The 57,538-nt window shown below is 73.3% G+C and carries 48 protein-coding genes (1 of these 48 cut by a window edge); 13 read left to right on the plus strand and 35 right to left on the minus strand.

The genetic code is table 11. The features are described from left to right. Positions 1-172 precede the first annotated feature (172 nt). Positions 173-985, minus strand: coding sequence for an RNA methyltransferase (locus AB0O82_RS15225; RefSeq protein WP_363583772.1), 813 nt, complete (start codon positions 983-985; stop codon positions 173-175). A 100-nt stretch (positions 986-1,085) separates the two neighbouring features. Between AB0O82_RS15225 and AB0O82_RS15230 the strand changes: the two genes are divergently transcribed. Beyond that, entirely contained in the window at positions 1,086-3,827 is a 2,742-nt protein-coding gene (locus AB0O82_RS15230; protein WP_363583774.1) for a SpoIIE family protein phosphatase, read from the plus strand. 97 nt (positions 3,828-3,924) lie between these two features. Here AB0O82_RS15230 and cobA read toward each other — a convergent pair whose 3' ends face one another. The 17 genes from cobA to AB0O82_RS15315 all read right to left on the minus strand — a co-directional run bounded on the left by cobA (position 3,925) and on the right by AB0O82_RS15315 (position 25,850). Continuing rightward, positions 3,925-5,202, minus strand: coding sequence for a uroporphyrinogen-III C-methyltransferase (cobA, locus tag AB0O82_RS15235; RefSeq protein ID WP_363583776.1), 1,278 nt, complete (start codon positions 5,200-5,202; stop codon positions 3,925-3,927). Between the two features lie 109 nt (positions 5,203-5,311). Further along, positions 5,312-9,187: a nicotinate-nucleotide--dimethylbenzimidazole phosphoribosyltransferase gene (gene cobT, locus AB0O82_RS15240; protein WP_363583778.1), complete on the minus strand. Its 3,876-nt coding sequence runs from the start codon at positions 9,185-9,187 to the stop codon at positions 5,312-5,314. A gap of 536 nt (positions 9,188-9,723) precedes the next feature. After that, a complete protein-coding gene (gene cbiE, locus AB0O82_RS15245) occupies positions 9,724-10,989 on the minus strand; it encodes a precorrin-6y C5,15-methyltransferase (decarboxylating) subunit CbiE (protein ID WP_363583780.1) in 1,266 nt (421 codons plus the stop codon). 253 nt (positions 10,990-11,242) lie between these two features. After that, positions 11,243-11,884, minus strand: coding sequence for a GNAT family N-acetyltransferase (locus AB0O82_RS15250; protein WP_363583782.1), 642 nt, complete (start codon positions 11,882-11,884; stop codon positions 11,243-11,245). A 198-nt stretch (positions 11,885-12,082) separates the two neighbouring features. Then, positions 12,083-12,907 (minus strand): MetQ/NlpA family ABC transporter substrate-binding protein, encoded by an 825-nt coding sequence (locus tag AB0O82_RS15255; protein WP_363583784.1) that lies wholly within the window; start codon positions 12,905-12,907, stop codon positions 12,083-12,085. Between the two features lie 58 nt (positions 12,908-12,965). Beyond that, positions 12,966-13,703, minus strand: coding sequence for a methionine ABC transporter permease (locus tag AB0O82_RS15260; protein ID WP_363583786.1), 738 nt, complete (start codon positions 13,701-13,703; stop codon positions 12,966-12,968). After that, positions 13,700-14,725, minus strand: coding sequence for an ATP-binding cassette domain-containing protein (locus AB0O82_RS15265; RefSeq protein WP_363583788.1), 1,026 nt, complete (start codon positions 14,723-14,725; stop codon positions 13,700-13,702). Before AB0O82_RS15265 ends, AB0O82_RS15260 begins: the two co-directional genes overlap by 4 nt. Positions 14,726-15,303: 578 nt before the next feature. Next, a complete protein-coding gene (locus AB0O82_RS15270; RefSeq protein WP_363583790.1) occupies positions 15,304-15,807 on the minus strand; it encodes a GNAT family N-acetyltransferase in 504 nt (167 codons plus the stop codon). Positions 15,808-16,282: 475 nt separating this feature from the next. Continuing rightward, entirely contained in the window at positions 16,283-16,540 is a 258-nt protein-coding gene (locus AB0O82_RS15275) for a hypothetical protein (protein WP_159398377.1), read from the minus strand. 107 nt (positions 16,541-16,647) lie between these two features. Further along, positions 16,648-18,084: an argininosuccinate lyase gene (argH, locus tag AB0O82_RS15280; RefSeq protein ID WP_363583792.1), complete on the minus strand. Its 1,437-nt coding sequence runs from the start codon at positions 18,082-18,084 to the stop codon at positions 16,648-16,650. Positions 18,085-18,128: 44 nt separating this feature from the next. Then, entirely contained in the window at positions 18,129-19,322 is a 1,194-nt protein-coding gene (locus AB0O82_RS15285; RefSeq protein ID WP_363583794.1) for an argininosuccinate synthase, read from the minus strand. 171 nt (positions 19,323-19,493) lie between these two features. Next, on the minus strand, positions 19,494-20,042 hold the full coding sequence (locus tag AB0O82_RS15290) for an arginine repressor (protein WP_063346843.1): 549 nt from the start codon (positions 20,040-20,042) through the stop codon (positions 19,494-19,496). A gap of 23 nt (positions 20,043-20,065) precedes the next feature. Then, complete coding sequence (locus AB0O82_RS15295) at positions 20,066-21,271, minus strand: acetylornithine transaminase (RefSeq protein WP_363583796.1); 1,206 nt, start codon at positions 21,269-21,271, stop codon at positions 20,066-20,068. Then, positions 21,268-22,143 carry an acetylglutamate kinase gene (gene argB / locus AB0O82_RS15300; RefSeq protein WP_350878043.1) on the minus strand — a complete coding sequence of 292 codons (876 nt, stop codon included), beginning with the start codon at positions 22,141-22,143 and terminating at the stop codon, positions 21,268-21,270. The genes AB0O82_RS15295 and argB overlap by 4 nt, the downstream gene beginning before the upstream one ends. A gap of 144 nt (positions 22,144-22,287) precedes the next feature. Then, on the minus strand, positions 22,288-23,442 hold the full coding sequence (argJ, locus tag AB0O82_RS15305; RefSeq protein ID WP_363583959.1) for a bifunctional glutamate N-acetyltransferase/amino-acid acetyltransferase ArgJ: 1,155 nt from the start codon (positions 23,440-23,442) through the stop codon (positions 22,288-22,290). A gap of 14 nt (positions 23,443-23,456) precedes the next feature. Beyond that, complete coding sequence (gene argC, locus AB0O82_RS15310) at positions 23,457-24,485, minus strand: N-acetyl-gamma-glutamyl-phosphate reductase (protein WP_363583798.1); 1,029 nt, start codon at positions 24,483-24,485, stop codon at positions 23,457-23,459. A gap of 162 nt (positions 24,486-24,647) precedes the next feature. Then, on the minus strand, positions 24,648-25,850 hold the full coding sequence (locus tag AB0O82_RS15315; RefSeq protein WP_363583800.1) for a methyltransferase: 1,203 nt from the start codon (positions 25,848-25,850) through the stop codon (positions 24,648-24,650). An 82-nt stretch (positions 25,851-25,932) separates the two neighbouring features. On the opposite strand from AB0O82_RS15315, the gene AB0O82_RS15320 reads away from it, so the two are divergent. Together AB0O82_RS15320 and AB0O82_RS15325 are read left to right on the plus strand one after the other, a co-directional pair. Beyond that, positions 25,933-26,358, plus strand: coding sequence for a VOC family protein (locus AB0O82_RS15320; RefSeq protein ID WP_063346847.1), 426 nt, complete (start codon positions 25,933-25,935; stop codon positions 26,356-26,358). Positions 26,359-26,421: 63 nt separating this feature from the next. Next, entirely contained in the window at positions 26,422-26,796 is a 375-nt protein-coding gene (locus AB0O82_RS15325) for a S4 domain-containing protein (RefSeq protein WP_363583802.1), read from the plus strand. A 31-nt stretch (positions 26,797-26,827) separates the two neighbouring features. Here AB0O82_RS15325 and AB0O82_RS15330 read toward each other — a convergent pair whose 3' ends face one another. Further along, the gene (locus AB0O82_RS15330) at positions 26,828-27,334 is read right to left on the minus strand and encodes an FBP domain-containing protein (protein ID WP_363583804.1); all 507 of its coding nucleotides are present in this window, start codon (positions 27,332-27,334) and stop codon (positions 26,828-26,830) included. Between the two features lie 210 nt (positions 27,335-27,544). Further along, positions 27,545-28,429 (minus strand): SAM-dependent methyltransferase, encoded by an 885-nt coding sequence (locus tag AB0O82_RS15335; protein ID WP_363583806.1) that lies wholly within the window; start codon positions 28,427-28,429, stop codon positions 27,545-27,547. A gap of 275 nt (positions 28,430-28,704) precedes the next feature. On the opposite strand from AB0O82_RS15335, the gene AB0O82_RS15340 reads away from it, so the two are divergent. After that, entirely contained in the window at positions 28,705-29,664 is a 960-nt protein-coding gene (locus tag AB0O82_RS15340; protein ID WP_363583808.1) for a polysaccharide deacetylase family protein, read from the plus strand. Between the two features lie 50 nt (positions 29,665-29,714). On the opposite strand, the gene AB0O82_RS15345 is transcribed toward AB0O82_RS15340, so the two are convergent. Further along, a complete protein-coding gene (locus AB0O82_RS15345) occupies positions 29,715-30,533 on the minus strand; it encodes an SDR family oxidoreductase (protein WP_350877926.1) in 819 nt (272 codons plus the stop codon). A 282-nt stretch (positions 30,534-30,815) separates the two neighbouring features. On the opposite strand from AB0O82_RS15345, the gene AB0O82_RS15350 reads away from it, so the two are divergent. Further along, the gene (locus tag AB0O82_RS15350) at positions 30,816-31,685 is read left to right on the plus strand and encodes a 3-hydroxybutyryl-CoA dehydrogenase (RefSeq protein ID WP_363583810.1); all 870 of its coding nucleotides are present in this window, start codon (positions 30,816-30,818) and stop codon (positions 31,683-31,685) included. Positions 31,686-31,754: 69 nt separating this feature from the next. On the opposite strand, the gene AB0O82_RS15355 is transcribed toward AB0O82_RS15350, so the two are convergent. From AB0O82_RS15355 to infC, 8 genes are all read right to left on the minus strand, one after another. Further along, positions 31,755-32,597, minus strand: a complete 843-nt coding sequence (locus AB0O82_RS15355; RefSeq protein WP_363583812.1) for a chitosanase — start codon at positions 32,595-32,597, stop codon at positions 31,755-31,757. A gap of 206 nt (positions 32,598-32,803) precedes the next feature. Beyond that, the gene (gene pheT / locus AB0O82_RS15360) at positions 32,804-35,305 is read right to left on the minus strand and encodes a phenylalanine--tRNA ligase subunit beta (RefSeq protein WP_363583814.1); all 2,502 of its coding nucleotides are present in this window, start codon (positions 35,303-35,305) and stop codon (positions 32,804-32,806) included. Beyond that, a complete protein-coding gene (gene pheS, locus AB0O82_RS15365) occupies positions 35,305-36,426 on the minus strand; it encodes a phenylalanine--tRNA ligase subunit alpha (protein ID WP_363372880.1) in 1,122 nt (373 codons plus the stop codon). The genes pheT and pheS overlap by 1 nt, the downstream gene beginning before the upstream one ends. 303 nt (positions 36,427-36,729) lie before the next feature. Beyond that, a complete protein-coding gene (locus AB0O82_RS15370; protein ID WP_363583816.1) occupies positions 36,730-37,833 on the minus strand; it encodes an ATP-binding protein in 1,104 nt (367 codons plus the stop codon). A gap of 110 nt (positions 37,834-37,943) precedes the next feature. Then, positions 37,944-38,810: an RNA methyltransferase gene (locus tag AB0O82_RS15375; protein ID WP_350877932.1), complete on the minus strand. Its 867-nt coding sequence runs from the start codon at positions 38,808-38,810 to the stop codon at positions 37,944-37,946. A gap of 104 nt (positions 38,811-38,914) precedes the next feature. Further along, positions 38,915-39,310: a 50S ribosomal protein L20 gene (gene rplT / locus AB0O82_RS15380; RefSeq protein ID WP_030055649.1), complete on the minus strand. Its 396-nt coding sequence runs from the start codon at positions 39,308-39,310 to the stop codon at positions 38,915-38,917. 109 nt (positions 39,311-39,419) lie between these two features. Further along, positions 39,420-39,614 carry a 50S ribosomal protein L35 gene (rpmI, locus tag AB0O82_RS15385; RefSeq protein WP_030055648.1) on the minus strand — a complete coding sequence of 65 codons (195 nt, stop codon included), beginning with the start codon at positions 39,612-39,614 and terminating at the stop codon, positions 39,420-39,422. 141 nt (positions 39,615-39,755) lie between these two features. Then, positions 39,756-40,532 (minus strand): translation initiation factor IF-3, encoded by a 777-nt coding sequence (gene infC, locus AB0O82_RS15390; protein ID WP_363583961.1) that lies wholly within the window; start codon positions 40,530-40,532, stop codon positions 39,756-39,758. A gap of 482 nt (positions 40,533-41,014) precedes the next feature. Here infC and AB0O82_RS15395 point away from each other — a divergent pair, with 482 nt between their 5' ends. Further along, positions 41,015-41,392 (plus strand): DUF1844 domain-containing protein, encoded by a 378-nt coding sequence (locus AB0O82_RS15395; protein WP_350877933.1) that lies wholly within the window; start codon positions 41,015-41,017, stop codon positions 41,390-41,392. 76 nt (positions 41,393-41,468) lie between these two features. Here AB0O82_RS15395 and AB0O82_RS15400 read toward each other — a convergent pair whose 3' ends face one another. Then, entirely contained in the window at positions 41,469-42,242 is a 774-nt protein-coding gene (locus AB0O82_RS15400; protein WP_363583818.1) for an SseB family protein, read from the minus strand. Between the two features lie 91 nt (positions 42,243-42,333). Here AB0O82_RS15400 and AB0O82_RS15405 point away from each other — a divergent pair, with 91 nt between their 5' ends. Together AB0O82_RS15405 and AB0O82_RS15410 are read left to right on the plus strand one after the other, a co-directional pair. Then, a complete protein-coding gene (locus tag AB0O82_RS15405) occupies positions 42,334-43,557 on the plus strand; it encodes an alanine racemase (protein ID WP_363583820.1) in 1,224 nt (407 codons plus the stop codon). Between the two features lie 292 nt (positions 43,558-43,849). Next, positions 43,850-44,773 carry a lytic polysaccharide monooxygenase gene (locus AB0O82_RS15410; protein ID WP_363583822.1) on the plus strand — a complete coding sequence of 308 codons (924 nt, stop codon included), beginning with the start codon at positions 43,850-43,852 and terminating at the stop codon, positions 44,771-44,773. A gap of 154 nt (positions 44,774-44,927) precedes the next feature. On the opposite strand, the gene AB0O82_RS15415 is transcribed toward AB0O82_RS15410, so the two are convergent. The 4 genes from AB0O82_RS15415 to AB0O82_RS15430 form a co-directional block, all read right to left on the minus strand. Next, positions 44,928-46,124 carry a DUF2510 domain-containing protein gene (locus AB0O82_RS15415; protein WP_363583824.1) on the minus strand — a complete coding sequence of 399 codons (1,197 nt, stop codon included), beginning with the start codon at positions 46,122-46,124 and terminating at the stop codon, positions 44,928-44,930. A 128-nt stretch (positions 46,125-46,252) separates the two neighbouring features. Further along, on the minus strand, positions 46,253-47,041 hold the full coding sequence (locus AB0O82_RS15420; RefSeq protein WP_363583826.1) for a 3-oxoacyl-ACP reductase: 789 nt from the start codon (positions 47,039-47,041) through the stop codon (positions 46,253-46,255). A gap of 6 nt (positions 47,042-47,047) precedes the next feature. Next, entirely contained in the window at positions 47,048-48,415 is a 1,368-nt protein-coding gene (locus AB0O82_RS15425) for an aldehyde dehydrogenase family protein (RefSeq protein WP_363583828.1), read from the minus strand. Between the two features lie 5 nt (positions 48,416-48,420). Beyond that, positions 48,421-49,806, minus strand: coding sequence for a glutamine synthetase family protein (locus tag AB0O82_RS15430; protein WP_363583830.1), 1,386 nt, complete (start codon positions 49,804-49,806; stop codon positions 48,421-48,423). A gap of 152 nt (positions 49,807-49,958) precedes the next feature. Here AB0O82_RS15430 and AB0O82_RS15435 point away from each other — a divergent pair, with 152 nt between their 5' ends. The 4 genes from AB0O82_RS15435 to AB0O82_RS15450 all read left to right on the plus strand — a co-directional run bounded on the left by AB0O82_RS15435 (position 49,959) and on the right by AB0O82_RS15450 (position 53,747). Further along, complete coding sequence (locus AB0O82_RS15435; RefSeq protein ID WP_363583832.1) at positions 49,959-50,687, plus strand: gamma-glutamyl-gamma-aminobutyrate hydrolase family protein; 729 nt, start codon at positions 49,959-49,961, stop codon at positions 50,685-50,687. Between the two features lie 154 nt (positions 50,688-50,841). Next, positions 50,842-51,909 (plus strand): cation diffusion facilitator family transporter, encoded by a 1,068-nt coding sequence (locus AB0O82_RS15440; RefSeq protein WP_363583834.1) that lies wholly within the window; start codon positions 50,842-50,844, stop codon positions 51,907-51,909. 58 nt (positions 51,910-51,967) lie between these two features. Then, positions 51,968-52,870, plus strand: a complete 903-nt coding sequence (locus AB0O82_RS15445; protein ID WP_363583963.1) for a 5'-3' exonuclease H3TH domain-containing protein — start codon at positions 51,968-51,970, stop codon at positions 52,868-52,870. Positions 52,871-53,444: 574 nt separating this feature from the next. Further along, positions 53,445-53,747, plus strand: a complete 303-nt coding sequence (locus AB0O82_RS15450; RefSeq protein WP_363583836.1) for a hypothetical protein — start codon at positions 53,445-53,447, stop codon at positions 53,745-53,747. A 416-nt stretch (positions 53,748-54,163) separates the two neighbouring features. Here AB0O82_RS15450 and AB0O82_RS15455 read toward each other — a convergent pair whose 3' ends face one another. Further along, positions 54,164-57,016: a DEAD/DEAH box helicase gene (locus tag AB0O82_RS15455; protein WP_350878048.1), complete on the minus strand. Its 2,853-nt coding sequence runs from the start codon at positions 57,014-57,016 to the stop codon at positions 54,164-54,166. Between the two features lie 344 nt (positions 57,017-57,360). Between AB0O82_RS15455 and AB0O82_RS15460 the strand changes: the two genes are divergently transcribed. Then, positions 57,361-57,538, plus strand: partial view of a hypothetical protein gene (locus tag AB0O82_RS15460; protein WP_350877952.1) — the beginning only. 197 nt of this gene lie beyond the right edge of the window; 178 of the gene's 375 nt are visible here — the first part of the coding sequence; it begins with the start codon at positions 57,361-57,363; the stop codon falls past the right edge of the window.

Genomic DNA, 57,538 nt, shown 5'->3' on the forward strand with positions numbered 1-57,538 from the left:
CGCCCGGGGCCGCCCCACCCAGCGGGGGCCGCGGCGCGGGAAGTCGGCCAGGCCGACTTCCCGCTTCCCGCTTCCTGTGTGATGAGAGCTCCCGCCCCCGGGGAGGCGGGGGGCGGGGGGCGGGTGGGCTCCTCCGGCGCGAGAGGGGAGGTCGGGCGGGCCGACCTCCCCGTCAGGCGGTGGGGGCGGTGACGGCGTAGAAGGAGACGGCGGCGGCGGCGCCGACGTTGAGGGAGTCGATGCCGTGGGCCATCGGGATGCGGACGGCGTGGTCGGCGGCGGCGAGGGCGGGGCCGGTGAGGCCGTCGCCTTCGGCCCCGAGCATGAGGGCCGCCTTGGGGAGGCGGTGCGGGGCGAGGCCGGCGAGGTCGACGGCGCCGTCGGCGGGGGTGAGGGCCAGGAGGGTGAATCCGGCGGTGCGGACGGTCTCCAGGGCGGCCGGCCAGGGGTCGAGCCGGGCGTAGGGCACCGCGAAGACGGCGCCCATGGAGACCTTCACGGCGCGCCGGTAGAGCGGGTCGGCGCAGTCGGGCGAGAGCAGGACGGCGTCCATGCCGAGGGCCGCGGCGCTGCGGAAGATCGCGCCGAGGTTGGTGTGGTCGACCAGGCCTTCCAGGACGGCGACCCGGCGGGCCCCGACGAGCAGGTCCACGGCCTGCGGCAGCGGCTTGCGCTCCATCGAGGCGAGCGCGCCGCGGTGGACGTGGTAGCCGGTGACGGCTTCGGCGAGCCCCGGCTCGACGACGTGGACGGGGGCGTCCGCCTCGGCGATGACGTCGGCCATCACCTCCAGCCACTTGGAGGTCAGCAGCATCGACCGCATCCGGTAGCCGGCGGCGAGGGCGCGGCGGATGACCTTCTCCCCCTCGGCGATGAACAGGCCTTCGGCGGGTTCGCGCCGGCGGCGCAGTTCGACGTCGGTGAGGCCGGTGTAGTCGCCGAGGCGGGGGTCGGCGGGGTCGGTGATGGCGCTGGGTTCGGACACCCTGCGATCTTGCCAAGGCGGGGCGGGGAAGGCCAAACGGCCCAAGCCGCGGGGCGGGCTGGCCTTGGCCCTGTGCCAGCCATGGTGCAAACATGGCCGTATGGCCCGTTTTCCGGGCCGATCCTGGGCTCCGTCGGCCTCTGGTGCTACTGGTTCCGCCGGCTCCTCCGGTGGGCGCCCAAACGGTCGGCTACAGCTGCCACGCGCGAAGCGGCCGTGGCCCGTGCGAAACCGGTCGGTGGCCGGGCAGGTGTTCGCGCTGCAGGTCCTCGTCGTCCTGCTGCTGGTGGCAGCTGCCGCGGTGGCGCTGGTGGTGCAGTCGCGCACCGACGCCGACCACGAGGCCCGCAACCGGTCGGTGGCGGTCGCGCAGACCTTCGCCAACTCGCCGGGCATCGTCGACGCGCTGCGCTCCCCCGACCCGTCCGCGGTCCTGCAGCCCAAGGCGGAGGCGGCGCGGATGTCGTCGGGCGTCGGCTTCATCGTCGTGCTGAGCGACGACGGCATCCGCTACACCCACCCCGACCCGGCCCTGATCGGCCAGAAGTTCGTCGGCACCTACCTGCCCGCGGTGCACGGGCAGGTGGTGACCGAGCGCGTCACCGACTCACTCGGCCCACTGGTCCAGGCGGTGGTCCCGGTGTACGCGCCGGACGGCTCGGTGGCCGGGCTGGTCTCGGCGGGCGTCACGGTGCGGAGCGTCAGCAGCGCGAGCGAGCGGCAGCTGCCGGTGGTGCTGGGCGCCGCCGCGGGCGCGGTCGGGCTGGCCACCCTCGGCACGGCGCTGATCAGCCGGCGGCTGCGGCGCCAGACCCACGGGCTGGGCCCGGCCGAGATGACCCGGATGTACGAGCACCACGCGGCCGTGCTGCACGCGGTGCGCGAGGGCGTCATGATCGTCGGCGCGGACGGCCGGCTGCTGCTCTGCAACGACGAGGCGCGGCGGCTGCTGGACCTGCCGCCGGACGCCGAGGGCCGGCCGGTGACCGAGCTGGGCCTGGAGCCCGCGCCCGAGGAACTGCTGACCGCCAACCGTCCGGTGACCGACGAGGTGGTGCTGGCCGGGGAACGGCTGCTGGCGGTGAACGTCCGGCTGACCGACCAGGTGGGCGGCCCGCCCGGCTGCGTCGCCACGCTGCGTGACTCCACCGAGCTGCTGGCGCTGTCCGGCCGGGCCGAGGGCGCGCAGCGGCGGCTGCGGCTGCTGTACGACGCCGGGGTGACGGTGGGCAGCTCGCTGGACGTGACGCGGACGGCGGAGGAGCTGGCGCAGGTCGCGGTGCCCCGGTTCGCGGACTTCGTCACGGTGGACCTGGCGGACCAGGTGCTGACGGGCGAGGAGCCGCCGCCGGGCACCTCGCTGGGGCGGATGCGCCGCGTCGCGCTCGCCGGCATCCGGGACGACGCTCCGTTCTACCCGGTGGACACGGTGCTGGACGTGGTGCCGGCCACCCCGCTGGCCGGGGCGCTGCACAGCGGGGAGTCGGGGCTGGAGCCCCGGCTGGCCCAGGCCCCGGGGTGGCGGGAGCAGGATCCGGAGCGGTCGGCCCGGGTGCTGGCGTACGGGGTGCACTCGATGGTGCGGGTGCCGCTGCGGGCGCGCGGGGTGCTGCTGGGAGTGGCCCGGTTCTGGCGGGCGGACCGCTCGGAGCCGTTCGAGGCGGACGACCTGACGCTGGCCGAGGAACTGGTGGCGCACGCGGCGGTGTGCATCGACAACGCGCGCCGCTACACCCGGGAGCACGCGATGGCGGTGACGCTCCAGCACAGCCTGCTGCCGCGCAACCTGCCGCCGCAGAGCGCGCTGGACGTCGCGCACCGCTACCTGCCGGCCCAGGCCGGGGTGGGCGGCGACTGGTTCGACGTGATCCCGCTGCCGGGCGCGCGGGTGGCCCTGGTCGTCGGGGACGTGGTGGGGCACGGCCTGCACGCGGCGGCGACGATGGGTCGGCTGCGGACGGCGATCCACAACTTCTCGACGCTGGACCTGCCGCCGGACGAGCTGCTGGGGCACCTGGACGACCTGGTGAACCGGATCGACCAGGACGAGGCCGGGAGCGGCGAGGGCGCGGCCCTGACCGGGGCGACCTGCCTGTACGCGATCTACGACCCGGTGGCGCGGCGGTGCACGCTGGCCAGCGCCGGGCATCCGCCGCCCGCCGTGGTGGGCCCGGACGGGCGGGTGGTGTTCCCGGAGCTGGCGACCGGGCCGCCGCTGGGGCTGGCGGTGCTGCCGTTCGAGAACGTCGAGCTGGACCTCGCGGAGGGCAGCCGTCTGGTGCTGTACACCGACGGGCTGGTGGAGGACCGCGAGCGCGACATCGGTGAGGGGCTGGAACTGCTGCGGGCGGCGCTGACCGGGCCGCCGCGCACGCCGGAGCAGACCTGTGCGGACGTGCTCGGGGCGATGCTGCCGGAGCGTCCGCTGGACGACATCGCGCTGCTGGTGGCGCGGACCAGGGTGCTGGCGCCGGACCAGGTCGCGGAGTGGGAGGTGCCGCCCGAACCGGCGGCGGTGGGCGCCGTCCGGGCCGAGGTGGCGGAGCGGCTGGCGGCCTGGGGGCTGGACGAGGCGGCGTTCGTCACCGAGCTGATCCTGAGCGAGCTGGTGACCAACGCCATCCGTTACGGCACCGGGCCGATCCGGGTGCGGCTGCTGCGGGACCGGGCGCTGATCTGCGAGGTGTCGGACGGCAGCAGCACCTCGCCGCACCTGCGGTACGCGGCGACCACCGACGAGGGCGGGCGCGGGCTGTTCCTGGTCGCGCAGTTCGCGGACCGCTGGGGGACGCGCTACACGGCGACGGGGAAGGTGATCTGGACGGAGCAGCCGCTGGAGTAGCCGCCCGGAGCGGCCGGCCGGAGCGGCCGGCCGACGGGGGAAGTCGGATGGGAATCGGAGTGGGAAGTCGACGGGCCCGACTTCCCACTCCGGGCGCTCAGCGCGGGAAGGCGGCCGCCAGGACGTTGACGACGTCGCCGACCACGATCACGGCCGGCGGCTTGATCCGCTCGGCCTCGACGGTCGCGGCGACGGTGGCCAGGGTGGCGTCCACCCGGCGCTGGGCGGCGGTGGTGCCCTCCTGGACGATCGCGACCGGGGTGTCGCCCGGGCGGCCGTGCTCGACGAGCTTCGCGGCGATCGCGCCGATCTTGTCCACGGCCATCAGCAGCACCAGGGTGCCGCGCATCTTCGCGGCGGCCTCCCAGTTGGTGAGCGAGCGCTCGTCGTCCGGGCCGACGTGACCGGAGATCACGGTGAACTCGTGCGTCATGCCCCGGTGGGTGACCGGGACGCCGACCGCCGCCGGGACGCTGATCGAGCTGGAGATGCCCGGGACGACGGTGACCGGCAGTCCGGCCTCGGCGCAGGCGAGCAGTTCCTCGCCGCCGCGCCCGAAGACGTACGGGTCGCCGCCCTTGAGCCGGACCACGAACTTGCCGGCCCTGGCGTGCTCGATCAGCGTCCGGTTGATCGCCTCCTGGGCCATGAACCGGCCGTAGGGGATCTTGGACGCGTCGATGACCTCGACGTGCTCGGGCAGTTCGGCGAGCAGTTCGCGCGGGGCGAGACGGTCGGCGACCACCACGTCGGCGTCGGCCAGCAGGCGGCGGCCGCGCACGGTGATCAGGTCCGGGTCGCCCGGGCCGCCGCCGACCAGGGCGACGCTCCCCTGGCCCGGCTGCCCCGAGGCGCCGCCGACGCCGTGCGCGCGGAACTGGCGGACGGCCAGCGAGCCGTCCCGCAGGCCGTCCACGATGGCGTCGCGCAGAGCGGCGGAGTGTCGCGGGTCACCGGTGAGGACCGCGACGGTGGCACCCGCGTCGCGGCCGCTGGCCGGGGTCCAGGCGGTGGCGGCGGAGGCGTCGTCGCTGCGGGCGCAGAACACCCGCTCGCGCTCGGCCTCGGCGCTGACGGCACCGTTGACCGCCGGGTCGTCGGTGGCGACCAGGGCGTACCAGGCCCCGGCCAGGTCGCCGTCCCGGTAGGGGCGGGCGTGCCAGGTGAGCTCGCCCGCGTCTGCCATCGCCTGCACGGCCGGGGTGGTGGCCGGCGATATCAGGTGCAGCTCCGCACCGGTGGCGATCAGCGCGGGGAGCCGGCGCTGCGCGACCTGGCCGCCGCCGACCACGACCACGCGGCGGCCGGCGAGCAGCAGGCCGACCGGGTACGGGGTACGGCCTTCGGTGCTGGGGTGCGGGGTGGGCGCGGTCATCGGCGGTGCTCCTGATCGGGGGTGAGGGTCCGGGGTGCGGGTGCGGCGTGACGCCGCTCCGCGGACCGGCGCGCCCTCGGGCCGGTCCGCGGAGTGGTGACGGAGAACGTCAGCCCTTCTCGGTGACCCCGGCGGAGTCGAAGGTGGCTACATCGTGCATCGCCCGGGCCGCGCTCTGCACCAGCGGCAGGGCCAGCAGGGCACCGGTGCCCTCGCCGAGCCGCAGGTCCAGGTCGATCAGCGGACGCAGGCCCAGCTTCGCCAGCGCGGCCTGGTGGCCGGGCTCGGCGGAGCGGTGGCCGGCGATGCAGGCCGCCAGCACCTCGGGGGCGATCGCCTTGGCCGCCAGCGCGGCCGAACCCGCGATGACACCGTCCAGGACCACCGGGGTGCGCAGCGAGGCCGCGCCCAGCAGGAAGCCGGCCAGGGCCGCGTGCTCCAGGCCGCCGACGGCGGCGAGGACGCCGATCGGGTCGGCCGGGTCGGGCCGGTGCAGGGCCAGCGCGGCCCGGATGACCTCGATCTTGCGGGCGTGCGTCTCGTCGTCGATGCCCGTGCCGCGGCCGGTGACCTCGGCCGGGTCGAGGCCGGTGAACACCGAGATCAGGGCAGCCGAGGCGGTGGTGTTGGCGATCCCCATGTCGCCGGTGACCAGTGCCTTGTTGCCGGCCGCGACGAGGTCGCGGGCGGTCTCGATGCCGACCTCGATGGCCTTGAGCGCCTCCTCGCGGGTCATCGCCGGGCCCTGGGTCATGTCGGCGGTGCCGGGCTTGACCTTGCGCGGCAGCAGGCCGGTGGTGCGGCCCTGCTGGATGGCCTCCGGCAGTTCGGCGGCGACGCCGACGTCGACCACGCAGACCTCGGTGCCGATCTGCTTGGCGAAGGAGTTGATCACCGCTCCCCCGGCCAGGAAGTTGCCGACCATCTGGGCGGTCACCTCCTGCGGCCACGGGCTGACGCCCTGCGCGTGCACGCCGTGGTCACCCGCGAAGATCGCCACGCAGGCGGGCTCCGGGATCGGCGGCGGGCACTTGCGGGACAGGCCGCACAGCTGGGCGGAGATGATCTCCAGCATGCCGAGCGAGCCGGCCGGCTTCGTCATCCGCTTCTGCCGGTCCCAGGCCTCGCCGAGCGCCTTGGCGTCCAGCGGGCGGATGCCGCGCAGGGTCTCGGCGAGCAGGCTCTGCGGCTCCTCGCCGGGCAGCGCGCGGTTGCCGTACTGCTCCTCGTGGACCACCCAGGACAGCGGGCGCTTCTTGGCCCAGCCCTGCTGCTCCAGCTCGGGCTCGTCCGGGAAGGAGTCGACGAAGCCGACGCACAGGTAGGCGACGACCTCCAGGTGCTCGGGCAGGCCGAGCTCGCGGACCAGCTCCTCGTCGTCGAAGAAGCTCACCCAGCCGACGCCCAGGCCCTCGGCGCGGGCGGCCAGCCAGAGGTTCTCGACCGCCAGGGCGGCCGAGTACGGGGCCATCTGGGGCTGGGTGTGGCGGCCCAGCGTGTGCCGGCCGCCGCGGGTGCGGTCGGCGGTCACCACGATGTTGACCGGCGTTTCGAGGATGGCCTCGGTCTTGATTTCCTTGAACTGCTTGGCCCGGCCCTTGGGCAGCGAGTCCGCGTACACCTCGCGCTGGCGCTCGGCCAGGGCGTGCATCCGCCGGCGGGTCTTGGCCGAGCGGATCACCACGAAGTCCCAGGGCTGGGAGTAGCCGACGCTGGGGGCGGTGTGGGCGGCCTCCAGGACGCGGATCAGCACCTCGTGCGGGATCGGGTCCGGGCGGAAGCCGTTGCGGATGTCGCGGCGCTCGCGGATCACCTGGTGGACGGCCTCGCGTTCGGCCTGGTCGAAGCCGGGCGCGGCCGGGCCGCGGGGCTCGGCCGGCTCTTCGGCCTGCGGTTCCTCGGCCTGCGCTTCCTCGGCCGGCTGCTCCGCCTGACCCTCCGCCTGGTCCTCCGTCTGCGGCTCCGTCGACTCCTCCGTCAGCGGCTCGGCGGCCTGCTCAGCCGGCTGCTGCTCGGCGGCGGGGGCCTCCGGCGCGGCGGCCTCCTCGGCGACGGCCTCGGCGGCCACGGGCTCGACGGCGGCCGACTCGGCGGTGGGGGCCTGCTCGGCGGACTCTGCGGCCGGGTCGGTGACGGGCTGGGCCTGGTCGTCCGGGGCCGCGGAAGGCTCGACGGCCTGGACGGCCTCGGAAACCTCGGCGACCGGCTCGGCGGCGGTCTCGATGGCGGTCTCGGCGGATACGGCAACAGGCTCGGCGGGCTCGCTGACCGGGGTGGCGTCCGCGACCGGCTGCGGCGCGGTCTCCGCTGCGGCGGCCTCGGCCTCAGGCTCGACGACGGGCTCGACCGGGGCCTCGACGGCCTGGTCCACGACCGGCGCGGCCTCCTGCGGCTGCCCGCCCTCGGCGGGCTCGGCAGCGACCTCGGCGGCGGGCTCGGCAACGGCCTCGGCGGGCTCGACGACGGCCTCGACGACGGCCTGGCCGGAGGGCATCTCGCCCGTGCCGGCGGCGGTCTCGGCGACCGCCTCGACGACCGTTTCGACGACGGGCTCGACCACCGCCTCCGGCGCGGGCGCCACGGCCTCGGCGGGCTCACCGGCCTCGACCGCGACCGCGACCACGGCCTCGACGGGCGGGGCGGCCTGGGCGGCCTGGGCCGGCTCCTCGGCCGCTATGGGAGCGGGCTGCTGCGGGGCGGCCTCCTCGGCCACCGGGGCCTGCGCGGCCGCCGCGACCGGAGGCAGACCGTGCGGGGTGGGCGCGGCGAGGAATGCGGAGATGCGCCGCGGCGGGCCGGCCGGGGCGGGGGCCTCGGTCTGTTCCGCGGGCGCGGCCTGCGCGGCGGCCTCGACGGCAACCTCGGCGACGGGCTCGACCGGCGCCTCAGCAGCGGCCTCGACCGGTGCCTCGGCGGGCGCCGTCACCACGGCCCCGGCGACCGGTGTGCCGCCCGGGTCGACGACCGGCCGGCCGGACTCCGCCGGGACCGGCTCGGCCACGGCGGCCTGCGCCGCGTCCACCGCGGCCTCGGCGACGACGGCCTCCGGCAGCTCGACGACCTCGATCACCTCGATCGCCCCGACCGTCTCGACGGCCAGCTGGGCCTCGACCGGGTGCGAGGCCAGCGGCACCTGCTGGAACTCCTGGGACTCCTGGGCCTCCGTCACGGGAACCGCCGGCACCACCGAGGGCGCGGGCGCCGCCGGAACGGCCTGCGGCGCGGCGGCCGGCGCCGGGGCGACGGCCTCGGCCATCGGCAGCCGGCCGACCACCGGGATGCCGTGCGCGGGAGTGCCGCCCTGCGACGGGCCGCGGTCGGCGAGCGAGCGCACCGGGACCTGGCCGGTCATCAGCGACGGGTCCGGGATCGGCGGACCGGCGTGCAGCGGGCGGCGCGGCGGCTGAGAAGCCGTCATCGCCTCCGTGGCCTGCGGGTGCGCCGGGGCGGCGTGGAACGGCTGCTGCGCCTGCTCGGCGCCGAGCACCGGCGGCTCCAGCGGCGGCCACGAAGGCTCGACCGGCGTGCCGTCCTGCTGCGGGGCGAGCGGCGTCTGCTCGGTCGGGAGGGGCGCCAGCGGCTCGCCCCAGGAGCCCTGCGGACCGGGCATCAGCAGGACGTCGTCCTCGTCGTCCTGGTCGAGGAAGTGGAAGGCCGGACGCGGGGCGCCCGGGTCGACGCCCCAGCCCTCACCGGGCACACCGGGAGCCGGTGCGCCGGGAGCCGACAGGCCGGGGGCCGGTACGGCGAAGCCGGACGCGCCGAGCGGCTGGCCCTGCGGCGGGATGACTCCCGCGCCGTGGGGCACCGCACCACCGGCCAGGCCGTGGCCCGGCGCCGTCGGGTTCGGGATCATGCCGCCGTCCGTCGCGACGCCCTGCAGGGGTGCAACGCCCGCGACGCCCTCCGGTCCGCCGAGCTGGTCCGGCCCGGCGTTCAGGTGCTCCGGCATTCCCTCGCCCGGGACGTGGCCGCCATCGGTCATTGTCAAACGCTCCTTCCAGGCCGCTGCCGCGCCCTTGGCGACACGATCACCGACCGCAGCGCCCATCCGCACGGGCCGGGCCTGCACCGGCCCGTCCCTCAACCACACGCGGCCGCCGCGCCGAGGCGCTGCGGCCCAAGTCCTTCCGGCGCACTGCGGCACCCCGGCCTGCGCGCCGCCCACACCGGGCGGCGCACCATCTGAAACAACGACAACCCGGAGGAACCGGCACGACCGCACCGGACCCTACGGCATTCTCCAGGTCCGGCACGCGGCCCGTCGAATTGCCCACACTCCGAGCAAAACCGGGTTGCACCACGTCAAAAAGGCGACAAACCGACTGAATCGGGTGGGTCGCCGACCGCCGCAGCCGCCCAGGACGCCACACTACCGGCCCAGCACGGTCACCTCTCGAATCGGTGTCCGGATGCGACCTGGATCACCGCCCGGCCCCACCACGACCCCTCAGCAGCACAGCGCGGGAGCGGAACGCGCCCGGCGGATCGGACCGAATCCACAGGACGCACCCCAGTCCTTCACGCGATCTGCTCACCCCAGAGCAGCAGCACGCCGGTACCGCCCGCCCCCAGAGCCAGCCCGCCACCGGCGCCACCGGCGACCGACAGCGGAGTGGACTGCAGCAGCGCACCGTCCGCCCGGTAGCCGGCCTCGGCGATCGCCCGGTGGATCTGCTCCCCCTCGGCGAGGGTCCGGGGCACCGCGACGAACCGCTCCGGACGGCGGGCCAGCACCGCGCGCACCACGTCGAGGCCGACGGACTCCACCACCGCCACGTCCGGCTCGGGCAGGCCGCCCAGCACCTCGGGGCCCTGCCCGTGCACGGTCTCCACCTCGACGCCGTACCGGCGCGCGTTCACCGCCAGCCGGGCGCAGGCCGAGCGGGACGCCTCGACCGCGACCACGGCGGCGCCGAAGCGGGCCGCCTCCACCGCGAGGGCGCCGCTGCCCGCGCCGACCGACCAGACCAGGTCCCCCGGACGAGCACCCAGACGGGCCAGCACCAGGGCGCGCACGTGCGCGGGGAGCACCTCCGATGCGCCGGGCTCGTCCCCCGCGCGCCCGGCGCCCGCGTAGGCGTCACCGGGGAGCGCCCAGCCGCGATCCGCGCCGGGGAAGCCGACCGGGCGCCCGGCCAGCCAGCCGGCCTCCGTGTCGACCCCGCCGGCCTGGGGACCGCCGTGACCGCCGATCACCAGCACCACGTTGGGGTCGCGCCACACGTGGTCGGCGATCCGGTCGGAGGTGAGGACGGTGACGTCCTCGTCCGGGGTGCCGAGGGCCTCGCAGACCACGAAGGTCCGGTGCACCCCGCGCAGCATGAGGGCCAGTTCGCTCGGACCGGCGCCGGGCGCGGTCAGCACCGCGACCTTGGGGTGGGCCCGGCAGATGTTGGCCGCGCGGCGCAGCCGTCCGCCGTGGGCGCTGACCACCTGGGCGTCCTCCCAGGGCATACCGGCCCGGGCGAAAGCGGCGGCGACCGAGGAGACCGCGGGCAGGACCTCCAGTTCGAGGCCGTACTCGGGGCGGCGCAGCGCGCGCACGACGCCGAAGAAGCCCGGGTCGCCCTCGGCGACCACGACGGCGGCGCCGCGGTGCTCGGCGATCCGCCGGGCGGCCTGCCGGACGTTGCCGAGGGTGATCCGCTCGGCGGCGTCCGGCACCGGGAGGGCGTTCAGTTGGTAGGGGGCGCCGGCCACCAGGGTCGCTGCGGCGAGGGCCGCGCCGGCGGCCTCGGTCAGCGGCGTGCCGTCCCACCCGATGACCGTGATCCGGTCAGCCATCTGCGGCCGTTCTCCCTCGACTCGGTGCGCGGACCGGCCTGCGACCCGGGGTGTCCCTGTGGTGTCACCCGGTGTGCGACTCGGTGCGCCGACAAACCGCGCCGGTGTGCGGCGCCGGAGCAGAGGCTACCGGGTGTGATCCCCTCGGCGCCGACATCTCGTACACATGTCCGTGACGAGCCGGTGGCGGATCAGCGGCACGAACGGCTCGGGCAGCACGGGCGGCACGGGTGGCACGCGTGATCGGGGCGGCTCAGTCGCGCAGCACGTAGCGGTGGTCGCCGTGCCAGCCGGTCCGCTGCGGCTCGGGCTCGGGCGCGTCCAGGTCCTCCGGGAGCAGGCTCCACAGGATGAGGTCGCTGCGGCTCTCCACGACGGCCTCACTGGACTCACCCCGGACTATCCAGGCGCTGCGCAGCACGCCCTCGCTGATGCCGCCGATCTTCTGGGCGACCTGCTGGGCGGCGGTGTTCCCGGCGGCGGTGCGCAGCTCCAGGCGCAGGAAGTCGCGGTCCTCGAACAGCCACTGGCTGACGCCGAGGACGGCCTCGGGCGCGTAGCCCTCGCCGCGGGCCCAGGAGGCGGTGACGTAGGAGATCTCGGTGCTGCGCAGGCGCCAGTCGGTGTTGCGCAGTTCGACCAGGCCGACCAGGCGCTGGGTGAGGTGCTCGGTGACGGCGAAGACGATGCCGCGGCCGGCGGCCCGGTGGGCGGGGGCGAGGGTGCGGGCGAGTTCGGTCGCGTACGCCTCGGTGAAGGGGTGCGGCAGATCGGTCCAGGCCAGGACGAGTTCGTCCGCCATCATCGTGGCCAGGCCGGGCGCGTCGTCCTCCGCAAGGGGCCGCAGCAGAAGCCGTTCGGTGCTGATGGCGGTCTCGGGGAAGCTCGCTGCCATGCCGTCTCTCCTCGCCGGGTCGTGAACACAACACCGTACGCCCCCGCCGTGCCCCGGGTGTCACGCGGTGCGCCGCCCGCACGACGGTACGTCAGAACGCCGCCGACCAGGGCTCCCCGGGTGCATCCTGCCCGACCGGGCCCCCGCCGAGGTGCGGCGGGGGCCCGGTCGGGGTCAGGGCATGGATCGGACCGCGGCTCAGAAGGCCGGGATGACCGAGCCCTGGAAGGTGTCGTCGATGTACTTCTTGACCTCGTCGGAGTGCAGCAGCTCGGCCAGCTTCTTCACGCGCGGGTCGTTCTCCTTGCCCTTCTTCACGGCGAGGATGTTGGCGTACGGGTTGCCCTCGGCCTTCTCCAGCACCAGCGCGTCGGTGGCGGGCTTCAGGCCGGAGTCGAGCGCGTAGTTGCCGTTGATGACGGCGGCGTCGAGGTCGGCGATGGAGCGGGGCAGCTGGGCGGCCTCCAGCTCCTTCCACTTGAGGTTCTTCGGGTTGCCCGTCACGTCGGCCGGGGTGGCGGCGGTGGTGACGCCGTCCTTCAGCGTGATGAGCTTGTTGTCGGCGAGCAGCTTGAGCGCGCGGCCCTCGTTGGTGGCGTCGTTGGGCAGGCCGACGGTGGCGCCGTCCGGCAGGTCGGCGATCGACTTGACCTTCTTGGAGTAGACGCCGAGCGGCTCCAGGTGCACGGGCTCGACCGAGACGATGTCGGTGCCGTGCTTCTTGTTGAAGTCCTCCAGGTACGGGACGTGCTGGAAGTAGTTGGCGTCGGCCGAACCGTCCTGCACCGCCGTGTTGGGGGTCACGTAGTCGGTGACCTCCTTGATGTCGAGCTTGAGGCCCGCCTTGGCCGCGAGGTTGTCCTTGACGAACTTGAGGATCTGCCCGTGCGGGGTGGGGCTGGCGATGACCTTGAGCGGCGCGTTCGGGTCCGAGGAGGAGGACCCGGAGCTGCCGCACGCGGCCAGCGAGAGGGCGATGCCGGCGGTGGCGAGGATGCTGGTGAACTTCAGGGCGTTGCGCACGAAAAGTGCCTTTCTGCGTGATACGGGGAGCCGTGGTCCGGTGTCGGACCCGGGAGGTCTAGGGGGCGACGAGGTCCTCGTCGGGGGCGGCCGGCCCGGCCGGGGTGCGGCCCAGCAGGCGGGTCCGGCCGCCGGTGCCGCCGCGGTTGGCGAGGCGCCGGACGGCGAAGTCGCCGATCAGCTGGACGGCGGTGACGAGGATCACCAGCTCGGCCACGATGACCCACATGAAGGCCGTCTCGAAGCGCTGGTAGCCGTAGTTGACGGCGAGCGTGCCGAGGCCGCCGCCGCCGACCGTGCCGGCCATCGCGGAGTAGCTGATCAGCGTGATGATCGTGGTGGTCACCGAGGCGGCGATGCCGGGCAGCGCCTCCGGGAGCAGCGTCTTGCGGACGATCGTCCAGGTGCTGCCGCCCATCGCCTGGACGGCCTCGACCAGGCCGCGGTCGACCTCGCGGACGGAGGTCTCGACCAGGCGGGCGAAGAACGGGATGGCGCCGATGGTGAGCGGCACGGTCGCCGCCTGCCAGCCGATGGAGGTGCCGACCAGCCAGCGGGTGAAGGAGATCAGCGCGATCATCAGGATGATGAACGGCACCGAGCGGGCGATGTTCACCACGAAGGCGATCGACTTGTTGACGGCCCGGTCGGCCAGCAGCCCGCCCTTGTCGGTCAGCACCAGCAGGATGCCCAGCGGCAGGCCGAGCAGCACGGTGACGGCCGTGGAGACGCCGACCATCTGGAAGGTCTCCTGCGTGGCGGGCCCCATCAGGGCCCACATCTGGTCCCAGGTCATGCCACCGCTCCGTCCGCCGTGCCCAGTACGTCCACCTGTAGGCCCTGCTCGCGCAGGTAGCCGATCGGCACCACGTTGTCCTGGTGGCCGCCGGAGAGCTCGACCCGCATCCGGCCGACCATCCGGCCGGCGATGGTCTCCACCGCGGCGCCGAGGATGTTGATGTCGATCTGGTAGGTGCGGGCCAGCTGGGAGACGAAGGGCTGGGCCGAGGAGTCGCCCTGGAAGGTGATCTCCAGCACGGTCGAGCCGGGGTGGCCGGTGCCGAACTCGCTGAGCGGGAACAGCTCGCGGGCCAGCTCGGAGCCGGGCTCGGCCAGCAGGTCGGTCAGCCGGCCGGACTCGACCACCCGGCCGCCGCGCATCAGGGCCGCGGAGTCGCAGACGGACTTGATGACGTCCATCTCGTGGGTGATCAGCAGGACGGTGAGGCCGAGCTGCTGGTTGAGGTCGCGCAGCAGCTTGAGGATCGAACGGGTGGTCTCCGGGTCGAGCGCCGAGGTGGCCTCGTCGGAGAGCAGCACCTTGGGGTCGCCGGCCAGGGCCCGGGCGATGCCGACGCGCTGCTTCTGGCCGCCGGAGAGCTGGTTGGGGTAGCTGCGGGCCTTGTCACCGAGGCCGACCAGGTCGAGCAGTTCGGCGGCCTTGCGGCGGCGCTGGGTGCGGTCCAGCCCGATGATCTCCAGCGGGAGCTCGACGTTCTGCTGGACGGTCCGCGAGGAGAGCAGGTTGAAGTGCTGGAAGACCATGCCGATCCGGCGCCGCGCCTCCCGCAGCTCCCGGCCGGCCCGGTTCTCGCCGCCGGACAGCGCGGTCAGCTCGACCCCGTCCACCGTGACGGTGCCGGAGGTCGGACGCTCCAGCATGTTCACGCAGCGGATGAGCGTGGACTTGCCGGCGCCGCTGGTGCCGACGACTCCGTAGACCTCGCCAGGGCGGACGTGCAGGTCGACGCCGGCGAGGGCGCTCACCTCGCGGCCTCGGGAGCGGTAGACCTTCGTGAGGTCCGTGGTGGTGATCACAGCTGCTTCCGTGGGTCGGGGGCGGGCGGCGGGCGGCCGCCCGACCGGGGTGCGGTCGGCGACGTGCACGGCGCTTCGCCAGGGGGATCCGGACCTGCCACCTCTTGATCGTGGCCGCTGAGCGGCCGGGCCGCGCGACGGCGTGGCCCTTACGAGTCATCGGGCACGAGTCACGGGCACGAGTCGTCGTGGACGACCACCCGCCCATGGGCGGGCAGGCGGGAGAAGGGGTGTGGCAGGCTGGGCGCGCTCGCACGGACGGGAACGACGCCGGGTCTCGCTTCGGGGCGCGAGGTGGGGGCACCCTCAACCGGGTGCCGGGGGCGGTGGCCCTCAGCGGTGACACATTCGACGGCACATGGCGCGCTCACCTGCCGGCAGGGTGCCGGTGGGGGTCCATTTCGTCGTCGCAGTCATGTGAGCCAGTAAATCAGATGGGTCGATTTGGACCCAATTACTTGGATGTGATGTCCGCAATGCGGACACCCGACGCCGCCACCAGCGACGATGCGGCTCGGCGCCGCCACCGGAGTGTCCGGATGGTGGCGGCGCCGTGCGGGCCGGAACGGGCGGAGGGCTCAGGCGGTCGCGGCGAGCGACACCACGGCGGGCTTCTCCAGGTGTACCAGGCTGAGCCGGTCGGTGACCTGCTCGACCGCGGACTGCCGGTAGCCCAGGCGGGTGTACAGCCGCAGGTTGCCGAGGCTGCGGTGGCCGGTGAACAGGCGGTAGGAGGTCACCGGACGGCCGTCCTCGGCGAGGCGGCGCTCCAGCGCGTCCAGCAGCCGGCCGCCCAGGCCGTGCCGCTGCATCCTCGGGTGGACGACCAGGCGCCCTATCCGGCCGACGCCCTCGGCGTCGACGTGACCTCGGATGGTGCCGACCACCTCGTCGCCCAGCCGGGCGACCAGGACGTACTGCCCGGACAGTTCGGCGCGCAGGCTCTCCAGGCTCTGCGTCAGGGGCTCGATCGCCCAGTCGCCGTACAGCTCTGCCTCGGGCTGGTAGCCGAGGTACTGGAGCTTGAGGATCTGCTCCGCGTCCTCGGCGTCCGCCGCCGAGATGATCACGCTCATGCCCATGTGCTGGGGCCTCCCCATCGTCGTGCCCGGCGCGCAAACGTGAGGGTGACGCACCGGATGCCCTGCCGGAGATGTCCCGGCCGGGGATCTGCCCTGACCGGGGGTGGCGCACGAACGTACCAGCCGCGCGGCCCGGAAGTGACCGGGTCGACGGCGACGCGCTCACGCTCAGTATCCGAGTGATCGCGGCACCGTCAAGAGCTACGTTCGCCAGCGCTCTACCCGTGTGTCAGCTGCTCTCAACCTTCGGGGCGTTCGACGTGGCGAGGGTCACGCGGGGGCGGGGCGGGTGGTGGGGCCGGTGGCGGGCGCCGCGCGCGGGGCGTGGCCGGGGGCGGCGACGGCTCGACGTGGCGAGGGTCACGGGGGGGGCGGCGGGCGACGGCGGCGGGCGGGCGTGCGGAACGTCACTCGGGCGGAGCCGCCTCCGGGGTGATCTGCGTGCGGAGCGTCACCGGCCGCTCGCGGGTACCCCTCACGGGTACCGCTCGGCGTGGAGGAGGATCCGCAGGCAGGCGAGGCAGCGGGAGCGGGTGGGCCCGATCGAGCCGCGCGGCATGCCGAGGCGTTCGGAGAGCTCCCGGTAGGTCGGCGGTGGATCCTCGGCGAGGGCGGCGACCAGCTCGGGGCAGCGGCCCGGCAGGCCGGCCACGGTCTCGCGGACCACGCGGCGGCGGCGTTCGGCGAGGAAGACGTCCTCGGCGGAGGGGACGGGCGGAAGGGTTGTGCACACACCGTGCATGACGGGCCGAGACGGGCCGGGTTACGCCTGACCGGGGGTGCGGACGCCGGAGGGGCGCGACGGTCGGACCGTCGCGCCCCTCCCCCGCAGACCGGTGGTCAGCCCTGGATCCACTCCTGCTGCCGCGCCAGGTCCGCCTTCACCTCGGCGAGCTGGACCGCCACCGCCGACGGCGCGGTGCCGCCGCGCCCGTTGCGGGAGGCGATGGCGCCGTGCACACTGAGCACCGACCGCACCTCGGGCGTCAGGTGCACCGAGATCGCCGCGAACTGCTCGTCCGTCAGGTCGGACAGCTCGATGCCCTCGGCCTCGCAGACCTTGACGCAGGCGCCGGCCACCTCGTGCGCGACCCGGAACGGCACGCCCTGCTTGACCAGCCACTCGGCGATGTCGGTGGCGAGCGAGAAGCCGGCCGGGGCCAGCTCCTCCAGCCGCTCCCGGTGCACGGTGAGGGTGGCCATCATCCCGGTGAACGCGGGCAGCAGCACCTCCAGCGTGTCGCAGGAGTCGAACACCGGCTCCTTGTCCTCCTGGAGGTCCCGGTTGTAGGCGAGCGGCAGGGCCTTGAGCGTGGCCAGCAGGCCGGTCAGGTTGCCGATCAGCCGGCCGGACTTGCCCCGGGCGAGCTCGGCGATGTCCGGGTTCTTCTTCTGCGGCATGATCGAGGAACCGGTGGAGAAGGCGTCGTGCAGCGTGATGAAGCCGAACTCCTTGGTGTTCCAGATGATCACCTCCTCCGCGATCCGGGAGAGGTTGATGCCGATCATCGCGGTCACGAACGCGAACTCGGCGACGAAGTCGCGCGAGGCCGTGCCGTCGATGGAGTTGCCGACCGAGCCGCCCTCGAAGCCGAGGTCGGCGGCGACGGCCTGCGGGTCGAGGCCGAGCGAGGAGCCGGCCAGCGCCCCGGAGCCGTACGGGGAGACGGCGGTGCGGGCGTCCCACTGGCGCAGCCGCTCGGCGTCCCGGCCGAGGGCCTGCACGTGCGCGAGGACGTGGTGGGCGAAGAGGACGGGCTGGGCGTGCTGGAGGTGGGTGCGGCCCGGCATCGCGGTGTCCGGGTGCGCCTCGGCGAGGCCGACCAGGGCGTGCTGGAGGTCGAGCACCAGGGCGCCGATGGTCCTGGCGTGGTCCCGCAGGTACATCCGGAACAGGGTGGCGATCTGGTCGTTGCGCGAGCGCCCGGCCCGCAGCTTCCCGCCGAGGTCGGCGCCGAGGCGCTCCAGCAGGCCACGCTCCAGGGCGGTGTGCACGTCCTCGTCGGCGACGGTCCCGGTGAAGGTGCCCGCCTGGACGTCGGCGAGCAGCTGGCCGAGGCCGGCCAGCATCGCGGCGAGCTCGTCCTCGGAGAGCAGGCCGGCCTTGTGCAGGACCCGGGCGTGGGCCTTGGAGCCGGCGATGTCGTACGGCGCGAGGCGCCAGTCGAAGTGGACCGAGGCGGAGAGCCTGGCCAGCGCCTCGGACGGGCCGTCGGCGAAGCGCGCGCCCCAGAGGCGGACGTCGGCGGTCTGGTCTGCGTGCTGGTCGGCGGACATCGCGTGGGCTCCTGACGGGGAAGGGGGGTGGGGACGGGAGGGGATCAGGCGAGGTCGCGGCGGGCGGCGAGCTTCGAGGACATCCCGAAGATCTCGATGAAGCCCTTGGACATCGACTGGTCGAAGGTGTCGCCGGTGTCGTAGGTGGCGAGGTTGAAGTCGTACAGCGACTGGTCGGACCTGCGGCCGTTGACCACGGCCCGGCCGCCGTGCAGGACCATCCGGATCTCGCCGGAGACGTGCTGGTTGGCCTCGTTCACGAAGCCGTCCAGCGCGCGCTTGAGCGGGGAGAACCAGAGGCCGTCGTAGACGAGTTCGGCCCAGCGCTGCTCCACCTGCCGCTTGTAGCGGGCGAGTTCGCGCTCGACGGTGACGTTCTCCAGGGCCTGGTGCGCGGTGATCAGGGCGATCGCGCCGGGGGCCTCGTAGATCTCCCGGGACTTGATGCCGACCAGCCGGTCCTCGACCATGTCCAGCCGGCCGACGCCCTGGGCGCCGGCCCGCTTGTTGAGCTCCTCGATGGCCTGGAGGACGGTGACCTTGCGGCCGTCGACGGCCACCGGGACGCCGGCGTCGAAGGTGATGACCACCTCGTCGGCCTCGCGCGGGGCGGCCGGGTCCTGGGTGTAGTCGTAGACGTCCTCGATCGGGGCGTTCCAGATGTCCTCCAGGAAGCCGGTCTCGACGGCCCGGCCGAAGACGTTCTGGTCGATCGAGTACGGGGACTTCTTGGTGGTGGCGATCGGCAGGCCCTTGGCCTCGGCGAAGGCGATCGCCTTGTCCCGGGTCATCGCGTAGTCGCGCACCGGGGCGATGCACTTCAGGCCGGGGGCCAGCGAGTTGATGCCGACCTCGAACCGGACCTGGTCGTTGCCCTTGCCGGTGCAGCCGTGCGCGACGGTGGTGGCGCCGTGCTTGCGGGCGGCGGCGGCCAGGTGCTTGACGATGACCGGCCGGGACAGCGCGGAGACCAGCGGGTACTGGCCCTGGTAGAGCGCGTTGGCCTTGATCGCCGGGAGGCAGTACTCGTCGGCGAACTCGTCGCGGGCGTCCGCGACCTCGGCCTCGACGGCGCCGCAGTCCAGCGCGCGCTGGCGGATCGCCTCCAGGTCCTCGCCGCCCTGGCCGACGTCGACGGCGACGGCGATGACCTCGGCGCCCGTCTCCTCGGCGATCCAGCCGATGCAGACGGAGGTGTCCAGTCCGCCCGAGTAGGCGAGTACGACGCGCTCGGCCACGGCTTTCTCCTTACAGCTCTACGTACAGGGTTTCCGTACAGGTTTACGGCGACAGGCATAAGTATGCACTAGTCCGTATGAAACACAAAACCCCGGCCGGGGAAGTCTCCACCGGTCGGGGTTTCGTGTCGTTGCGCGTCGTTGCGCGTCGGGGTCTCGCGTCGTCGCGCGCTACTGGGCCTTCGCCTGGGCGAGTTGCATGAGGTGGTCGGCGAGCGCCTGGCCGCCCGCCGGGTCCCGACTGATCAGCAGGACGGTGTCGTCGCCGGCGATGGTGCCGATGATCTCGAACACCTCCGCCTGGTCGATCGCCGAGGCGAGGAACTGCGCGGCCCCCGGAGGGGTGCGCAGCACCACCAGGTTGCCGGAGGCCGTCGCGGAGACCATCAGCTCGCCGGCCAGCCGGGCCATCCGGCCCTCGCTGGCCGACTCCCCCATCGGCGCGCGCGGCGTGCGGTCGCCGCCCTCCGCCGGGACGGCGTAGATCAGCGCGCCGTCCCGGTTGCGGATCTTGACCGCGCCCAGCTCGTCCAGGTCCCGGGAGAGCGTCGCCTGGGTGACCACGAGTCCGTCGTCGGCGAGCAGCTTGGCGAGCTGGCTCTGCGAGCGCACGGGCTGGCGGGTGAGCAGGTCCACGATCCGCCGGTGCCGCGCGGTGCGGGTCTGCGGCACCTGCGGCGACGGGCCTGCGGCGGACGGGCCGGAGTGGGAAACGGTCATGTGGTTATTCTCCCGGACAACGGTCAGCTCGCATCGACCGGGGCGCTCTCGCGCACCGCCCGCAGGACGCCCGGCAGAGCGGCGAGGAACGCGTCCGCCTCCTGCTCGGTCAGCACCAGCGGCGGGGCCAGCCGGACGGCGTCCGGGACGGCCGCGTTGACCAGGAAGCCCGCCTCCTGCGCGGCGGCCTGCACCCGTGCCGACACCGGCTCGGTGAGCACGATGCCGAGCAGCAGTCCGGCGCCGCGCACGTGCGAGACCAGCGGGTCGCCGATCGCCTCGACGCCCTGGCGCAGCCGCTCGCCCAGCTTGCGGACGTGCTCCAGCAGGCCCTCGGACTCGATGGTGTCCAGCACCGCGAGCCCGGCCGCCGCGGCCACCGGGTTGCCGCCGAAGGTGGTGCCGTGCTGGCCCGGGGTGAGCAGTTCGGCGGCCTCACCAAAGGCCAGCACCGCGCCCATCGGCAGCCCGCCGCCGAGCGCCTTGGCGAGGGTGACGACGTCCGGCTCGACGCCCTCGACGGCCTGGTGGGCGTACCAGTACCCGGTGCGGCCGACGCCGGTCTGGATCTCGTCCAGGACCAGCAGGGTGCCCGTGGCCCGGGTGATCTCGCGGGCCGCCCTCAGGTAGCCCTCGGGCAGCGGGATGGCGCCGTTCTCGCCCTGGACCGGCTCCAGGAAGACCGCCGCGGTCTCGGTGGTGACGGCCGCGCGCAGCGCCTCGACGTCGCCGAACGGGACGTGCGTGACGTCGCCGGGCAGCGGGCGGAACGGCTCCTGCTTGGCCGACTGGCCGGTGAGCGCGAGGGCGCCCATCGTCCGGCCGTGGAAGGCGCCCTGGAGGGCGACCAGGTGGGTGCGGCCGGTCCGGCGGCTGATCTTGAACGCGGCCTCGTTGGCCTCGGCGCCGGAGTTGCAGAAGAACACCCGGCCGCCCTCCCGGCCGTCCAGCCGCAGCAGCCGCTCGGCGAGGGCGATGGTCGGCTCGGCCATGAAGAGGTTGGAGACGTGACCCAGGGTGGCGATCTGCCGGCTGACCGCCTCGACGACCGCCGGGTGGGCGGTGCCGAGCGCGTTGACGGCGATGCCGCCGAGCAGGTCGGTGTACTCCTTGCCGTCGGCGTCCCAGAGCTTGGCGCCCGCACCGCGCACCAGCGCGATCCGCGGGGTGCCGTAGTTGTCGGTGAAGGTGTGCTGCCACCGGCCGGTCAGTTGCTCGTTCGCGGTCATGCCAGTCCCCCGGTCACGGTCTGTTCGTCGTCCGGCACGACCATCGTGCCGATGCCCTCGTCGGTGAAGATCTCCAGCAGCAGGCTGTGCTGCACCCGGCCGTCCAGGACGCGGGCGGTGCCCACCCCGGAGCGGACGGCGCGCAGGCAGCCCTCCATCTTGGGGAGCATGCCGCTGGCCAGGCTCGGCAGCAGCTCCTCCAGCTCGCTCGCGGCGAGTTGGCTGATCACGTCGTCGGAGTTCGGCCAGTCCGCGTAGAGGCCCTCGACGTCGGTCAGGACCACCAGCATCTCGGCGCCCAGCGAGACCGCGAGGGCGGCCGCGGCGGTGTCGGCGTTGATGTTGTAGACGTGGCCGTCGGCGCCGCGCGCGATCGAGGAGATGACCGGGATCCGGCCGTCGGCGATCAGCGCCTTCACCGCGCCGGCCTCGATGTTGACGATGTCGCCGACCAGGCCGATGTCGACCTGCTCGCCGTCCACCACCGCGTACCGCTTGACCGCCGTCATGGTGTGCGCGTCCTCGCCGGTCATGCCGACCGCGAACGGGCCGTGCTCGTTGAGCAGGCCGACGAGTTCGCGCTGCACCTGGCCGGCCAGCACCATCCGGACCACGTCCATGGTCTCGGGGGTGGTGACCCGCAGGCCGTTGGTGAAGCTGGACTCCAGGCCGAGGCGGTCCAGCTGGGCGCTGATCTGCGGGCCGCCGCCGTGCACCACGACGGGGTGCAGGCCGGCGTAGCGGAGGAAGACGACGTCCTGGGCGAAGGCCGACTTGAGGCTCTCGTCCACCATGGCGTTGCCGCCGAACTTGATCACGACGGTCTTGCCGTGGAAGCGCTCCAGCCACGGCAGCGCCTCGATCAGCGTCATCGCCTTGGGCAACGCGGTGTTGTTGCGGGCCTGTTCGCCCTTGGGTGCGATCTTCACGGGTGTCCCTCGTCCGAACGGGTGTCGCGCATCGGGTGTCGCGGATCAGGTGGCGCGCATCGGGTGGCGCGCGTCACCTGTCGGGCATCAGGTCGAGTAGGCGCTGTTCTCGTGGACGTAGTCGGCGGTGAGGTCGTTGGTCCACAACGAGGCACTCTCCGTACCGGCGTTGAGGTTCGCGGTGATGACGACCTCGCGGCCGGCCATGTCCACCAGGGTGCGGTCCTCGCCGACGCTGCCGTCCTTGCAGACCCAGACGCCGTTGATGGCCACGTCCAGCCGGTCCGGGTCGAAGGCGGCGTCGGTGGTGCCGATCGCGGCCAGCACCCGGCCCCAGTTGGGGTCCTCGCCGTGGATGGCGCACTTGAGCAGGTTGTTGCGGCTGATCGTCCGGGCGACGTCGACGGCCTCCTGCTCGGTGGCGGCGCCGGTGACGTCGATCCGGATGTCCTTGCTGGCGCCCTCGGCGTCGGCGATCAGCCGGCGGGCCAGCTCGGCGCTGACGGTGCGGACCGCCTCGGCGAACTCGGCCTCGTCCGGGACGACGCCGGAGGCGGCCGAGGCCAGCAGCAGCACGGTGTCGTTGGTGGACATGCAGCCGTCGGAGTCGATCCGGTCGAAGGTGGTGCGGGTGGCGCCGCGCAGCGCGGTGTCCAGGGCGGCGGCGTCCAGGTCGGCGTCGGTGGTGATCACGACCAGCATGGTGGCCAGGCTCGGGGCGAGCATGCCCGCGCCCTTGGCCATGCCGCCGACCGTCCAGCCCGCCGGGCTGGTGACCTGGGCGGTCTTGTGCACGGTGTCGGTGGTCTTGATGGCGATCGCGGCGGCCTCGCCGCCGGTCGCGCTCAGCTCCCGGACGGCCAGCGCGACGCCGGGCAGCAGGACGTCCATCGGGAGGCGCTCGCCGATCAGGCCGGTGGAGGCGACGGCGACCTCGCCGGCGTTGAGCTCCAGCTCCCCGGCGACCTTCTCCGCGGTGGCGTGGGTGTCCTGGAAGCCGAGCGGGCCGGTGCAGGCGTTGGCGCCGCCGGAGTTGAGGACCACGGCGGACACCTGGCCGCCCTTGAGGACCTGCTCGGACCAGACGACCGGCGCGGCCTTGACGCGGTTGGCGGTGAAGACGCCGGCGGCGGCGAGCGCGGGGCCGTCGTTGACCACCAGGGCGAGGTCGGGGGTGCCGGAGGCCTTGATGCCGGCGGTCACACCGGCGGCCCGGAAGCCCTTGGCGGCCGTCACGCCCACGTTCGTACTGTTGCTCACGGTGCGACTCCGTTCACGGGAAGGCCCAGCTCCTCGGGCAGGCCCAGGGCGATGTTCATGCTCTGCACCGCGCCGCCCGCGGTGCCCTTCACGAGGTTGTCGATCGCGCTGATCGCGATGATCCGCCCGGCGGTGGCGTCCAGCGCGACCTGGACGAGGGCGGTGTTGGCGCCGTAGACGCTGCTGGTCTGCGGCCACTGCCCCTCGGGCAGCAGGTGGACGAACGGCTCGTCCGCGAACGCCCCGGCGTAGGCGGCGCGCAGGCTCTCGGCGGTCACGCCGGGCCGCGCCTTGGCGGAGCAGGTGGCGAGGATGCCGCGCGGCATCGGGACGAGGGTCGGCGTGAAGGAGACGGTGACGGGCTCGCCCGCGACCGGGGTGAGGTTCTGCACCATCTCCGGGGTGTGCCGGTGCACGCCGCCGACGCCGTACGGGCTGACGTTGCCCATGACCTCGCTGCCCAGCAGGTGGGTCTTGGCGGCCTTGCCCGCACCGGAGGTGCCGGAGGCGGCGACCACGACGGCCTCCGGCTCGGCGAGTCCGGCCGCGTACGCCGGGAACAGCGCCAGGGACACGGCCGTCGGGTAGCAGCCGGGCACGGCGATCCGGTTGCTGCTCTTCAACGCGGCCCGGTGGCCGGGGAGTTCGGGCAGGCCGTAGGGCCAGGTGCCGGCGTGCGCGGAGCCGTAGAACTGCTCCCAGTCGGTGGCGGCGCGGAGCCGGAAGTCGGCGCCGCAGTCGACCACCAGGACCTCGTCGCCGAGCGCCTCGGCGACGGTGGCGGACTGGCCGTGCGGCAGCGCCAGGAAGACCACGTCGTGGCCGGCCAGCACCTCGGGGGTGGTGGGTTCGAGGACGCGGTCGGCGAGCGGGATCAGGTGCGGCTGGAGCGCGCCCAGCCGAGTGCCCGCGTTCGAGCCGCCGGTCAGCGCCCCGATCTCCACCTCCGGGTGGCCGAGCAGCAGACGCAGCACCTCGCCGCCCGCGTATCCGCTCGCGCCGGCGACGGCGACTCGCAATGCCATGGCGTTCCTCCTTTGTTGTGGCATGAATATACGCAGTACGGAACATTCATGCAAGGAGCTGCGGTCAGGACCCCGAAGAACGCCCGAAAACCGCCCTGCGTCCGCCCGGCCGGGCCGCCACCGGCCCGCGACCGAACAGCCACCGACCGAGCGGACGCCGGACTACCGCTTGACCGCGCGCAGCACCACGAACTTGGGGTTGCCCGCCACCAGCTGGCAGTTCCCGAAGAGACGCCGCAGCTTGACGTGGTAGCCGAGATGGCGGTTGCCGACCACCCACAGTTCCCCGCCCGGCCGCAGCGCCCGCCGGGAACCGGTGAACATCCGCCAGGCGGTGGCGTCCGTCGTGGCCTGGTGCGAGTGGAACGGCGGATTGTTCAGGACGAGGTCCACCGAGCCCGGGGGCGCCACCTCCGGCGCCAGCGCGTCGGCGGTCAGGAACTCCGCCCGGGCGTCCGGGCCCAGATTGGCGCGGAAGGTCTCCTCCGCCGACGCCACCGCCTGATGGGACTCGTCGACGAACACCAGCTCCGTACCCGGCCCGGCCAGCGCGGCGGCCGTGCCGACCACGCCGTTGCCGCAGCCCAGGTCGACCACCCGGGCCCCGGGCGCCGGGGTCGGCAGGTGGCCGAGGAAGAAGCGGGTGCCGATGTCGAGGCGCTCGGCGCAGAACGTGCCGGCGTGGTTGACCACCGTGCGCCCGGAGACCGCCCCGACGTCCGGCGGCAGCGCGTAGCGGTGCGGCCACGGGCTGGGGCCGGGGTCCAGCGCCGGATCCGGGGTGCAGAAGACCAGCCGGGCCTTGCGGGCGGCGAGCGAGGTGCGGGTCGGGCCGAGGATCCGCTCGAAGAGCTGGAGCGTGGAGGTGTGGATCTCGGCGACCATGCCGGCGCCGACCACCACCGTGCCCGGGTGGACGGCGGGGGCCAGCCGGTGCAGCTGGTCCTCCAGCAGGGCCAGGCTCTTGGGGACGCGCACCAGCAGGACGTCGATCCGCTCCGGCGGGGCGTCCCGGGTGGTCAGCAGTCGGGCCGGGTCGACGGTGGCGCCGGCCCGCGCCAGGTTGGCCAGGGTGGCCTGCCGGCCGAGGTGGGAGTCGACGATCTGCACCGGCTCGTGGGCGGCCAGCGCGGTGGTCAACGCGCCCCAGCGGTCGCCCAGGACGACGATCCGGCGGCCGGCCAGGTCGGTCGCGGTGCCGGCGGCGCTGTCCGCCTCGCCCGCGAGGTGGCGCAGCAGGTACTCGTCGGCCGCGTCCCAGGCCCGCAGCCGCTCACGCGGGTCCTCCGGGAAGCGGGTGAGGTCGAAGGCGCCCCACGGCGTACTGAACTGGGTCGCCGCGGCGGGCGTGATCTCGGGATTCATCGTGTTCTCAGGCTATCCGACGGCCCGACGGGGAACCGTTTCGACGGATACTGGAAGAGCCCGGCCGAGAGGGGTGAGGGCGATGGACTGGAAGCTCGAAGTCGTGGTGGTCCCGGTGTCGGACGTGGACCGCGCGAAGCTGTTCTACGAGGAGCTGGTCGGCTTCACGGTCGACCACGACACCCGGTTGCGCGACGGGGTCCGGGTCGTCCAGCTGACTCCCCCGGGCTCCACGTGCTCCATCGTGGTGGGCACCGGGGTCATCGGGGCGCCGCCCGGATCCGTGAAGGGACTGCAGTTGGTCGTACCGAACATCGACAAGGCGCACGCCGAACTCGCGGCCCGGGGCGTCGAGGTCAGCCCGGTCCAGCACTTCGAGGCGGGCAGCCGGGTGGACGGGCACGGCGAGGCCTGGAACTCCTTCGTGTTCTTCAACGACCCGGACGGCAACGGCTGGGCGGTCCAGGAGGCCCCGCAGGCGGCCCGGATGGTGCCGGAGGCGGCGTAGCGGGCGCCGCTGGCTCGGGTTCCGGGCTCGGGCCGGTTCGGGCGGCTTGGGTAGGCTCCAGGGATGGCTGAACACGAGGGAAGCGTGCGGGTGGACAGCTGGATCTGGTCGGTCCGGCTCACCAAGACGCGGGCGCTGGCGGCCGCTGCCTGCCGGGCCGGGCACGTGCGGGTGAACGGCGAACGGGTCAAGCCGGCCCAGGCACTGCGCCCCGGGGACGAGGTGCGGGTCCGCGAGGAGGGCTACGAGCGGGTCGTCGTGGTGCAGAAGCTCATCCGCAAGCGGGTCGGCGCGACGGTGGCGGCGGACTGCCTGGTCGACAACAGCCCGCCGCGGCCGCCGCGCGAACTCGTCGCGACGGCCGGCGAGCGGGACCGGGGCGCCGGGCGCCCGACCAAGCGGGAGCGGCGCGACCTCGACCAGCTGCGCGGGCACTGATCCCACCGGCGCGCGGTGTCGGCGAGTCCCGTCAGCGCTCGGTGTCGGCGAGCACCTTGGCGAGGAAGGCCTCCAGGTTCCCCACCGTCCGGTCGATCTGCCGCTCCAGCGGCAGCGACTCGTCGGGCCTGGTCACCAGGGCGGACTTCTTCAGCCCGCGCACGTACAGCGAGCAGGCGAGGTCGGCGCAGATGTACGTGCCGACGGTGTTGCCCTCCCGCCCGGCCGCCCCGGCCCGGCGGGCGGCGAGCAGCGCGACGCCGGAGCCCGCGTGCGCGGTGATGCACAGCGAGCAGACGTTGGTCTTGGTGAGGCTGCGGCGGACCGTCGGCACCCGCAGCGTCACGCCGACCGGCTCACCGTCGTACGACGCCACCAGGTAGGCCCGGTCGGGCGCGCCCTGGTCCCGCCAGCCGAGGAAGTCCAGGTTCTCCCAGGGCAGTTCCGCCAGGCCCCGAGGGAGGTTGAGTCGACGGGCCTCGCCCTTGGAGCAGTTGACGAAGGACGCGCGGATCTCGTTCTCGCTCAGGGGTTCCATGTCGCGGAAGCTAGCACCGGCCCGCCCGCGCTGTCGTGCCAATTTCTCCCGGTACGTACCGGGGCGGGCCGCTGACGGTCCGTCGCCCACCAGGGTGCGCACCGGAGCGGGTGACGGGCTGTCAGTGGCTGAGCCTAGTGTTCGTGGTGTGCGAGGCCGGTCCCGGCGCAGGAGGGAGGCGTCGGGGCCGGACCGCCTCGTGATCCGGGGCTACCGCTTGAACGCGACGCCCGCGTAGGCGGAGACGTCCTGCCAGCCTTCGGGGAGTTCGGTGGTCGGGACGTGGCCGGGGGTGGGGCGCCAGAGCGGGAGTTGGACCAGGCCGGGGCCGGCGAACTCGAAGTCGCCGAAGAAGGGTTCGACGCCGGCGCGCGGGCGCAGCACCAGGGGGGCGCTGGCGCTGCGGTAGATGCGGGTGCCTTCGGCGGCGCTCTCCCGGGAGGCGAAGTCGGGGCTGCCGTGGGAGAGGATCAGCGCGCTGCCGGGGGCGAGCGCGTCGCGCAGGGTGCGGACGATCTGCTGGGCGCCGTCCTCGTCGCGGATGAAGTGCAGCACGGCGACGAGCATCAGCGCGACCGGCCGGGACAGGTCGACGGCGGCGAGCAGGCCCGGGTGGCCGAGGATGGCGGCCGGGTCGCGCAGGTCGGCCTCGATGACCGAGGTGTGTCCGGCGGGGTGGCCGGCCAGCAGGGCGCGGGCGTGGGTGGCGACGATCGGGTCGTTGTCGACGTACACCACCCGGGCGTCCGGGGCGACCCGCTGGGCGACCTCGCTGGTGGAGCCGACGGCCGGGATGCCGGTGCCGATGTCGACGAACTGGCGGATGCCCCGGCCGGCGGCGAACTCCACCGCGTCGCCGAGGAACTGCCGGTTGGTGCGGGCCAGCAGCGGCAGCGCGGGGTAGGCCGCTATGGCGGCCTGGGCGGCCTTGCGGTCGGCCTCGAAGTTGTCCTTGCCGCCCAGGTAGTAGTCGTACATCCGGGCGGTGTGCGGGACGCCGGTGTCGAGCTCGCTCGGCGGTTGCCAGTCGTCCGCTCTGGCCCAGTCCCAGTCGGTGCCGGTGGCCTCGCCGACGGCCGCGCTGTCCTCGTGCATCCTGTTCCGCCCCCTCTGCCGTGCTCACTGCCGGACATGGCACCGCCTCGGCGCCCGGCGGGCCCGCCCGGTACCACGGGGGTGACCCCGCGTCCGGCCCGGCCACCCTCCCGTGGCGTGCGGTGCGCCGTGATCGTATCCGACGACACGCCGGTGAAACACCGGCAGTTCAGGTTTACGCAACGCCCGGACGGTGGTGTGTGTGCACGTCAATGGCGGTACCGGGACGCTCCTCGGATCGCCGTGGGTGGCCACCGTCTCTATGCTGACTGCCGATGACTGCCGACCGCCGCACCGTACTGCGCACCGCCGTCCAGCTGGCCGCCCTGACCGCCGCCAGCGGGTTCCTCAGCGCGTGTGCCTCCGGCACCCCGCGCCGGGCCGACGCCGGGGTGCTCGCCGTACACCCGGGCACCCTCGACCCGCAGCACACCACCGACCCGGCCTGGAACGGCGGCGAGGGCCCGGCCTCCCCCGTGCCGTCCGCCCCGCCGGAGCCGCAGCCCATCGGGGCCGACCCGACCGCCGGTACCGACCCGGCCACCGGCGCGGAGCCGGCCGCCGGGGCCGCGACGCCGCCGACGCCCCCGCCGACGCCTCCGACGCCGCCGGTGCTGCCGCCGCTCGCCGCCGGCACCCCGGTCGAGGTGGTGAACGGGCCGCGCACCAGCAAGTTCGTGGCGCTGACCTGCCACGGCAGCGGCGATCCGAAGCAGGCCACCGCGCTGCTGGAGGCCGCCGAGCAGCGCGGCATCAAGCTGACCGTGATGGCGGTCGGCAGCTGGCTCGACCAGCAGCCGCAGATGGCCCGCCGGATCCTGGACGCCGGCCACGAGCTGGGCAACCACACCCAGAACCACCTCGACCTCTCGACGATGACGGCCGCCCAGGTGCACGACGAGATCGCCCAGTGCGCCGAACGGCTGCAGCGGCTCACCGGCTCGATCGGCCGCTGGTTCCGCCCGTCCGCCGCGCAGTACGCCACCCGGACGGTGCGCGAGCAGGCGAAGGCGGTCGGCTACGAGCACGTGCTGTCCTTCGACGTCGACCCGCGCGACTACAACGACCCGTCGGCCGCCGAGTTGCAGCGCCGGGTGCTGAAGTCGGTGCGCGGCGGATCGGTGGTCGCCCTGCACATGGGCCACCAGTGCACGGTGGACGCGCTGCCGGGCATCCTGGACGGTCTCGCCAAGGCGGGCCTGAAGCCGGTGACCGCCAGTCAGCTGTGCGCCTGACCGCTCTTCGTGGCAGGCCGTCCGAGGGGCACGCCGGCCGAGGGGCCCGTTCAGCCCATCGGGTCGTCCGCCTTGTACGGGCGCATCCGCAGCGTCCGGGCGTCCGCCGCGCGGATCTCCGCGGCCCGGTTGACCAGCTCCTCCAGGTCGTCCCGCCCGGCGTGGATGAACCGGCCGTGCAGGCCGTCGAAGCGGCCCCGGGCGGCGTCCACGGTGACCGCGACCATGTACGGGATGGAGCCCCAGGTCGTCGTGTCCTTGAACATCGGCATCGCGGCGGTCATGTCGGTTTCGACCGCGCCGGGGCTGATGTCGAGGATGACGATGCCGTGGCGGGCCAGCGAGTCCGCCATGTTGTCGGAGAGCTGGAGCAGCGCCCCCTTGGAGGTGGCGTACGCGGTGTAGTCGCCGTCCGGGCGCAGGGCGAAGCCGGAGTTGAGGTTGACCACCCGGCCGCGCTCCCGGGACACCATGCCGGGCAGGACGCAGCGCAGCAGGTTGTAGGGGCCGCGCAGGTTGGTCTCGATCACCTGCCACCACTGGTTCGCGTCGGTCTCCCAGAGCGGCACCTCCGCGCGGTCGACCAGGCCGGCGTTGTTGATCAGCAGGTCGATCGGGCCGAGGTCGCGTTCGACGACCCGGACGGCCTCGCGGACGGCGCCGGCGCGGGTGACGTCGGCGGTGACGGCGACGCCGCGGGAGCCGTGCCGGGCGCACTCCTTGAGGGTGTCGGTCAGCGTCCCGTGGGTGCGGCCGACCAGGCCGACGGCCATGCCCTCGGCGGCCAGGCCGATGGCGATCTCCCGGCCGATTCCCCGGCCCGCGCCGGTGATCAGGCCGACCTGTCCTGCGAGCGATCCCGTCGGCACCGTGTGCTCCCTTCCCGTCCCCGGCCCCCGTCTGCGGCATTCTTCCGGCCGCCGGGCGGGGGTGGCCCCGGGCGCACGGGCGGCGGGCCCGGCCTCACCCGTTCGGACGACGTCTCGCACTGGCACCCGGCCGGGGAGGGGGTGACCTACTGGCCGGTACGGAGTAGTAACGTCGTCGGGACGGTGACCGGTGCACCCATTCCGGCACACCGGCCCGTTGACCAGCAGCTCGCTGGGCCACCAGTCGCTGGGCGATCCCCAGCACCACCGAAGGGCAACTGAGTGAGTGACATCGCGCGCGTCGGAGTGATCGGCTGCGGCCTGATGGGGTCGGGCATCGCGGAGGTCTTCGCCCGGGCCGGGCTGGACGTCCTGGTGGCGGAGGCCAGCGGCGAGGCGCTGGAGTTCGGCCGCACCCGGCTGACCAACTCCCTGGACACGGCGGTCAAGCGCGGCAAGCTGAGCCCGGAGCTGCGGGACGAGGCGCTGGCCCGGCTGACCTTCACCGTGGACCTGTCCGACTTCGCCGACCGCGACCTGGTGGTCGAGGCGGTCGCCGAGCGCGAGGACATCAAGGTCAAGATCTTCCAGACCCTGGACCAGGTGGTCGAGCGCCGGGACGCGATCCTCGCCTCCAACACCTCGTCGATCCCGATCGTGAAGCTGGCCGCCGCCACCTCCCGCCCCGAGCAGGTGATCGGCCTGCACTTCTTCAACCCGGCGCCGGTGCAGAAGCTGGTCGAGGTCATCCCGACGCTGACCACCTCGGCGGTGACCACCGAGCGGGTCGAGGCCTTCGCCTCCCAGGAGCTCGGCAAGGAGCCGATCCGCGCCCGCGACCGGGCCGGCTTCGTGGTCAACGCGCTGCTGGTGCCCTACCTGCTGTCCGCGGTACGGATGTTCGAGTCGGGTGTGGCCACCGCCTCCGACATCGACAAGGGCATGGAGGCCGGCTGCGCCCACCCGATGGGCCCGCTGCGGCTGTGCGACCTGATCGGCCTGGACACCATCGTCTCGATCGCCGAGTCGATGTACGACGAGTACAAGGAGCCGCTGTACGCGGCTCCCCCGCTGCTCTCCCGGATGGTCGACGCGGGCCTGCTGGGCCGCAAGTCCGGCCGCGGCTTCTACGACTACACCGCGAGCGCCTGAGCACCGGCCGGTGGACGGCGGCGGGGCCCGGGAGCGATGTGCCGCTCCCGGGCCCCGCTTGACGTTCCGTCAGCTGTTGATGGCGTAACTGTCGCCGTAGACCTTCCACTTGAGCGGCGGGTTGAGGTCGAAGTTCTTCGCGTTGAGGAAGACCGACTGCTCGGTGTCGACCCGGCTGGTGTCGGAGTGGGCCTGCTCCTTCTTCATGACCACCTTGCGGGCGTCCAGGAAGGCCTTGAGGTAGGTGGCCTCGTCGCCACCCTGGGCGGGGGTCTTGGCCTTCTTCAGGGCGGCGGCGCGGATGCCGCCGAAGCTGTCCGAGCTGTTGCCGGGGCCGTGCATGACGATGGCGTCGTAGTAGGCGAACTGGCCGAGCGCGCGCAGGCCGTCGGACTTGGCCTGGTTGACGGCGGGGTTGAAGTACACCCGGTCGCGCTCGTCGTTCTGGGCCTGCTGGAAGACCGTGTCCTTGGCGGCGGCGGCCCAGTCGTTGACGAAGGGGGTGCCGAGGCCGGCGTGCGAGGCGCTGCCGTTGACCTTCTTCAGGGCCGGCAGGTACTTGGCGAGGACGTTGCCCGGCTTGAGGTCGGTGTAGTGCTGGACGAGGTCCAGCATGTCGCCGGTGCCGGAGCAGAAGCCGATGATGCCGCCGGTGTAGCCGCGCCCGTCGCCGATGTCCTCGATGTACTTGTACTGGGCCTTCCAGTCCAGCGAGGAGTTCTCCGCGCTGGACACCAGCTGCATCGCGATGTCCTTCTTGTGCGGGTCGTCCAGCCCGACTCCCTTGAGCTGGACGGACGTCGCGGACGGCGGCGCGGCGGTGGCGGCGCCGGCGGCCGCGACCGTGAGGGGGGCGGCCACCAGGGCGGCGGCGAGGGCGATGCGGAGGGCATGGTGGTGCTGGGGACGCATACGATGCTCCGTTTCCTCGGGGGGTTAGGAAACTTTCCTAACGAGAATTAAGGCCCTCCTTCCCTGTCCCCGCAAGGGTTTTGACAAAGTCTCTTCAAGGCTCTTCAAAGGCGCAGGTCAGACCACAGGCCCAGGGGCGGGCTCCGGGCAACGCGAAGGGCCCCGTCCGGACCGAGGTCCGGACGGGGCCCTGGGGCCTGACGGGATCAGGCGCCGCGCAGCACCGCGCCGGTGCGGGCGACGGCCTCGGCGACGGCCGCCTCGCGGGCGGCGGTCGCCTCGTCGGCGGTCAGCGTGCGGTCCGCGGCGCGGAAGCGCAGCGCGTACGCCAGCGACTTGCGGCCCTCGCCGACCTGCTCGCCGGTGAAGACGTCGAACAGCCGGATGGCCTCCAGCAGTTCGCCCGCGCCGGAGCGCAGCGCGGCCTCCACGTCGGCGGCCGGAACGGCGGCGTCGACGATCAGCGCGACGTCCTGGGTGGCCACCGGGAAGCCGGAGACCGCAGGGCCGTTGACCTTCTCGGCGCCGTCCGCGGTGAGCAGGTCGACGTCGATCTCCATCGCGCTGGTGCGGGCCGGCAGGCCTAGCGCCTTGACGACGCGCGGGTGCAGCTCACCGGCGTGGCCGACCACCCGGTCGGTGCCGGTGACGACCAGCTCGGCGCAGCGGCCCGGGTGCCACGGCGCCCGCTGCCCCTGCCGGACGGTCAGCTCGACGCCGGCCGCGCGGGCCACCGTACGGGCCGCCTCGACGGCGTCCGCCCAGGACGCCACGGCGCCCTGGCCCCACCAGCCGGACGGCAGCCGCTCACCCGCGAGGGCGACGGCGACCCGGCGCGGCTGGTCCGGCAGCGCGGCGTCCAGCGCGGCCAGCTCCTCGGCGCTCGGCCGGCGGTCGACGGCCGGACGCGGGGCCACGGACAGCTCGTCCTTGGGCAGGAAGACGGTGCCGGTCTCGTAGATCGCCAGGTCGGTGTTGCCGCGGCCGACGTTGCGGCGCAGCGAGCCGAGCAGGCCCGGCAGCAGCGTGGTGCGCAGCGCCGGCTCCTCGTCGTTGAGCGGGTTGACCAGCTTGACGGTGCGCCGACGCCGGTCGTCCGGCTCCAGGCCGAGCGCCTCGAAGGCGCTCTCGCCGAGGAACGGGTAGTTGTTGACCTCGACGTAACCGGCCCCGGCCAGCGCGACGCCGATCCGGCGGTGGACGCGCTGGGCCTCGGTCAGGCCCTTGCCCGGGGGCACGTTGGGCATCCGGGCGGGGACGTTGTCGTAGCCCTCCAGCCGGATGACCTCCTCCGCGAGGTCGTACGGGTCGGTGAGGTCGGGGCGCCAGGTCGGCGGGGTGACCTCCAGGACGTCGGCGCCGGCGACCGAGCAGCCGATCTCCTGCAGGCGCCGGGTCACGGTCTCGCGGCCGTACGCGGTGCCGGCGACCCGGTCGGGCAGGTCGGCGGAGATGGTGATGGTGCGCACCGGGTGCGGGGCGGCGATGTCGGTGACCCCGGCCTCGGCGGTGCCGCCGGCGATCAGGACCAGCAGGTCGACGGCGCGCTGGGCGGCGGCGCGGGCGGCCTCCGGGTCGACGCCGCGCTCGAAGCGCTTGGACGCCTCGGAGGGCAGCTTGTGCCGCTTGGCGGCGCGGGCGACGGCGACCGGCTCGAAGTGCGCCGCCTCGATGATCACCTCGGTGGTGCCCGGGCCGGCGGCCGGGTCGAGGATCTCGGTGGAGGCACCGCCCATGACGCCGGCCAGGCCGATCGGGCCGCTGTTGTCGCAGATCAGCAGGTCCTCGGCGGAGAGCTTGCGCTGCACGCCGTCGAGGGTGGTGAGGCTCTCGCCCTGCTCCGCCCGGCGGACCGTGATCGGGCCGCTCACGCGCTGCTTGTCGTAGGCGTGCAGCGGCTGGCCGACCTCCAGCATCACGTAGTTGGTGATGTCGACGGTCAGCGAGATCGGGCGGATGCCGGCCTTCTGGAGGCGGCGCTGCAGCCAGATCGGGGACTTGGCGGTCGGGTCGATGCCGACGACCGTGCGGGCCACGAAACGGTCGCACCCGGCCGGGTCGTTGACCTTGACCAGGTAGCCGAAGGAGTTGGCCGGCGGCACGTCGAGCAGCGCCGGGTCGGCCAGCGGCAGCCCGTACGCGGCGGCGGCCTCGCGGGCGACGCCGCGCAGCGACAGGCAGTAGCCGCGGTCCGGGGTGACGGCGATGTCCAGCACCTCGTCGACCAGCTGGAGCAGCTCGATCGCGTCGGTGCCGGGCTCGAACTCCGGCGGGAGCACGATGATGCCGTCGTGGTCGTCGCCCATGCCGAGCTCGCGGGCCGAGCAGATCATGCCGGCCGAGGTGCGGCCGTAGGTCTGGCGGGCCGCGATCGGGAAGGGCCCGGGCAGCACGGCGCCCGGGAGCACCACGACGACCTTGTCGCCGACGGCGAAGTTGGTGGCGCCGCAGACGATCTCCTGCGGCTCGCCGGTGCCGTTGGCGTCGCCGACGTTGACGAGGCAGTGCCGGATCGGCTTCTTGAAGCCGGTCAGCTGCTCGATGGAGAGCACCTCGCCGACGACCAGCGGGCCCTTGAGGTCGCCGCCGAGCTGCTCGACGGTCTCGACCTCCAGGCCGGCCCGGACCAGGCGCTCCGCCACGTCACGGCCGGTCTCGCCGGCCGGCAGGTCGACGTACTCACGCAGCCAGGAAAGCGGGACGCGCATCAGATCTCCATCCCGAACGGGAGGGTGAAGCGCACGTCACCCTCGACCATGTCGCGCATGTCGGCGACGTTGTGACGATTCATCAGGATCCGCTCCAGGCCCAGGCCGAAGGCGAACCCGCTGTAGCGGTTGGGGTCGACGCCGCAGGCGACCAGCACGCGCGGGTTGACCACGCCGCAGCCGCCGAGCTCGATCCAGCCCTCGGAGGAGCAGGTCCGGCAGGGGCGGTCCGGGTTGCCGACGCTCTCGCCGCGGCACACGAAGCACTGCAGGTCGATCTCGGCGCTCGGCTCGGTGAACGGGAAGTACGAGGGGCGCCAGCGCAGCTCCAGGCCGCCGCCGATCAGCTTCTCGACCAGCACCTCGATGGTGCCCTTGAGGTCGGCGAAGGTGATGCCCTCGTCCACCGCGAGGCCCTCGACCTGGCGGAACACCGGGGTGTGCGTGGCGTCCAGCTCGTCGGTGCGGTAGACGCGGCCGGGGCAGACCACGTAGACCGGGGGCTCGCGGTCGAGCAGGGTGCGGGCCTGGACCGGGGAGGTCTGGGTGCGCATCACCACGCCGGAGTCGGCGGAGCCGTCCGGGGCCTGTACGAAGAAGGTGTCCTGCATCGAGCGGGCCGGGTGGTCCGGGCCCAGGTTGAGGGCGTCGAAGTTCAGCCACTCGGCCTCGGCCTCGGGGCCCTCGGCGACCTGGTAGCCCATCGCGACGAAGGTGTCCTCGATGCGCTCGGCCAGGGTGGTCAGCGGGTGCCGGGCGCCGCGCGGGGCACGGTCGTACGGCAGCGTGACGTCCACCGCCTCCTCGACCAGCACGCGGGCGTCGCGCTCCGCCTCCAGCTCGGCCTGCCGCTTGGCGAGGGCCTTGTTGACGGCGCCGCGGGCCTGGCCGATCAGCTTGCCGGCGGCGGCCTTGGCGTGCGGGGGCAGGGCGCCGATCTCGCGGTTGGCGAGGGAGAGCGCGGAACGGTCGCCGGTGTGGGCGACCTTGGCCTCCTTCAGCTCGTCGAGCGTGCTGGCGGCGGCGAAGGCGGCGACGGCCTCGTCCCGCGCCTGCTCCACCACCTCGGGCTTGAGGGCCTCGACCTCGACCGGGTCGTACGACTTGTTGGGTGCCGACATCTCTATCTTCCCGTGCTCCTGCTCGTCCGTGCTCAGGTAAGGGTGGCTCTCCCCTGCGGTACGCCCGGTGTGGCCGGGGCACGGGCAGCCGTTCTCCGTACGACGGGGAAGAGGGGTGTCCGCGGCTCAGCCGCACAGGGCGTCCCACAACGCCAAAGGTCGAGTGTAGTCGCAGCGCGTAGCGCGGCTGCCTGGAAGCCCGTCCAGCGGGACCCCGGAGCATGCGTTCATGCTCCTTCAGAGCATGCTCTGCTTGTCGTTCATGCTCCTTCAGAGCATGCTCTGCTTGTCGTTCATGCTCCTTCAGAGCATGAAGTCCGGAACGCTGGCGGGCAGGATAAATCGGAACCGGGCGCCGCCGCAGGGGGCCCGGTCGACCCGGATCGAGCCGCCGTGGGCCTCCACGATGCCCTTGACGATGTACAGGCCCAGGCCGGTGCCGCCGCGCTTGGAACCGCGCCAGAAGCGGGTGAAGACGCGCGGCATCGACTCCTCGGGGATGCCGCTTCCTTCGTCGCTCACGGTGACCGCGGTTCCTTCCACGATGCGGGGAGGGGTGCCCGAGCGCTCCCAGAGGGGCGCCTCGACGACCTCCTTGGCCGGTGCCACCTCGATCGTGACAGTTCCCTCGCCGTGGCGCACCGCGTTTTCCAGCAGGTTGGCCAGCACCTGGTCGACCTTGTCCGGGTCGGCCCACAGGACGGTCAGCGACTCGCTGATCCGGACGTCGAAGCGCTCCTCGGGGATGCCGGTGGCGACCTTGCGCTCGACGTGCCGGCGCACCGCGGCGGCCAGGTCGACCACCTGCTTGCGCAGTTCCAGCCGGCCGGCGTCGATCCGGGAGATGTCCAGCAGTTCGGCGATCAGCCGGGTGACCCGGTCGGCGTCGGCGTCCACCGTCTCCAGCATCAGCCGCTTCTGCCCGTCGGTGAAGCGCTCCCACTTGGCCAGCAGCGTCGCCGTGAAGCCCTTGACGCTGGTGAGCGGCGAGCGCAGCTCGTGGGCGACGGTGGCGATCAGCTCGGCGTGGCTGCGCTCGGTGCGGCGCCGGGCTTCGGTGCCGCGCAGCGCGATCACCACCCGCTGCGGCGGCCCCAGCGGCACGTCCCGGACGTACCGGGCGGAGACCAGCACCTCGCGGCCGCCGGGCAGCAGCAGGTTGCGCTCCGGCTGGCCGGTGCGGGTGGCCAGGCCGCCGTACGGGTCGGTCAGCTGCCACCAGCGGCGGCCGTCCAGGTCCTCCAGCGGGAGGACGTCCTCCAGCCCGCTACCGAGCGCGGCCTCCGGGGGCAGGCCGGTGAGCCGGGCCGCGGCCCGGTTGAAGCAGACCACCCGGCCCAGCGCATCGGCGACCACCAGGCCGTCCGGTAGGTCGTCCGGGTCGAGCTCTGGCCCGCTGCCGACCATGGGTGTCCTCCCCGATTACCCACCGTGCCGTTCCCCCCACAGAGGCAGACCCTAGCGCCTCGCAGCCCCCTGTAGTAGGCCCTCGGCCGGTGGCGCCGGGAGCGTGCGGGTCAGGCGTTCGAGCGGCAGCCGCCGGGCGAGCGCTGCGCCCGGGCCGAGGCGTACAGGCAGACGGCCGCGGCGGTGGCCAGGTTGAGGCTCTCGGCGTGCCCGTGGATCGGGACGCGCACGACCTCGTCGGCCAGCGCGCGGGTCTCCTCCGGAAGCCCCCAGGCCTCGTTGCCGAACACCCACGCGCCGGGCGCGCCCAGGGTGCCCTCGTCGAGCTCCTGGTCCAGGTCGCGCTCCCCCGCGCCGTCCGCGGCGAGCACCCGGACCCCGGCCGCGCGCAGCTGCGCGACGGCCTCCTCGACCGGTACGCCGACCGCCACCGGCAGGTGGAACAGGCTGCCGACGGAGGCCCGGACGGCCTTCGGGTTGTACAGGTCCACCGAGGCGTCGGTGAGCACCACGGCGTCCGCGCCGGCCGCGTCGGCGGTGCGCAGCACGGTGCCGGCGTTGCCGGGGTCGCGGACGTGGGCGAGGACCGCGACGAGCTTGGGGCGGGCCTTGAGCACCTCGGCGAACGGGGTGTCGATGAAGCGGCAGAGCGCCACGATGCCCTGCGGGGTCACCGTGTCGCAGATGTCGGCGATCACCTCGTCGGTGGCGGTCAGCACCGGCAGCCCCTCGGCCAGCGTCGCCTCGACGATGGCGGCGTGCCGCTCGGCGGCCTCCGGGGTCACGTACACCTCGACCACGGCGTGCTCGGCCGAGCCCGGCAGCTGGCCGAAGGCGACGGCCTCCCGGACGGCCTGCGGGCCCTCGACCAGGAAGCGGCGCTCCTTGGTGCGCTGGTTCCGCTTGGCGAGCCGGCGGGCGGCGACGACGCGCGGCGAGCGCAGGGAGGTGAGCAGGGGGGTGTCGGTGCTCGGCATGGTCTCGTTCTCTGTGGCGGGCGGCGCTGAAGATCCGGGGAAACGCAGAACCGGACCCGCAGGGAGCCTGCGGGTCCGGTCAGAGCTCGACTGATCTCGGAAGATCAGGCGGCGTCGGCGGCAGCCTTGGGGGCGTTCACGTCGGCCGGCAGCGCCTTCTGGGCGACCTCGACCAGCGACGCGAACGCGCCCGGGTCGTTGACGGCCAGGTCGGCCAGCATCTTGCGGTCGATCTCGACGCTGGCGGCCTTCAGGCCCTGCACGAAGCGGTTGTAGGTGATGCCGTTGGCACGGGCCGCAGCGTTGATGCGCTGGATCCACAGCTGACGGAAGTCGCCCTTGCGCTTCTTGCGGTCGTTGAAGTTGTAGACCAGCGAGTGGGTGACCTGCTCCTTGGCCTTGCGGTACAGGCGCGAGCGCTGGCCACGGTAGCCGCTGGCGCGCTCCAGGATGACCCGGCGCTTCTTGTGGGCGTTGACTGCCCGCTTGACGCGTGCCACTTGATTACTCCTTGGGTTGGACCACGGACTACTTCACGTGGTCCGTCATTCGAATGGGTCGGGAAGGATCAGCTGCCCCGCTCACGGCTCGCACCGGGCGGGAGGGCGATCACTTGCCGAGAAGCTTCTTGATCTTCTTGGCGTCAGCGGGGGCCAGCTCGACGGTCCCGGCCAGCTTGCGGGTCAGCGTCGAGGGCTTGTGCTCCAGGAGGTGGCGGCGGCCGGCGCGCTCGCGGAGCACCTTGCCAGAGCCACTGATCTTGAAGCGCTTGCTGGCGCCACTGTGCGTCTTCTGCTTCGGCATTTCGCCGTATCTCCTCGTCGGTCCCGTCCGCGCCCGCGCGGCCTGCGCCACGCGGGCGTGAACTGGATGGATCTGTGTGACCGGGCGGGGCGCCCCGTCACCTTGGGGCCGGTCTCCCGGGCCGCCCTGGCCGGTGAAGGCTCAGGCGCCCTGGGAGGCGGCCGGCTGCTCGACCGGAGCGTCGGCCTCGACGGCCGGTGCCTCGGCCGGGGCGTCCTCTGCCTCGGTCGCCTCGTCGTCGGCGACCTCGTCGTCGGCGACCTCGTCGTCGGCGACCTCGTCGTCGACCAGCAGGTCGTCGTCCACCAGGTCGTCGTCCGCGGCGGCGTCGGAGCCGGGGGTACGGCCCTGACGCTCGGCCTTGCGGGCGTCGGCGAGGGCGCGGGCCTCGGCCATCGCCTCGGTCTTCTTCTTGTGCGGGCCAAGAACCATGATCATGTTTCGGCCGTCCTGCTTCGGCGACGACTCGATGAAGCCCAGGTCCTGGACGTCGTCGGCGAGCCGCTGCAGCAGGCGGAAGCCCAGCTCGGGGCGGGACTGCTCACGACCACGGAACATGATCGTGATCTTGACCTTGTCGCCCTGCTTGAGGAACCGGACGACGTGACCCTTCTTGGTGTCATAGTCGTGCGGGTCGATCTTCGGCCGGAGCTTCATCTCCTTGATGACCGTGTGCGCCTGGTTCTTGCGCGCCTCACGGGCCTTCATGGCCGACTCGTACTTGAACTTGCCGTAGTCCATGAGCTTGCACACCGGCGGCCGGGCGGTCGCCGCGACCTCGACCAGGTCAAGGTCGTACTCCTGCGCGAGCTCCAGCGCCTTGGCAAGCGGCACGATGCCGACCTGCTCGCCGCTGGGACCGACGAGTCGCACCTCCGGGACGCGAATCCGGTCGTTGATGCGGGGCTCGGTGCTGATGGGGCCTCCTCGGTTGCACCTTCTGCGATGCGGCCGTCGGACGGCGGACGCACGTAGTGGACTCGACCACTGGGCGGGGCTTCATTCGTGCTGCGCTGCCCGGCACCTGTTCGGCACCGTGTGCACCGCGACACGAAAAAAGCCCCGCTCGGTACAAGCGGGGCTCCACACAATCCGGGGACAACACCCTGGTGAGGAGCGCTGCTGCGACTCGGCGCCGTGGCGCCCGTCGCGGACCGGGACCCGTCGACCCTGAGGTCGACCAGGTGGGAGACTTTCGCGGTTGCCCTCTCGGGCCTCCTGGGTGGAGCCTCCTCTTGCTGGCCAGGTGCCCATACGGGATCCCGGCCGGTCAGTCTCGAAGCATACAGCGCTGCGGAGTCGAACGCTATTCCGCCCCACCTCACCACCTTTGTCCGCCTCCGGAAGGGCCCTTGTACGCTCCAGGGGTACGGACACCGGCACGACGGAACGAGCCCCCCTTGAGCAGCGAGCCCACCAAGACCCCCGGCGCGGACGACGACGCGATCGGCTTCGACGACCTCACCCGGGACATCGCCGAGGTCCCGGCCGTCGAGGTGATCACCACCGTCGCGGTGCACCTGATGAGCGCCGCCGCGGTCAAGTGCGGCCTGGCCGAGGGCGGGGACAAGGACAAGGACCTCGACGAGGCCCGCAAGCTGATCACCGCGCTGGCCGGACTGGTCACCGCCGGCGCCCCGGAGATCAGCAACTTCCACGCGGCGCCCCTGCGGGACGGCCTGCGCTCGCTGCAGCTGGCCTTCCGCGAGGCCTCCATCGTCCCGGACGCGCCGGGCACGGGCCCGGGCGAGAAGTTCACCGGGCCGGTCTACTCCTGACCCGGACGCGACTCGGGGGCGGTGCGTCACGCGACGCACCGCCCCCGACGCACTTCCTACGGCTCCCCACCGCTCCCTACCGCCTGTAGAGCGGCTCCCCCGGCAGCTCCGCGCTCGCCGGCAGCACCGCGAGGTCCAGCCCCCGGTCCAGCCGCACCCGCAGCACCGGGTCGGCGGCCACCGCCCGCCCGACCCGCTGCACGGCCGCCTGCAGCCCGTCCTGCTCCAGCGCCGGGTCGAACACCACCGCGAGCACCCCGTCCGAGCCCTCCGAGGCCGCCAGCAGCCCGGTGAGCACCTGCGGCTCGGCCGCCAGCAGCCCGCGGACCGCCTCGCGCACCTCCGGGTCCCGGACCGGCGGCAGGAACGGGCGGTTCTCCGCGAGCGCCCGCAGCCGGGCGCCGCTCAGCTGGAAGGGCACCGGCCCGGCCGGGTCGACCAGCAGGGTGTCGGCGCGCTCGGAGAAGGCCACCATCGCGGCCTGCGGGGCCGCCGTCGGCGCCGGGCGGGCGTCGGCACGCCAGCGGGCGAGCGAGTCGAGCGAGGTGAAGGCCGGCAGCGCGCGGCGCCCGTCCGGGGCCTCCAGCACCGGGACGGCCATGTCGCTGGTCTTCTCGTGCTGGTGCCCGTGCTCGTCCACCTCGACCTCGCCGAGGATCGCGACGATCGGGACCATCAGCCGGGTGGGGGTCAGCGCCGCCAGCACCTCCGGCTCGGCCGCGCGGTCCTGCGACCAGCGGGCGAGGGCCTCGGCGAGCGCCGGGTCTGCGGTGCCGTCGTCGTCGGAGAAGCCTGGGTTCGGGATGCCCTTGCCGACGAACGCCGGGTTGGAGAAGTCTTTGCGGTCCACCCGCCCGACCCTATGCCACCGCGCGCGAGCCGCCCCATTTCCCCGCACGCGGGGGCTACCCACCGGTAGTGCGGTGTGGCACCCTGCGCCCATGGTGATCCTCGACGCACCCGCGACCGCTCCCGCTCCGGTCTCCGACCGCCTCCGGTACGACCGGGCCACCGCGCACCTGGACGGTCCGGTGGCCGTCGTCGACCTCGCCGCCTTCGACGCCAACGCCGCCGACCTGGTGCGCCGGGCCGCCGGCAAGCCGATCCGGGTGGCCAGCAAGTCGGTGCGCTGCCGGGCGCTGCTGGAACGCGCGCTGGCCGTGGACGGCTTCGCCGGGGTGATGAGCTACACCCTCGACGAGTCGCTCTGGCTGGCCCGCACCGGCGTGCGCGACGTCCTGCTCGCCTACCCCTCCGCCGACCGGGCCGGGTACACCGAGCTGACCGCCGATCCGGCGCTCGCCCGCGAGGTCACCGTCGTCCTCGACGACCCCGCCCAGCTGGACCTGATCGACAAGGCCCGCGGCGGCGACGCCGAGGTGCGGGTCTGCCTGGAGCTGGACACCGCGCTGCACCTGCTCGGCGGGCGGGTCCGGGTGGGCGCCCGGCGCTCCCCGCTGCGCACCCCCGAGGACCTCGGCGCCTTCGCCGAACTCGTCCAGTACCGCCGGGGCTTCCGGGTGGTCGGCCTGATGGCCTACGAGGGGCACGTCGCCGGGGTGGGCGACCAGGTGCCCGGCCGGCCGCTGCGCTCGCAGCTGATCCGGCTGATGCAGGCCAGGGCCAGGACCGAACTGGCCGAGCGGCGGGCGGCCGCGGTCCGGCGGCTGCGGCGGGTGGCCGAGCTGGAGTTCGTCAACGGCGGCGGCACCGGCAGCGTGGAGTCCACCGTGGCCGAGCGCGCGGTCACCGAGGTCGCGGCCGGCTCCGGGCTCTACCTGCCCCGGCTGTTCGACAACTACCGCTCGTTCCACGGCCGTCCGGCCGCGCTGTTCGGCCAGCCGGTGGTGCGCCGCCCCGGCGTCGGCGTGGTGACGGTGCTCGGCGGCGGCTACCCCGCCTCCGGCGCGGCCGGCCCGGACCGCTCGCCGGTGCCGTACCTGCCGCAGGGGCTGCGCTACGACCCGATGGAGGGCGCCGGGGAGGTGCAGACCCCGCTGCTCGGCGCGCCCGCGGACGACCTGCTGATCGGCGACCGGGTCTGGTTCCGGCACGCCAAGGCGGGCGAACTGTGCGAGCGCTTCGCCGAACTGCACCTGATCGAGGGCGATCGGATCGTCCGGACCGTCCCGACGTACCGGGGCGAGGGGAAGGCGTTCCTGTGACCGGTCGGCGGCCGGCGGCGGCCTGACCGTCCGAACGGCCGTCCGACGACCTTTCCGGAGCCTTAAGCGGGCCCGATGGAACGCCTAACCCGGCCGTTCCGTCGGGCCTTTGCCCTGTTCGGGGGCCTACAGTCCGTCAGAAAGCGTGGCACGCGCGACTATTGCCAGCTGGTCCAGACCAATCATACGCTCTGGCCAGGGGTCCGCGGTCCGGGCCGGCGGCCCCCGAACGGGCAGGCGTGTCCGCTCCCCCCACACTCGCCCGGAACGACGGTCAAGGAGTCCCCACCCCATGTCCATCAAGCGAAGTGCCCTGTCCGTCGGCGCGGTCGGCGCCGCGGCCCTCGCGGTGGCCGTTTCCACCGCAGGCACCGCCAGCGCCCACGGCACCATGACCAACCCGGTCAGCCGGGTCGCCGCCTGCTACGCCGAGGGCCCCGAGCACCCGGTGTCCCAGATCTGCAAGGACCTCGTCGCCGCGAGCGGCACCCAGCCGCTGTACGACTGGAACGAGGTGAACATCGCCAACGCGGCCGGCAACCACCAGTCGCTGATCCCGGACGGCAAGCTCTGCTCGGCCAACCGCGACAAGTACCAGGCCCTGGACTGGCCGCGCACCGACTGGCCGGCCACCGCGGTCAAGGCGGGCGCCTTCACCTTCCAGTTCCGCACCACCGCGCCGCACGTGGGCACCCAGACCGTCTACATCACCAAGCCGGGCTACGACGCCACCAAGCCGCTGAAGTGGTCGGACCTCGACCCGACGCCGGTCGCCCAGGTGCAGGTCGACCGCACCGCCACCAACGGCTTCTACACCTACGCCGGCACCCTGCCGCAGCGCACCGGCCGCCAACTGCTGTACACGGTCTGGCAGCGCAGCGACAGCCCGGAGGCGTTCTACAGCTGCTCCGACGTCGACTTCGGCGCGGCCACCGCGGCCGGTGCCCCGGCGGTTCCGGCGCTCGCCGCGCAGGCCCCGGCCGCGCCCAGCGACGCGCAGATCGCGGCCGACGCGCCCAAGTCCACGGTCGCCCACCACGGCCACGGCGGCGACCCCAACTCCCCGGCCGGCGCCGTGATCCCGACCGCCGCCGCGGCCGTCGGCACGTCGGCCACCGGCCCGCTGCTGCTGGCCGGCGCCGCCGCGATCAGCGTCGGCTGGGCCGGCATGGTGCTCCGGCGCCGTCGCATCGAGGCTGTTCGACGCGACTCCTGACGCCGGACGCGGGGCCGGGGCGGCCAAAACCCCCGTCCGGCCCGGTTCCGCGGCTCCACCCCGTCCGGAACGAACGGCGGCGGCCCACCCGGAGAGTGCTCTCCGGGTGGGCCGCCGCCGTGTGAGGAGCGGGTGGCCCAGGTGCTGGTGCCGCTCAGGTGCTGGTGCCGCCGGTGCCACCGGTGGCGCCGCCGGGAAGCCCGCCGCCCGGGATGGACGGCAGCTTGCCCTTGAAGTCGGCGATGCCGTTGACGATGGTGTCCATCAGGCCGAGGTCCGGCGCCTTGTCGGCGATGTCGAAGCCGAAGTGCACGGAGATCAGCGTCTTGCCGTCGGTGGACGGGAAGACCACCGTCTGCACGTAGCCGTTGTTGCCCTTGGGAGCGTCGACCTTCCAGCGGACCAGGTAGCCGTCCTGGCCGTTGACCTTGACCGCCTCGGACTTCAGCTCCTGGTGCCCGGTGATGGCGCCGTACGAGTCCTTGGCCGCCTTCTCGATGTCGGCCTTGGCGGCGGCCTGGGCGTCGGTGCCGCCGCCGTCGATCCGGCCGGTGGTCACCCCGCCGAGGGTGCACGATTCGCTGCCGTCCGGGCAGGTGTAGGCGCCGACCGTGAGCGCGGCGTAGCCGTCGCTGGTGTAGCCGCCCTGCCAGCCGGAGGGGACGGGCAGGGTGAGCCCGTTCACCAGGTCGATCGCGTTCCCGCCGCCGGGCCTGGTCTTGCCGCTGCCGCCGTTCCCGCCGTTCCCACCAGGCCCGCCGTTGCCACCGGGCCCGCCGTTGCCACCGGTTCCGTTGCTGCCGTCGCCGCTGCCGCCGTTGTTGCCACCGTTCCCGTTGTTGCCGTTCCCGTTCCCGTTCCCGCCGTTCCCGTTGCCGCCGAGGCCCGGGAAGCCGTTCCAGGGGCCGTTCTCGCCGTTCGGCACGGCCTGCCGGGCACTGCGCTGCGGGCGGTTGTCGCTGTGGCCGTCCATCGCCAGGTAGGTGATCCCGGAGCCGGTGCCCAGGCCGAGCAGCGCCGCGACGGTGGCGGCGATCACCATCGGGGACGGCCGGCGCCGGGGCTTGCGCGGCGGCGGTGCCTCGGAGCCGTAGGCGGTGCCGAAGGGCGGCGGCTCCGGGTAGCGGACGGTCGGCCCGCTGTCCAGCACCTCGCCCTGCAGCACCGTGGGCTCGTCGGCCGGCCCCGGCCCCGGAGCCCCGGCCGCCGGGGGTACCGGCTCCGGGGCGTCCGAGGGTGCGGGCCGGGTGCTGGCCGTCCAACCCCTGCCGTCCCACCAGCGCTGCGGCCTCGGGTCGCCGCCGGTGTCCTTCGGGTCCGGGTACCACCCGGCGGGAATCTGCTCGCTCACAACAGAGAATCTAAAGGCACGCGGATAAACGCGAAATCAGCGCGGCCTCGAATTCCGGTGGTTTTCGATGAGATTACGGTGAGAAGGGGTGCGTCGGGCACGCTCAGGACCGTCGCGCCCGCCCGGGGCTACAGCGGGGTCACGTAGGCGCCCGAGATGCCGCCGTCCACCAGGAACTCGCTCGCCGTGATGAAGGACGAGTCGTCGCTCGCCAGGAAGGCCACCGCGGCGGCGATCTCCTCGGCCCGGGCGAACCGGCCCAGCGGGATGTGCACCAGCCGGCGGGCCGCCCGCTCCGGGTCCGTGGCGAACAGCTCCCGCAGCAGCGGGGTGTCCACCGGCCCCGGTGACAGCGCGTTCACCCGGATCCCCTCCCGGGCGAACTGCACGCCCAGTTCCCGGGACATCGCCAGCACCCCGCCCTTGGAGGCGGTGTACGAGATCTGCGAGGTGGCCGCGCCCATCCGGGCCACGAAGCTGGCCGTGTTGATGATCGAGCCCCGCCCGTGCCGCCGCATGTAGGGCAGCGCGGCCTTGCAGCACAGGAACACCGAGGTCAGGTTGACCTCCTGGACCTTGCGCCAGGCGTCCAGGCCGGTGGTCAGGATCGAGTCGTCCTCCGGCGGCGAGATGCCCGCGTTGTTGAACGCGACGTCCACGCTCCCGTACGTCTCGTACGCCTCGTCGAACAGCGCCTCGACCATGTACGGGTCGGTGACGTCGGTGTGCACGAACAGGCCGCCGACCTCCTTCGCGGCCGCCCGCCCGGACTGCTCGTCCACGTCCGCGCAGACCACCTTCGCGCCCTCCGAGGCGAGCCGGCGGGCCGCCGCCAGGCCGATCCCGCTGCCGGCGCCGGTGATCACGGCGGTGCGGCCGACCAGGCGGCGGCACACCGGTGCGTCGTTCTCCGTCATCGGCTGCTACTCCTCGCTGTGGATGAAGACGTTCTTGGTCTCGGTGAAGTGGCGCAGCGCGTCCGGCCCCAGCTCCCGGCCGACCCCGGACTCGCCGTAACCGCCGAACGGCGTCCAGTACCGCACCGAGGAGTGCGAGTTGACCGACAGGTTGCCCGCCGCGACGCCGCGGGCCAACCGCAGCGCCCGGCCGAGGTCCCTGGTCCAGATCGAGCCGGACAGGCCGTAGCGGGTGGCGTTGGCCAGCCGCAGCGCGTCCGCCTCGTCGGTGAACGGCAGCACGGCGGCGACCGGGCCGAAGATCTCCTCGGTGACCGCCGGCACCTCCGGGTCGGTCGGCGCGATCACCGTCGGCGGGTACCAGTAGCCGGGCCCGTCCGGCACCGCGCCGCGGGCCAGCACCGGCAGGTCCGGGGTGACGTAGGAGGCGACCCGGCGCACCTGGGCGGCCGAGATCAGCGGGCCCAGCCGGGTCTCCGGGTCCGCCGGGTCACCGGTGCGCAGCGCCTCGACGGCGGGCAGCAGCAGCGCCAGGAAGTCGTCGTACGCCTCCCGCTGGACCAGGATCCGGCTGCGGGCGCAGCAGTCCTGGCCGCTGTTGTCGGCGAAGGACATCGGGTCCGCGGCGCGGGCCAGGTCGGCGTCGGCGAAGACGATGCTGGGGCTCTTGCCGCCCAGCTCCAGGGTGACCCGCTTGGCCCGGGCCGCGCAGCGGGCGGCCACCTCCTTGCCGACCACGGTCGAGCCGGTGAAGACGATCTTGCGGACCGCCGGGTGGTCCACCAGGGCCCGGCCGGTCGTCCCGCCCGGGCCCGGCAGCACCTGGAACAGGCCCTCCGGCAGCCCTGCCGCCAGGGCGAGTTCGGCCAGCCGCAGTGCGGTGAGCGGGGTCGCCTCGGCGGGCTTGAGCAGGACGGCGTTGCCCGCCGCCAGGGCCGGCGCGAAGCCCCAGGCGGCGATCGGCATCGGGAAGTTCCACGGCGCGATCACCCCGACCACGCCGACCGGCTCGTGGAAGGTCACGTCCAGGCCGCCGGCCACCGGGATCTGGCGGCCGGTCAGGCGTTCCACTCCCCCGGCCGCGTACTCCAGCAGGTCCCGGACGTTGCCGGCCTCCCAGCGGGCGTTGCCCACGGTGTGGCCGGCCTCGCGCACCTCCAGTGCGGCCAGTTCCGGCACGTGCACCTCGACCTGGTCGGCGAACCGGCGCAGCAGCCGGGCCCGTTCGCCCGGTGCCAGCGCCGCCCAGGCCGGCTGGGCCTTGGACGCGCGCTGGACCGCCGCGTCCACCTGCCCTGCGGTGGTGTCCGGGACGGTGGCGAGCACCTCGCCGGTGGCGGGATTGCGGACGGTGCTGACGGTGGGGTCGGTCATCGGCCTCACATCCGTTCGAAGGATCGGTAGCGCTCCCAGTCGGTGACGGTGCCGTCGAAGGCGCACTGCTCCACCCGGGCCATGTTGAGGTAGTGCTCGACCACGTCGTCGCCGAAGGCCACCCGGGCCAGCTCGCTGTCGGCCCACAACTCCGCGGCCTCGCGCAGCGAACCGGGCACCCGGGCGTACTCCTCGACGGCGTAGGCGTTGCCCAGGCACGGCGCCGGCAGCTCCAGCTTCCGTTGCAGCCCGTGCAGGCCGGCCGCGATCATCCCGGCCACCGCCAGGTACGGGTTGACGTCCCCGCCCGGCACCCGGTTCTCCATCCGCAGGCCCGGGCCGTGGCCGACCACCCGGTAGGCGCAGGTCCGGTTGTCCCGGCCCCAGGCCACCGCCGTCGGGGCGAACGAGCCCTGGCGGTAACGCTTGTAGGAGTTGATGTTCGGCGCGTACAGCAGGCTGAACTCGCGCAGCGCCGTCAGCTGGCCGGCCAGGAAGTGCCGCATGGTGTCGGTCATCCGGCCGTCCCGGTCGGCGAAGGCCGGCGCGCCCACCGCGTCGCGCAGCGACAGGTGGATGTGGCAGCTGTTGCCCTCGCGCTCGTTGTACTTGGCCATGAAGGTCAGCGCGCACCCCTGCTGCGCGGCGATCTCCTTCGCGCCCGTCTTGTAGACGCTGTGCTGGTCGCAGGTGGTCAGCGCGTCCGCGTAGCGGAAGGCGATCTCGTGCTGGCCGAGGTTGCACTCGCCCTTGGCCGACTCCACCACGAGCCCGGCGCCCGCCATCTCGTTGCGGATCCGGGACAGCAGCGGCTCGACCCGGGCGGTGCCCAGCATCGAGTAGTCCACGTTGTACAGGTTCGCCGGCGTCAGGCCGCGGTAACCGCCCAGCCAGGCCTGCTCGTAGGTGTCCCGGAACACCAGGAACTCCAGCTCGGTCCCGATGTCGGCGGCCAGCCCGTACTCCGCCAGGCGCGCGATCTGGCGGCGCAGCAGCTGGCGGGGGGCCGCGTCCACCGGGTGGCCGCCGTGCCGGGCCAGGTCCGCGGTCACCTGCGCGGTGCCCGGCTGCCAGGGGGTCAGCCGCAGGGTGCCGAGGTCGGGGCGCATCGCGAAGTCGCCGTAGCCGGTGGCCCAGGAGGAGAAGGCGTAGCCGTCGACGGTGTTCAGGTCGACGTCCACGGCGAGCAGGTAGTCGCAGGCCTCGGCGCCGTGCTCGACCACCTCGTCCAGGAAGAAGCGGGCGGCGAAGCGCTTGCCCTGCAAGCGCCCCTGCATGTCCGTGAACGCCAGCGCCACGGTGTGGACCTCGCCGGTGTCCACCAGCATGCGCAGTTCGTCCAGGGTCAGCGGCGCCCGGGGCGGCACGCCCGCGGCGGCGTTCTCGGGCATGACGGAACCCTCCACGATCACTCTTCGAGTTCAAGCGGTCACAGCGAACCGTACGGCCTGCGGCGGACGGCGCGGAAGAGGGCGGGCAGGTGTGGCGCGCCGACATGCGTGGTTGACGGGGGATCAGGCGGTGCGGGTGGAGAATGCCCGCCATGGATCGCAGGCCTTTCATCGGCGTCAGCACCTACCTGGTCGACGCGAGTTGGAGCAACTGGCAGGGCCGCCGGGTGGCCCTGGTGCCCGAGCGGTACACCGCGTACGTCCAGGAGTCCGGCGGGATCGCGGTGCTGCTCCCGCCCGACTCCCCCGACCGCGCACCCGAGGTGCTCGCCCGGCTCGACGCCCTCGTCATCGCGGGCGGGCCCGACATCGACCCCGCCTACTACGGCCAGCCCGCCCACCCCCGCACCGAGGTCGACTCCCCCGAACGGGACCGGTGGGAGTCGGCCCTGCTGCGGGCGGCCCTGGCGGCCGGGATGCCGCTGCTGGGGATCTGCCGGGGCATGCAGGTGCTCAACGTCGTCTGCGGCGGGACCCTCGTCCAGCACCTGCCGGACGTCGTGCCGGTGGACGTCCACGGCGGCGCGGACGGCGGCTACGGAACGCACCTGGTGCGGCCGGTGCCGGGGACGCTGCTCGGCGGGCTGCTGCCGGAGAGCGAGGTGGAGGTGCCGACCTTCCACCACCAGGCCGTCGACCGGATCGGGGCGGGCCTGCGGGTCTCGGCCCACTCGCCGGACGGGACGGTCGAGGCGGTCGAGGGCCCGGGATTCACCCTGGGCGTGCAGTGGCACCCGGAACAGGGGGACGACCTGCGGGTGATGCGGGCCCTGGTGCGGGCGGCCACCGCGGCGCAGTTGGACACCGCGCTGATCGGGTAGCCGAGGCGCGCCCGCCCCCTCGGAACGACCGCTCAACGGCAACGACAACGGTCACCAGTACAGCCTTTGGATCTTTGTCCGTTCTGCGGTTCACTTCGGGTGCAGGGCGATCGCGCCCCTCCCCTCCCCACCCGTGCGTCCAGAGAGGACTTCGATGGCCGGGCACGAGCATTCCCACACTGATCATGCGCATGACCACAAGCACGCGCACGACCACGGCGGACACCGGCACGGCGGACACGGCGGGCACAGCGGCCACTCGCACGGTGTCGCCGCCGACGCCGACCGCCGCTGGCTGCTCGGCGCCCTCACGCTCATCGTCGTCTTCATGGCCGGCGAGGTCGTGGTCGGCTTCGCCGCGAAGTCCCTGGCCCTGATCTCCGACGCGGCGCACATGCTCACCGACGCCGCCTCGATCGTCCTCGCGCTGGTCGCGATGCGCCTCGCCGCCCGCCCGGCCCGCGGCGGCTACACGTACGGCCTCAAGCGCGCCGAGATCCTGTCCGCCCAGGCCAACGGCGTCACCCTGCTGGTGCTGTCCGCCTGGCTGGGCTACGAGGCCGTCACCCGGCTGTTCGAGCCGCCGGAGGTCGCCGGCTCGCTGGTGCTGGTCACCGCGCTGATCGGGATCGTGGTCAACCTGGCCGCCGCCTGGTGCATGTCGAAGGCCAACCGCAGCTCGCTGAACGTCGAGGGCGCCTTCCAGCACGTGCTCACCGACCTGTACGCGTTCATCGCCACCGCCGTCGCCGGCGCCGTCATGCTGACCACCGGCTTCGTCCGGGCCGACGCGATCGCCTCGCTGATCGTGGTCGCGCTGATGCTCAAGGCCGGCATCGGCCTGGTCCGCGACTCCGGGCGGATCTTCCTGGAGGCCGCCCCGGCCGGCATCGACCCGGACGCGGTGGCCGACCGGATGGTCGCCCAGCCGCTGGTCGAGGAGATCCACGACCTGCACATCTGGGAGATCACCTCCAACCAGCCGGCCCTGTCCGCGCACATCCTGGTCACCCCCGGCGGCGACTGCCACGCCGTCCGGCGCGAGCTCCAGCGCGGACTGGCCGACGAGTACGGCATCACCCACAGCACGCTCCAGGTCGACCACGTCGGCGAGGACGCGGCCGGCGCCCTGCTCCAGATCGCCGCCCCGGGCGAACAACCCGCCGAACACTGCGCCGACGCGCACGGCCCGGTCCACCGCGCCGGCCCGCACGAACACTGAAGCCGCCCTCCTGTCGTCGCGGTGCGGCATGATCTGACACGTGACCGCACCGCGACTGATGCTCCTCGACTCCGCCAGCCTGTACTTCCGGGCCTACTACGGCGTGCCGGACACCCTGCGCTCCCCGCAGGGCGAACCGGTCAACGCCGTCCGCGGCCTGCTGGACTTCATCGCCCGGCTGGTCCACGACCACCGCCCCGACCAGCTCGTCGCCTGCATGGACGCCGACTGGCGCCCGCAGTGGCGGGTGGACCTCCTCCCCTCGTACAAGACCCACCGCGTCGCCGAGGCCGCCGAGGACGGCGAGGAGGAGGTGCCGGACACGCTCGCCCCGCAGGTCCCGGTGATCGAACAGGTGCTGGACGCGCTCGGCATCGCCCGGGTCGGCTCCCCCGGCTACGAGGCCGACGACGTCATCGGCACCCTGACCGCCCACGCCAAGGGCCCGGTGCAGATCGTCACCGGCGACCGCGACCTGTTCCAACTGGTCGACGACGCCCGCGGGATCACCGTGCTCTACCCGGTCAAGGGCATGGGCAACCTCCAGGTCACCGACGACGCGCTGCTCCTGGAGAAGTACGGCGTGCGCGGCGCCCAGTACGCCGACATGGCCGCCCTGCGCGGGGACCCGAGCGACGGCCTGCCCGGCGTCAAGGGCATCGGCGAGAAGACCGCCGCCCAGCTCATCAACGAGTACGGCGACCTCACCACCATCCGCGCCGCCGCCCTCGACCTCTCCTCCAAGCTCACCCCGGCCCGCCGCCGCAACCTCGTCGAAGGCGCCCCCTACCTCGACGTCGCCCCGACCGTCGTCCGCGTCGCCCCCGACGCCCCGCTCCCCGCCTTCGACCCGGCCCTCCCCCACGAACCGCTCGACCCGATGACCCTGGAGGAACTCTCCACCCGCTGGGGCCTCGGCAGTTCCCTCGACCGCCTCCTGGAGTCCCTCGCCACCCGCTGAGCCCCCGGCAGAGGGGCCTCTTTCCGCCGCCCCAGGCGAAACAATGCCGTCGGCGAAGTCATCCGGTACCTCTGGCGGGCCGACGCCGAACGCCTGGGCCTTCCGCAGGAGGAGGCCTGACGCCCACCGCATCATCACGCGGTGCCGCAGGGCACTCGGTTCTGCCTGAGAATTCCCACGAACCCCAGCCGCCCGAGCCGGAATATACGAGAATCACGATCCCGCCGGCGAATCTCGACCGCTTAACGTCCTGCCGATGGCTTTGATCGGCACGGGAGTTGAGTGATGATCACGAGATCGCAGTGGTTGACGGATGGCGTCCCGACGAGTGGTGTAGCAGGGATCTTGGTGTAACCCCTGGTCATAAGGGAGCCATCGCGCAACTCTCCGAGTAGCGAGTAGGCATGCTCGTTGAGTGAGAGATGCGCGATGGCCGCGGCTGGGCCGGCTCATCCGGGAAACAGGCCGACCGAACGAAGCCCTCGCCCGGGCCTTGTGCGCCGTTGCGGCCAGTCACAACGATCCGGCACGACCGAGCCGGGCATCCGTCACTCAGTGGGGCCGCCAAGGCGTCATGCTCTCCGGGAACATCCCCCAGCACTACTACACCGTCGCCGTGAAGCTGGCGGCCGAGGCTGACGACCCCGCGATGGCCGGCCACGTCCTGCGCGCCATGGCCCACCAGGCGGTCGACCTCCGGAAGCCGCACCATGCTGTCAGGGTCGCCGAGGCGTCGATGGTCGGCGACCGATTCCGGCTCGCCAGCCCTCGCGAACGGTCTCTGCTCGGCGTCGTCCACGCACGCGCTCTCGCCGCTGCGGGGCGCGCCGCCGAGGCGAACGCCGCACTCCTTCGGGCACGCCGGTCATCGAAGTGAAGCCCTGGTTCGAGGAGTTCGGCCCGCGCGGAGAAGTGCGCCAACCCGCATGGACCACGGAGATGCTCCGCGACTACTTCGCCCCGGCGCTTCCCACACCCTGACCATCGGCGTCGCCTCGCTCGTTTCGGCTGCCTCTTCTCCACGAGAAGTCGACCTGATCGACTTCCCGTGCAACCGCTCACAATTCCGGTGCCGCTTCGGCCCCGCCGAAGCGGCACCGGCTTGGAATCTCGCTTCTGTCATCAGAATGCCTCTGCCCCTGTCATCGGCGGGGGCAGAGGCATTTCCTCTGCGCAGGAAGCCCCAGCGGCGAGGCGAAGCCGAAGCCGCACGGGGGTGGGGGACGGAAGCCGCCGGGCACGCCAGGGGCCCGCACGTTCGGGGTGAACGGGCGGGCCCCTTGCGTTCGGCGGTCAGCCCACCGAGGAGTAGGCGATGATGCCGCGGCGCAGGCCGTCGACGGCCTTGCGGGCCGTCCGGCGCAGTTCGGCGTCCTCGCCGGCCGCGTCCTGGATCTGGCCGAGGACGTCGATCAGTTGCTTGGTCCAGCGGACGAAGTCGCCGGCCGGCATGTCGGCGTCGCGCAGCACCTGGTCCAGGCTGTGGCCGAGGGCCCAGCGGTGGGCGGCCCAGGCGAAGCCGAGGTCGGGCTCGCGCTGGCCGACGCCCTCGGCGGTGTTGATCCGGTGCTGCTCCTCCAGGGCGTCCAGGTGGCCCCAGATCCGGACCATCTGGCCGAGCGCCTCCTTGGCCGCGCCCTCCGGCACCCGGGGGGCGGTGGCGTCGTCGGACTGGCGCGCCTCGTAGACCAACGCCGAGGCGCAGGCGGCGAGTTCGGCGGCGTCCAGGCCGCTCCAGACGCCTTCGCGGATGCACTCGGAGGCGAGCAGGTCGAGTTCGCCGTAGAGCCGGCCGAGGCGCTTGCCGTCGTCGGTGACGGTGTCGCCGCTGAGGTAGCCGAGGTCGGTGAGCAGCCCGCAGACCCGGTCGAAGGTGCGGGCGATGGTGTGGGTGCGGGAGCGCATCCGGCGTTCCAGTACCTCGGTGTCGCGGTGCAGGCGGTGGTAGCGCTCGGCCCAGCGGGCGTGGTCCTCGCGCTCGTCGCAGCCGTGGCAGGGATGCTGGCGCAGTTCGGTGCGCAGCCGGGTGATCTCCTGGTCGTCGGCGGCGGCCGCGCGGCCCCGGCGGAACCGCTCGGGTTCGAGGTGGCCGGCCTTGGTGCGCAGCGCGGAGGCGAGGTCCCGGCGGGACTGCGGGCTGCGCGGGTTGAAGGACTTGGGGATGCGCACCCGCTCGACGGCGGCGACCGGGTACGGGAAGTCGATCATGGCGAGCCGCTTGACCTGCCGCTCGGCGGTGAGCACCACCGGGCGGGGCCCGTCCTGGAAGTCGGGGTGGCGGCCGACCCGGCCGTTGCGGCTGACCGGCGGCAGGCCCGGGTCGAGGACGAGGGCGAGGCCGGCGAACTTGCCGGTGGGGACGTGGATGACGTCGCCCGGCTTGAGGTGCTCGATCGACTCGACGGCGGCCGCGCGGCGCTGGCTGCTGCCCTCGCGGGCGAGTTCGTTCTCCCGGTCCTTGAGCCGGCGACGCAGGTCCATGTACGCGTCGAAGTCGCCGAGGTGGCAGGTCATCGACTCGCGGTAGCCCTCCAGCCCCTCCTCGTTGCGCTGGACCTGGCGGGCGATGCCGACCACCGAGCGGTCGGCCTGGAACTGGGCGAAGGAGGTTTCCAGCAGTTCGCGCGAGCGGTGCCGGCCGAACTGGGAGACCAGGTTGACGGCCATGTTGTAGGACGGCCGGAACGAGGACTTGAGCGGGTAGGTGCGGGTGCCGGCCAGGCCGGCCAGCGCCTCCGGGTCGAGGCCGCGCTGCCAGAGCACCACGGCGTGGCCCTCGACGTCGATGCCTCGGCGCCCGGCCCGGCCGGTGAGCTGGGTGTACTCGCCGGGGGTGATGTCGGCGTGGGTCTCGCCGTTCCACTTGACCAGCTTCTCCATGACCACCGAGCGGGCGGGCATGTTGATGCCGAGCGCGAGGGTCTCGGTCGCGAAGACGGCCTTGACCAGGCCCTTCACGAACAGCTCCTCGACCACCTCCTTGAACCGCGGCAGCATCCCGGCGTGGTGGGCGGCGATGCCGCGCTCCAGCCCGTCCAGCCACTCGAAGTAGCCGAGGACGTGCAGGTCCTCGTCGGGGATGTCGGCGCAGCGCTCCTCGACGAAGGCCCGGACGAGGGCGCGGTCGGCGTCCTTGTTGAGCCGCAGGCCGGAGCTGAGGCACTGCTGGACGGCGGCCTCGCAGCCGGCCCGGCTGAAGATGAAGGTGATCGCGGGCAGCAGCCCCTCGGCGTCGAGCCGGTCGATGACGTCCACCCGGCCCGGCGTCCAGACCCGGCCGGGGCGCCCGTTGGGCATGCTGCGGCCCCGGCCGCGGCCGAACCGGTCGCGCGGGTTGCGGTCCAGCTCGGAGCGGGCGAGCCGGACCAGCTCGGGGTTGACGGCCTTGCCGGGGTTGCGCGGGCCGTCCTTGGGGCGGCCGTCCCGGTCGGGGTTGGCGAACAGGTCGTACATCCGGTTGCCGGCCATCACGTGCTGCCACAGCGGCACGGGCCTGGTCTCGGAGACGATCACCCGGGTGCCGCCGCGCACGGTGTCCAGCCAGTCGCCGAACTCCTCGGCGTTGGAGACGGTCGCGGAGAGCGAGACGAGGGTGACCGACTCGGGGAGGTGGATGATGACCTCCTCCCAGACGGCGCCGCGGAAGCGGTCGGCGAGGTAGTGCACCTCGTCCATGACGACGTAGCCGAGGCCGTCGAGAGTGCTGGAGCCCGCGTAGAGCATGTTGCGCAGCACCTCGGTGGTCATGACCACCACGGGGGCGTCGCCGTTGACGGTGTTGTCACCGGTGAGCAGGCCGACCTTGGCGGCGCCGTAGCGCTTGACCAGGTCGCCGTACTTCTGGTTGGACAGCGCCTTGATGGGCGTGGTGTAGAAGCACTTGCGGCCGCCCAGGAGGGCCAGGTGCACGGCGAACTCGCCGACGATGGTCTTGCCCGAGCCGGTGGGCGCGGCGACCAGGACGCCCGAGCCGGCCTCCAGCGCCTCGCAGGCCTCCAGCTGGAAGTCGTCCAGCGGGAAGTCGTACAGCTGCTGGAAGCCGTGGAGCGCGGTCGCCTGTTCCTTGGCCCGGCGGCGGCTGGCCGCGTACGCCTCGGCGGGGCTGAGCTCCTGGTCGTCGTGGGGCTGGGGCTCAGGGGTGTTCATCGCCGTCCGGGTGTGGTTGGTGTGATCTCGCATCTCAGCGAGAGGTTACCCGGCGGCACTGACATCGATAGCACCGTTTTTCCGTGCGACTTTCCGTGCGGCTTCCGTACGGCTTTCCCCGCGGCTTCCGTGCGGCCTCCGTAGGGCTTCCGCACGGCGGGATCGGCCGCGGGATCATTCCGGGATCGCTTCCCTCTCACATCCATAGTTGCAAACATCTTCAAGTGATCGGAGTCCGACCAGCTTCGGACGTCTCCGGTCATCCCCGGTGGACCGCCGCCGGTCTCCCTACCGTCGTTGCCACGGCGGAGCGACCGCCACCAACTCACGGGAGGACACCGACGATGGCGAACCTGGAGACGTCCCTCAAAGAGGCCATGGGGATCGACGGCGCGATCGGCGTCGCCCTGGTCGACTACGGCAGCGGCATGGCGCTCGGCAGCCTCGGCGACGGCGGCGAACTGGACCTCAACGTCGCCGCCGCCGGGAACACCGACGTGGTCCGCGCCAAGATGCGGGCGA

Source organism: Kitasatospora sp. NPDC088264 (assembly GCF_040685715.1).
Taxonomy (GTDB): domain Bacteria; phylum Actinomycetota; class Actinomycetes; order Streptomycetales; family Streptomycetaceae; genus Kitasatospora.

Bases quoted from the DNA above. Each gene is read 5' to 3' on its own strand.
- AB0O82_RS15335 (WP_363583806.1), bottom strand. From the start codon at position 28,429: ATGCACGAGGACAGCGCGGCCGTCGGCGAGGCCACCGGCACCGACTGG.
- argB (WP_350878043.1), bottom strand. From the start codon at position 22,143: ATGACGCTGATCGAGGCGCTGCCGTGGCTGGAGCGCTTCCACGGCAAG.
- AB0O82_RS15370 (WP_363583816.1), bottom strand. From the start codon at position 37,833: ATGGTCGGCAGCGGGCCAGAGCTCGACCCGGACGACCTACCGGACGGC.
- AB0O82_RS15440 (WP_363583834.1), top strand. From the start codon at position 50,842: ATGGCCGGGCACGAGCATTCCCACACTGATCATGCGCATGACCACAAG.
- argH (WP_363583792.1), bottom strand. From the start codon at position 18,084: ATGTCCGCCGACCAGCACGCAGACCAGACCGCCGACGTCCGCCTCTGG.
- AB0O82_RS15425 (WP_363583828.1), bottom strand. From the start codon at position 48,415: ATGACCGACCCCACCGTCAGCACCGTCCGCAATCCCGCCACCGGCGAG.
- AB0O82_RS15260 (WP_363583786.1), bottom strand. From the start codon at position 13,703: ATGACCTGGGACCAGATGTGGGCCCTGATGGGGCCCGCCACGCAGGAG.
- argC (WP_363583798.1), bottom strand. From the start codon at position 24,485: ATGGCATTGCGAGTCGCCGTCGCCGGCGCGAGCGGATACGCGGGCGGC.
- AB0O82_RS15290 (WP_063346843.1), bottom strand. From the start codon at position 20,042: ATGACCGTTTCCCACTCCGGCCCGTCCGCCGCAGGCCCGTCGCCGCAG.
- pheT (WP_363583814.1), bottom strand. From the start codon at position 35,305: ATGCGCGTCCCGCTTTCCTGGCTGCGTGAGTACGTCGACCTGCCGGCC.
- pheS (WP_363372880.1), bottom strand. From the start codon at position 36,426: ATGTCGGCACCCAACAAGTCGTACGACCCGGTCGAGGTCGAGGCCCTC.
- AB0O82_RS15320 (WP_063346847.1), top strand. From the start codon at position 25,933: ATGGACTGGAAGCTCGAAGTCGTGGTGGTCCCGGTGTCGGACGTGGAC.
- AB0O82_RS15375 (WP_350877932.1), bottom strand. From the start codon at position 38,810: ATGCCGAGCACCGACACCCCCCTGCTCACCTCCCTGCGCTCGCCGCGC.
- cobT (WP_363583778.1), bottom strand. From the start codon at position 9,187: ATGACCGATGGCGGCCACGTCCCGGGCGAGGGAATGCCGGAGCACCTG.
- AB0O82_RS15450 (WP_363583836.1), top strand. From the start codon at position 53,445: ATGCTCTCCGGGAACATCCCCCAGCACTACTACACCGTCGCCGTGAAG.
- rpmI (WP_030055648.1), bottom strand. From the start codon at position 39,614: ATGCCGAAGCAGAAGACGCACAGTGGCGCCAGCAAGCGCTTCAAGATC.
- AB0O82_RS15430 (WP_363583830.1), bottom strand. From the start codon at position 49,806: ATGCCCGAGAACGCCGCCGCGGGCGTGCCGCCCCGGGCGCCGCTGACC.
- AB0O82_RS15330 (WP_363583804.1), bottom strand. From the start codon at position 27,334: ATGGAACCCCTGAGCGAGAACGAGATCCGCGCGTCCTTCGTCAACTGC.
- cbiE (WP_363583780.1), bottom strand. From the start codon at position 10,989: ATGGCTGACCGGATCACGGTCATCGGGTGGGACGGCACGCCGCTGACC.
- cobA (WP_363583776.1), bottom strand. From the start codon at position 5,202: ATGACCGCGCCCACCCCGCACCCCAGCACCGAAGGCCGTACCCCGTAC.
- AB0O82_RS15230 (WP_363583774.1), top strand. From the start codon at position 1,086: ATGGCCCGTTTTCCGGGCCGATCCTGGGCTCCGTCGGCCTCTGGTGCT.
- AB0O82_RS15270 (WP_363583790.1), bottom strand. From the start codon at position 15,807: ATGGGCATGAGCGTGATCATCTCGGCGGCGGACGCCGAGGACGCGGAG.
- AB0O82_RS15410 (WP_363583822.1), top strand. From the start codon at position 43,850: ATGTCCATCAAGCGAAGTGCCCTGTCCGTCGGCGCGGTCGGCGCCGCG.
- AB0O82_RS15445 (WP_363583963.1), top strand. From the start codon at position 51,968: ATGCTCCTCGACTCCGCCAGCCTGTACTTCCGGGCCTACTACGGCGTG.
- AB0O82_RS15420 (WP_363583826.1), bottom strand. From the start codon at position 47,041: ATGACGGAGAACGACGCACCGGTGTGCCGCCGCCTGGTCGGCCGCACC.
- AB0O82_RS15355 (WP_363583812.1), bottom strand. From the start codon at position 32,597: ATGCGTCCCCAGCACCACCATGCCCTCCGCATCGCCCTCGCCGCCGCC.
- AB0O82_RS15455 (WP_350878048.1), bottom strand. From the start codon at position 57,016: ATGAACACCCCTGAGCCCCAGCCCCACGACGACCAGGAGCTCAGCCCC.
- AB0O82_RS15435 (WP_363583832.1), top strand. From the start codon at position 49,959: ATGGATCGCAGGCCTTTCATCGGCGTCAGCACCTACCTGGTCGACGCG.
- AB0O82_RS15405 (WP_363583820.1), top strand. From the start codon at position 42,334: ATGGTGATCCTCGACGCACCCGCGACCGCTCCCGCTCCGGTCTCCGAC.
- AB0O82_RS15295 (WP_363583796.1), bottom strand. From the start codon at position 21,271: ATGACCGCGAACGAGCAACTGACCGGCCGGTGGCAGCACACCTTCACC.
- AB0O82_RS15250 (WP_363583782.1), bottom strand. From the start codon at position 11,884: ATGGCAGCGAGCTTCCCCGAGACCGCCATCAGCACCGAACGGCTTCTG.
- AB0O82_RS15325 (WP_363583802.1), top strand. From the start codon at position 26,422: ATGGCTGAACACGAGGGAAGCGTGCGGGTGGACAGCTGGATCTGGTCG.
- AB0O82_RS15340 (WP_363583808.1), top strand. From the start codon at position 28,705: ATGACTGCCGACCGCCGCACCGTACTGCGCACCGCCGTCCAGCTGGCC.
- AB0O82_RS15315 (WP_363583800.1), bottom strand. From the start codon at position 25,850: ATGAATCCCGAGATCACGCCCGCCGCGGCGACCCAGTTCAGTACGCCG.